The 57671-nt window shown below is 70.6% G+C and carries 46 protein-coding genes and 1 pseudogene; 21 read left to right on the forward strand and 26 right to left on the reverse strand.

Going from position 1 to position 57671, the window contains the following annotated elements; translation table 11 throughout:
• The 4 genes from ABD208_RS19810 to ABD208_RS19825 form a co-directional block, all read left to right on the forward strand.
• The coding region (locus ABD208_RS19810; protein WP_344106421.1) for a DUF1156 domain-containing protein at nucleotides 1-2111 on the forward strand (2111 nt) is incomplete at its 5' end.
• 59 nt (nucleotides 2112-2170) lie between these two features.
• A complete protein-coding gene (locus tag ABD208_RS19815; protein ID WP_344106423.1) occupies nucleotides 2171-5596 on the forward strand; it encodes a Swt1 family HEPN domain-containing protein in 3426 nt (1141 codons plus the stop codon).
• A 31-nt stretch (nucleotides 5597-5627) separates the two neighbouring features.
• Nucleotides 5628-9128 (forward strand): helicase-related protein, encoded by a 3501-nt coding sequence (locus tag ABD208_RS19820; protein WP_344106425.1) that lies wholly within the window; start codon nucleotides 5628-5630, stop codon nucleotides 9126-9128.
• A 404-nt stretch (nucleotides 9129-9532) separates the two neighbouring features.
• On the forward strand, nucleotides 9533-10282 hold the full coding sequence (locus ABD208_RS19825; RefSeq protein ID WP_344106427.1) for a phosphotransferase family protein: 750 nt from the start codon (nucleotides 9533-9535) through the stop codon (nucleotides 10280-10282).
• A gap of 70 nt (nucleotides 10283-10352) precedes the next feature.
• On the opposite strand, the gene ABD208_RS19830 is transcribed toward ABD208_RS19825, so the two are convergent.
• A complete protein-coding gene (locus tag ABD208_RS19830) occupies nucleotides 10353-11000 on the reverse strand; it encodes a DUF805 domain-containing protein (protein ID WP_344106429.1) in 648 nt (215 codons plus the stop codon).
• Between the two features lie 274 nt (nucleotides 11001-11274).
• Between ABD208_RS19830 and ABD208_RS19835 the strand changes: the two genes are divergently transcribed.
• Together ABD208_RS19835 and ABD208_RS19840 are read left to right on the forward strand one after the other, a co-directional pair.
• Nucleotides 11275-11916 (forward strand): hypothetical protein, encoded by a 642-nt coding sequence (locus ABD208_RS19835; protein WP_344106431.1) that lies wholly within the window; start codon nucleotides 11275-11277, stop codon nucleotides 11914-11916.
• Nucleotides 11910-12923, forward strand: coding sequence for a hypothetical protein (locus tag ABD208_RS19840; protein ID WP_344106433.1), 1014 nt, complete (start codon nucleotides 11910-11912; stop codon nucleotides 12921-12923). The genes ABD208_RS19835 and ABD208_RS19840 overlap by 7 nt, the downstream gene beginning before the upstream one ends.
• A 71-nt stretch (nucleotides 12924-12994) precedes the next feature.
• Here the strand turns inward: ABD208_RS19840 and ABD208_RS19845 are convergent, their stop codons facing one another.
• From ABD208_RS19845 to ABD208_RS19900, 12 genes are all read right to left on the reverse strand, one after another.
• A complete protein-coding gene (locus ABD208_RS19845; RefSeq protein ID WP_344106435.1) occupies nucleotides 12995-13579 on the reverse strand; it encodes a hypothetical protein in 585 nt (194 codons plus the stop codon).
• A complete protein-coding gene (locus tag ABD208_RS19850) occupies nucleotides 13572-13883 on the reverse strand; it encodes a hypothetical protein (RefSeq protein WP_344106437.1) in 312 nt (103 codons plus the stop codon). Before ABD208_RS19850 ends, ABD208_RS19845 begins: the two co-directional genes overlap by 8 nt.
• Nucleotides 13880-18421: a glycohydrolase toxin TNT-related protein gene (locus ABD208_RS19855; protein WP_344106439.1), complete on the reverse strand. Its 4542-nt coding sequence runs from the start codon at nucleotides 18419-18421 to the stop codon at nucleotides 13880-13882. The genes ABD208_RS19850 and ABD208_RS19855 overlap by 4 nt, the downstream gene beginning before the upstream one ends.
• A gap of 178 nt (nucleotides 18422-18599) precedes the next feature.
• Nucleotides 18600-18923 (reverse strand): XRE family transcriptional regulator, encoded by a 324-nt coding sequence (locus tag ABD208_RS19860; protein WP_344106441.1) that lies wholly within the window; start codon nucleotides 18921-18923, stop codon nucleotides 18600-18602.
• The gene (locus tag ABD208_RS19865; protein ID WP_344106443.1) at nucleotides 18920-19273 is read right to left on the reverse strand and encodes a type II toxin-antitoxin system RelE/ParE family toxin; all 354 of its coding nucleotides are present in this window, start codon (nucleotides 19271-19273) and stop codon (nucleotides 18920-18922) included. Before ABD208_RS19865 ends, ABD208_RS19860 begins: the two co-directional genes overlap by 4 nt.
• Nucleotides 19274-19558: 285 nt before the next feature.
• Nucleotides 19559-20683 carry a glycoside hydrolase family 62 protein gene (locus ABD208_RS19870; protein WP_344106445.1) on the reverse strand — a complete coding sequence of 375 codons (1125 nt, stop codon included), beginning with the start codon at nucleotides 20681-20683 and terminating at the stop codon, nucleotides 19559-19561.
• A gap of 274 nt (nucleotides 20684-20957) precedes the next feature.
• Nucleotides 20958-24455, reverse strand: a complete 3498-nt coding sequence (gene ileS / locus ABD208_RS19875; RefSeq protein ID WP_344106447.1) for an isoleucine--tRNA ligase — start codon at nucleotides 24453-24455, stop codon at nucleotides 20958-20960.
• 535 nt (nucleotides 24456-24990) lie between these two features.
• Entirely contained in the window at nucleotides 24991-25941 is a 951-nt protein-coding gene (locus tag ABD208_RS19880) for a hypothetical protein (protein WP_344106449.1), read from the reverse strand.
• Between the two features lie 2 nt (nucleotides 25942-25943).
• On the reverse strand, nucleotides 25944-26531 hold the full coding sequence (locus ABD208_RS19885) for a SigE family RNA polymerase sigma factor (RefSeq protein WP_344106452.1): 588 nt from the start codon (nucleotides 26529-26531) through the stop codon (nucleotides 25944-25946).
• 386 nt (nucleotides 26532-26917) lie between these two features.
• A complete protein-coding gene (locus tag ABD208_RS19890; RefSeq protein ID WP_344106454.1) occupies nucleotides 26918-27889 on the reverse strand; it encodes a type IV toxin-antitoxin system AbiEi family antitoxin domain-containing protein in 972 nt (323 codons plus the stop codon).
• A gap of 162 nt (nucleotides 27890-28051) precedes the next feature.
• Nucleotides 28052-30598 carry a polynucleotide kinase-phosphatase gene (locus ABD208_RS19895; protein ID WP_344106456.1) on the reverse strand — a complete coding sequence of 849 codons (2547 nt, stop codon included), beginning with the start codon at nucleotides 30596-30598 and terminating at the stop codon, nucleotides 28052-28054.
• Nucleotides 30595-32184: a 3' terminal RNA ribose 2'-O-methyltransferase Hen1 gene (locus ABD208_RS19900; RefSeq protein WP_344106458.1), complete on the reverse strand. Its 1590-nt coding sequence runs from the start codon at nucleotides 32182-32184 to the stop codon at nucleotides 30595-30597. Before ABD208_RS19900 ends, ABD208_RS19895 begins: the two co-directional genes overlap by 4 nt.
• A gap of 30 nt (nucleotides 32185-32214) precedes the next feature.
• On the opposite strand from ABD208_RS19900, the gene ABD208_RS19905 reads away from it, so the two are divergent.
• Together ABD208_RS19905 and ABD208_RS19910 are read left to right on the forward strand one after the other, a co-directional pair.
• Nucleotides 32215-32559, forward strand: a complete 345-nt coding sequence (locus tag ABD208_RS19905; protein WP_344106460.1) for a PLP-dependent transferase — start codon at nucleotides 32215-32217, stop codon at nucleotides 32557-32559.
• Nucleotides 32556-33809, forward strand: coding sequence for a benzoate/H(+) symporter BenE family transporter (locus tag ABD208_RS19910; RefSeq protein WP_344106463.1), 1254 nt, complete (start codon nucleotides 32556-32558; stop codon nucleotides 33807-33809). Before ABD208_RS19905 ends, ABD208_RS19910 begins: the two co-directional genes overlap by 4 nt.
• A 93-nt stretch (nucleotides 33810-33902) precedes the next feature.
• On the opposite strand, the gene ABD208_RS19915 is transcribed toward ABD208_RS19910, so the two are convergent.
• The gene (locus ABD208_RS19915) at nucleotides 33903-35594 is read right to left on the reverse strand and encodes a molybdopterin-dependent oxidoreductase (RefSeq protein ID WP_344106465.1); all 1692 of its coding nucleotides are present in this window, start codon (nucleotides 35592-35594) and stop codon (nucleotides 33903-33905) included.
• 253 nt (nucleotides 35595-35847) lie between these two features.
• Between ABD208_RS19915 and ABD208_RS19920 the strand changes: the two genes are divergently transcribed.
• Genes ABD208_RS19920 through ABD208_RS19930 form a run of 3 tightly spaced genes read left to right on the forward strand, consistent with a single transcriptional unit; the run spans nucleotide 35848 to nucleotide 37972 of the window.
• Nucleotides 35848-36414, forward strand: coding sequence for a TetR/AcrR family transcriptional regulator (locus tag ABD208_RS19920; protein ID WP_344106467.1), 567 nt, complete (start codon nucleotides 35848-35850; stop codon nucleotides 36412-36414).
• Entirely contained in the window at nucleotides 36411-37184 is a 774-nt protein-coding gene (locus tag ABD208_RS19925; protein WP_344106469.1) for an ABC transporter ATP-binding protein, read from the forward strand. The genes ABD208_RS19920 and ABD208_RS19925 overlap by 4 nt, the downstream gene beginning before the upstream one ends.
• Nucleotides 37181-37972, forward strand: a complete 792-nt coding sequence (locus ABD208_RS19930; protein ID WP_344106471.1) for an ABC transporter permease — start codon at nucleotides 37181-37183, stop codon at nucleotides 37970-37972. Before ABD208_RS19925 ends, ABD208_RS19930 begins: the two co-directional genes overlap by 4 nt.
• Before the next feature lie 54 nt (nucleotides 37973-38026).
• On the opposite strand, the gene ABD208_RS19935 is transcribed toward ABD208_RS19930, so the two are convergent.
• Together ABD208_RS19935 and ABD208_RS19940 are read right to left on the reverse strand one after the other, a co-directional pair.
• Nucleotides 38027-39340: a glycosyltransferase gene (locus ABD208_RS19935; RefSeq protein ID WP_344106474.1), complete on the reverse strand. Its 1314-nt coding sequence runs from the start codon at nucleotides 39338-39340 to the stop codon at nucleotides 38027-38029.
• A 119-nt stretch (nucleotides 39341-39459) separates the two neighbouring features.
• The gene (locus ABD208_RS19940) at nucleotides 39460-39849 is read right to left on the reverse strand and encodes a MerR family transcriptional regulator (protein ID WP_344106477.1); all 390 of its coding nucleotides are present in this window, start codon (nucleotides 39847-39849) and stop codon (nucleotides 39460-39462) included.
• A gap of 185 nt (nucleotides 39850-40034) precedes the next feature.
• On the opposite strand from ABD208_RS19940, the gene ABD208_RS19945 reads away from it, so the two are divergent.
• Complete coding sequence (locus ABD208_RS19945) at nucleotides 40035-41585, forward strand: SulP family inorganic anion transporter (RefSeq protein WP_344106480.1); 1551 nt, start codon at nucleotides 40035-40037, stop codon at nucleotides 41583-41585.
• Nucleotides 41586-41677: 92 nt separating this feature from the next.
• Here the strand turns inward: ABD208_RS19945 and ABD208_RS19950 are convergent, their stop codons facing one another.
• Nucleotides 41678-42442: an SDR family oxidoreductase gene (locus ABD208_RS19950; protein WP_344106482.1), complete on the reverse strand. Its 765-nt coding sequence runs from the start codon at nucleotides 42440-42442 to the stop codon at nucleotides 41678-41680.
• Between the two features lie 109 nt (nucleotides 42443-42551).
• Here ABD208_RS19950 and ABD208_RS19955 point away from each other — a divergent pair, with 109 nt between their 5' ends.
• Nucleotides 42552-43799 carry a tetratricopeptide repeat protein gene (locus ABD208_RS19955; RefSeq protein ID WP_344106484.1) on the forward strand — a complete coding sequence of 416 codons (1248 nt, stop codon included), beginning with the start codon at nucleotides 42552-42554 and terminating at the stop codon, nucleotides 43797-43799.
• A 24-nt stretch (nucleotides 43800-43823) separates the two neighbouring features.
• On the opposite strand, the gene ABD208_RS19960 is transcribed toward ABD208_RS19955, so the two are convergent.
• The 3 genes from ABD208_RS19960 to ABD208_RS19970 are packed head-to-tail and all read right to left on the reverse strand — an operon-like array spanning nucleotide 43824 to nucleotide 46797.
• On the reverse strand, nucleotides 43824-45062 hold the full coding sequence (locus tag ABD208_RS19960) for a kynureninase (RefSeq protein WP_344106487.1): 1239 nt from the start codon (nucleotides 45060-45062) through the stop codon (nucleotides 43824-43826).
• Nucleotides 45059-45940 (reverse strand): hydrolase, encoded by an 882-nt coding sequence (locus ABD208_RS19965; RefSeq protein WP_344106488.1) that lies wholly within the window; start codon nucleotides 45938-45940, stop codon nucleotides 45059-45061. Before ABD208_RS19965 ends, ABD208_RS19960 begins: the two co-directional genes overlap by 4 nt.
• Nucleotides 45940-46797, reverse strand: coding sequence for a tryptophan 2,3-dioxygenase (locus ABD208_RS19970; RefSeq protein ID WP_344106489.1), 858 nt, complete (start codon nucleotides 46795-46797; stop codon nucleotides 45940-45942). The genes ABD208_RS19965 and ABD208_RS19970 overlap by 1 nt, the downstream gene beginning before the upstream one ends.
• 105 nt (nucleotides 46798-46902) lie before the next feature.
• Here ABD208_RS19970 and ABD208_RS19975 point away from each other — a divergent pair, with 105 nt between their 5' ends.
• The 8 genes and pseudogenes from ABD208_RS19975 (at nucleotide 46903) to ABD208_RS20005 (ending at nucleotide 52848) form a co-directional block, all read left to right on the forward strand.
• Entirely contained in the window at nucleotides 46903-47319 is a 417-nt protein-coding gene (locus tag ABD208_RS19975; RefSeq protein ID WP_344106490.1) for a PNPOx family protein, read from the forward strand.
• Nucleotides 47312-47797, forward strand: a complete 486-nt coding sequence (locus ABD208_RS19980; RefSeq protein ID WP_344106492.1) for a GNAT family N-acetyltransferase — start codon at nucleotides 47312-47314, stop codon at nucleotides 47795-47797. The genes ABD208_RS19975 and ABD208_RS19980 overlap by 8 nt, the downstream gene beginning before the upstream one ends.
• Nucleotides 47798-47931: 134 nt before the next feature.
• Nucleotides 47932-48159, forward strand: coding sequence for a hypothetical protein (locus tag ABD208_RS19985; protein WP_344106494.1), 228 nt, complete (start codon nucleotides 47932-47934; stop codon nucleotides 48157-48159).
• The gene (locus tag ABD208_RS19990) at nucleotides 48156-49055 is read left to right on the forward strand and encodes a hypothetical protein (protein WP_344106496.1); all 900 of its coding nucleotides are present in this window, start codon (nucleotides 48156-48158) and stop codon (nucleotides 49053-49055) included. The genes ABD208_RS19985 and ABD208_RS19990 overlap by 4 nt, the downstream gene beginning before the upstream one ends.
• Before the next feature lie 41 nt (nucleotides 49056-49096).
• Nucleotides 49097-49675: an HhH-GPD-type base excision DNA repair protein gene (locus ABD208_RS19995; RefSeq protein ID WP_344106498.1), complete on the forward strand. Its 579-nt coding sequence runs from the start codon at nucleotides 49097-49099 to the stop codon at nucleotides 49673-49675.
• 333 nt (nucleotides 49676-50008) lie between these two features.
• Nucleotides 50009-50146 (forward strand): annotated as a pseudogene (locus tag ABD208_RS20490) (translation initiation factor IF-2 N-terminal domain-containing protein); the annotation flags it as partial.
• A 321-nt stretch (nucleotides 50147-50467) separates the two neighbouring features.
• Nucleotides 50468-51781 (forward strand): ATP-binding protein, encoded by a 1314-nt coding sequence (locus tag ABD208_RS20000; RefSeq protein WP_344106501.1) that lies wholly within the window; start codon nucleotides 50468-50470, stop codon nucleotides 51779-51781.
• A gap of 56 nt (nucleotides 51782-51837) precedes the next feature.
• Nucleotides 51838-52848 (forward strand): hypothetical protein, encoded by a 1011-nt coding sequence (locus tag ABD208_RS20005; protein ID WP_344106503.1) that lies wholly within the window; start codon nucleotides 51838-51840, stop codon nucleotides 52846-52848.
• Between the two features lie 139 nt (nucleotides 52849-52987).
• Here the strand turns inward: ABD208_RS20005 and ABD208_RS20010 are convergent, their stop codons facing one another.
• The 6 genes from ABD208_RS20010 to ABD208_RS20035 form a co-directional block, all read right to left on the reverse strand.
• Entirely contained in the window at nucleotides 52988-54118 is a 1131-nt protein-coding gene (locus ABD208_RS20010; protein ID WP_344106506.1) for a GH12 family glycosyl hydrolase domain-containing protein, read from the reverse strand.
• 199 nt (nucleotides 54119-54317) lie between these two features.
• Nucleotides 54318-54800, reverse strand: coding sequence for a GNAT family N-acetyltransferase (locus tag ABD208_RS20015; RefSeq protein ID WP_344106509.1), 483 nt, complete (start codon nucleotides 54798-54800; stop codon nucleotides 54318-54320).
• Nucleotides 54797-55420, reverse strand: coding sequence for a 1-acyl-sn-glycerol-3-phosphate acyltransferase (locus tag ABD208_RS20020; protein ID WP_344106512.1), 624 nt, complete (start codon nucleotides 55418-55420; stop codon nucleotides 54797-54799). The genes ABD208_RS20015 and ABD208_RS20020 overlap by 4 nt, the downstream gene beginning before the upstream one ends.
• 65 nt (nucleotides 55421-55485) lie before the next feature.
• A complete protein-coding gene (locus ABD208_RS20025) occupies nucleotides 55486-56100 on the reverse strand; it encodes a DUF4126 domain-containing protein (RefSeq protein ID WP_344106514.1) in 615 nt (204 codons plus the stop codon).
• Between the two features lie 286 nt (nucleotides 56101-56386).
• The gene (locus ABD208_RS20030) at nucleotides 56387-57298 is read right to left on the reverse strand and encodes a hypothetical protein (RefSeq protein ID WP_344106516.1); all 912 of its coding nucleotides are present in this window, start codon (nucleotides 57296-57298) and stop codon (nucleotides 56387-56389) included.
• Between the two features lie 49 nt (nucleotides 57299-57347).
• Complete coding sequence (locus ABD208_RS20035; protein WP_344106518.1) at nucleotides 57348-57659, reverse strand: DUF1232 domain-containing protein; 312 nt, start codon at nucleotides 57657-57659, stop codon at nucleotides 57348-57350.
• Between the last annotated feature and the right edge of the window lie 12 nt (nucleotides 57660-57671).

Consider the following 57671-nt stretch of genomic DNA (forward strand, 5'->3'; position numbering starts at 1 on the left):
CCTGCGGCATCCAGATGCCACTGGTCCGGTCATGGTGGCTCGGCAAGAAGAAGGGCAAGGAGGCGTACGTCATCCCGGACGTGGTGGACGACGGCGCCGCGCCGTCGGGCAAGCGCGTGAAGTTCACCATCGGGCGGGACGACGACGCCCGGCCGACCGCAGAGAACGACGGAACCATGGGCGGCCGCGGGAAGGGCGCCACCTGTGTGGCGTGCAGTTCGCACGCCCCCATGGAACACATCAAGGCCGAAGGAATCGGCGGAAGGCTCAATACCCAGCTGATGGCGGTGGTCGCCGAAGGCAAGAGACGACGCATCTATCTGGCACCGACACCAGAGCACGAGAAGGCCGCTCGAACGGCGCTCCCGGACGACGTTCCTACTCAGTCACTTGGCCACGATCCCCGCAATCTGTGGACACCAGCGTATGGCCTGGCCCGCTTCGCCGACCTGTTCACGAACCGGCAGCTCACCGCGCTCACCACATTCAGCGACCTCGTCTCCGAGGCCCGGGAGCGGGTATTTAAGGACGCGATTGACGCTGGCTTGCCGCCGGGCACCCGCCTCACTGACGGCGGCACTGACGCCGAAGCATACGCCGACACTGTGGCGTCTTATCTCGGACAAGCGGTCAGCAGGCTGTCGTCGACCAACTCGTCGCTTTGCCGATGGAACTCCGCGCCGTCCAAGGAAAGCGTGTCAGACACGTTCGCCCGCCAAGCGCTTCCAATGGTCTGGGACTTTGCCGAAGGAAACACCTTCTGCAAAGGCCCTTGCGACCTCGAGTGGAGCGCCGGATGGGTCGCAAAGACTATCGACCTGCTCCCAGCCAGCCTCACTGGTGTTGTGAGACAAGCCGACGCCTCGGTCCGTAAGTACACCGGCGTACTAGTCTCAACCGACCCGCCGTATTACGACAACATCGGCTACTCCGACCTCAGCGACTTCTTCTACGTCTGGCTCCGCCGCGCCCTCCGCCCGATCCACCCGGACCTGTTCGGCACCATGCTCGTGCCCAAGGCCGAGGAACTGGTCGCCAACCCCTACCGCCACGGCGGCCGCGACCAAGCCGAGAAGTTCTTCGAGGACGGCTTCGAGCACGTCTTCGGCCGCGCCCGCGAATCGGCCAACCCCGACTACCCGATCACGGTCTTCTACGCCTTCAAGCAGGCCGAACTGGAAAAGGAAGGCGTCATCAGCACCGGCTGGTCCACCTTCCTGGAAGGCATGATCCGCGAGGGCTGGACCATCACTGCCACCTGGCCGGTCCGCTCCGAGCGCGGCGGTCGCATGATCTCGGTCGGCACCAACGCACTGGCCTCCTCCATCGTCCTCTCCCTCCGCCCCCGCCCGTCCACCGCCCCCGCCACCGACCGCGCCGGCTTTCTTGCCGCCCTGCACGCCGAACTGGAACAAGCCCTCCCCCGCATCCGTGAAGGCGCCATCGCCCCCGCGGACCTCCGCCAGACGATCCTCGGCCCCGGCATGGCCGTCTACTCCCGCTACTCCCGCGTCCTGGAGGCCGACGGCTCGCGAATGCCGGTCAAGACCGCGCTCGCCCTCATCAACCAGGCCTTCGACGCCCTGGAGTCCGAGCAGGACGGCGACCTCGACCCGGACACTCGCTTCTGTCTCGACTGGTTCAAGTCCTACGGCTGGGCCACCCGCGACTACGGTGACGCCGAATCCCTGGCCGTCCCGCTCGGCATCAGCGTGGAGGGCATCGCCCGCGGCGGCGTCATCACCTCGGGCGGCGGCAAGGTGACGCTCGTCCGCCCCCAGGAGCTCGACCCGACGTGGGACCCGTCCACCGACGACCGCATCTCCACCTGGGAAGCCACCTGCCAGATCGCGCGTGCCTACGCGGCGGACGGCCGCGAGGCCGCCGCCCGCCTCATGGCCGCCATCACGACGCACCCGCACGCCGCGGTCCCGCTCGACGACATCCAGCGCCTCGCACTACGCCTCTACGAACTCCTCGAATCCAAGGACGCCACCACAGCCGGCCTGTTCAACGGGCTGGGCGGCGCCTGGGCCGACGTCGTCACCACCTCCCGCACCGTCGAACCCGCTCCCGTGCAACACGCCTTCGACTTTAGCGCCGCCGACTGAAGCCGGCACCGGACCGATCCATCACCGCCCGTCAGAACAACCGGAAGGACCCTGCTCTCATGGCCATCCTCACCAACCGCGAGAAGGTACAACGCGGTCTGGGTCACCTGCTGTCCGGTATCGAGCCGTGGGTCGACATGCGGATGAAGGCCGACACCCCGCAGGGCGTGGACTGGGTCGAGCTCAAGTCCGCCGCGGACACCCGGAAGTTCGGGCAGAACAAGCAGTACTCCCGCGACGACATCCGCTTCCTGCTGCGGATGATCGTGGAGAACCGGGAGGTGTTCAAGGACGACCTGTCCCATGCCCAGCGCGCCCTCGTCTCGGAGCTCAAGGAGACCGCGAACGCGGTCGCCCACGCGAACTCCGTCTCGAGCGACGACACCTACCGCGTCCTCGACACGGCCGAACGCCTCCTGCACGCCATCGGGTCGATCGAGGACGCGGCCGCCGTCGGCGACCTGAAGGTCAGCCACCAGCGCGAGGTGTTCGACCAGCAGGCCCGGAACACGCTCCGTCAGCGCACGTCGGCCACATCCGTCACCGGGAACGTGGCGGGAACGGCGATCAAGCCGTGGCGCGACGTCGTCACCCCGCACAAGGATGTCCTCAGCGGCCGCTTCTCGTCGGCCGAGTTCGCCGCCGACCTGCATGCCGTGGCGACCGGTTCCATCAAGGACGCGCCCGAGTACACGGACCCGGTCCAGTTCTTCACCCGCACGTTCCTTACCGCCGGGCTGTCGGACCTGCTCCGCCGCGCACTGCAGCGCCTCGGCGGGACAACCGGCAGCCCCGTCGTGAACCTCCAGACCCAGTTCGGCGGCGGCAAGACCCACTCCATGCTCGCTCTGTACCACCTGTTCTCCGGAACGCCGTCCTCCTCGCTTCCTCAGGGCGTCCAGGATCTGGTCCGCGAGACCCTCGGCGGCCCGGCGGCGTCGGACATCGATCCACTCGAAACCCTCGACGTGCGCCGCGTCGCACTGGTGGGGACCTGGCTCTCCACCGCCGAGCCCAACACGAGAGACGGGCGACCGGGCATCCGCACGCTGTGGGGCGAGCTCGCCTGGCAGCTCGGCGGCGACGACGCCACCGATCGCCTCGCCGCCTACGAACGAGTCGCCGAGGCGGACCGGCTGGGCGTGCCTCCCGGCGAGGCGCTGACCTCCCTGGTCCAGGACCTCACCGCCGGCGGCCGCAAGATCCTGGTCCTCGTCGACGAGTGGGTCGCGTATGCGCGCCTCCTGGTCAACCGGGACGACCTGCCCGCCGGTACGTTCGAGGCGCAGTTCACCTTCGCGCAGTACCTGACCGAACTCGCCCGCACCACACCGGGCATGATGCTGGTGGTATCGATCCCGGCATCGGACACCCTGAACAACGGAGGCGGCGGCTCGGCCCTGGAGGTCGGCGGGCCGCACGGGATGGCCGCCCTGGAACGGCTGCAGCAGGTGATCGGCCGGACGGCCGACGACTGGCGCCCCGCCAACAACGTCGAGTCCTTCGAGATCGTGCGCCGACGGCTCTTCGAGGAGCCGGACGCCGCCGCGCTGGCCGACATCGCGGCCATCGCGAAGCAATACGTGAAGTTCTACCGGGAGAACCACGGGATGTTCCCGGCGGAGACCGAACGTCCCGAGTACGAGGCACGGATCAAGGCTGCCTACCCTGTCCATCCGGAACTCTTCGACCGTCTGTACGAGGACTGGTCGACGCTGCCGAAGTTCCAGCGTACGCGCGGCGTACTGCAGCTGATGAGCCGCGTCATCCATGCCCTGTGGACCGGGCAGGACGCGTCGCCGATGATCAGCCCCGGGTCGGTGCCGATCGGCATCTCCGAGGTCACGAGCGAAGTCACGAAGTACCTCGACGACTCCTGGAAGACGGTGGTCGACACCGACGTCGACGGCGACACCTCCACCCCCGTCGGAATCGACGCCGCGCGCCCGGCATTCGGCGGGCGGGCCGTGACGCGCCGTGTCGCCAGAACCGTGTTCATCGGTTCCCTGGGTACCGTCGGCACGGCACACCGGGGCGTGGACCGGATGCATGTGTGCCTGGGAACCGCCGTCCCCGGGGACACGCTGAACCACATCGGCGACGCCCGCGACATGCTCTCCCAGCGCGCCACCTACTTCTACGAGGAGGGCGGCCGCTACTGGTTCGACCGGTCGGCCTCCGTCTCCCGTCTCGCCACGGAGCGCGCCGCCGGGTGGTCGGACGCCGACGTCCACGCCGAGATCACCGAGCAGCTCCGCGCCGAGGCTGGCACCAAGGGCGTCTTCGCAGGCGTCCACGTCGCGGTCGAGGACGCGGGAGCAGTACCGGACGACGGCGATCTGCGACTCGCGGTCCTGCACCCGCGATTCACCTGGTCGAAGGAGAACTCGTCGTCCGCCCGCGAACTCGCCGGCCAGATCCTCACCCGGTCCGGCTCGTCCCAGCGCCGCCGCCGGAACATGATCGTCATGGTTGCCGCGGACGACAGCAGGATGCCCGACCTCGACGGCGTCGTCCGGGAGTACCTGGCCTGGAGATCCATCGCCGACGACGCCGAGAACCTGGCACTGACCATCCCGCAGGCCAATCAGGCCAGGACACGGGTCAACCAGCTGAAGAACGCCGTCGTCGTCCGGCTGCGAAACACCTACACGGCGGCGCTGGTGCCGGACCAGCAGGCGAACGGCCGCCCCGAGAACATGTTCCTCCGCATCGGCGAGGGCGACAGCCCGCTCGCGGTCCGGGTCGCGGAGAAGCTCGCCTCACAGGGCCGCCTCGTGTCCCAGCTCGGCCTCGAGGTCCTGCACATGCGCCTGATCGGGCCGCTGGCCAACGCCTGGGGAACGGGCCACGTGCGCATGGGCGACCTGTGGTCCTGGTACACCGAGTACCCGTACCTGCAGCGGCTGACCTCACGTTCCGTCCTGGAGTCCGCCGTTCTCGCGGTGGCAAGCTCGATGATCTGGGAGACCGAGGGCTTCGCCCTCGCCGCCGGGTACGACGACGACGCCGGCCGCTACGTGGACCTCTGGCTGCCCGGCGACCGGCCGGAACCGATGTCGGTCCCGGACACCTGGCTCCTCGTGGTCCCGGAGCGGGCCAAGGCACAGCGCGCAGCGGAGCGGCCGGCAGCGCCGGAACCCGGGAACGACGAGTCGGGAAAGGTCACGGACGCGACGCCGGACGGTGGGACGACGCCGTCCGTTCCGGAACGGCGCCCGAACGAACCGGCCGGCACATCCGACGCGATCCGTCGTCGCTTCTTCGGCAGCAAGACGCTCGACAGGGTCGCCTATGTCAAGGACTGGAACGCCCTGGACCAGGAGGTCATCAGCGCACTGATGGCGACCGAGGGCACCGAGGTGACGATAGAGATCGAGATCCACGCCAGCAATGCCGGGGGATTCCCCGAGCGCATCATCCGCAACGTCCGCGAGAACGCGACGACGCTGGGATTCGACCAGCACGGCTTCGAGGCCGAGTAGGTCCGGAATCACCGCCAGAGAGGAGAAGATCATGCAGGACGCGGACGTCCTCACGCTGCAGGCCCTTCGGCCAGGGATGCGGGTCCACGGTATCGCCGAGACCCCGGTCACGATCCGCGCCGTCGAACCGATCGGCAGTTCCGCCGCGCGCGTGACGTACCTCGACGGCGACGGCCTGCTCGCGGAGGAAGTCCTGCGCCCAGACGACACCCGGCACCTGCGCGCGGCAGGGCCGGCCGGCCGGCCGTTCGACGCCGACCCCGAGGACTGGCGGCTCGCGGCGGAGGCGTTGCGGATCAAGTACGCCGCGCAGCACGATCCGATGCTCGCCGTGTCGACGTCGGACCTGGATCCACTGCCGCATCAGCTGTACGCGGTCTACGACGCGCTCATTCCGCGCACACCGCTGCGGTTCCTGCTGGCCGACGACCCCGGCGCCGGCAAGACGGTCATGGCCGGGCTCTACATCAAGGAACTCCTGCTGCGCGGCGCTCTCGACCGCTGCCTCGTCGTCGCCCCGGGGTCCCTCGTGGACCAGTGGCAGGATGAGTTGTCCGAGAAGTTCGGGCTGACGTTCGACGTCCTCACCAAGGACTCCATCGATGCGGTCCGCGAGCCCGGCGACGTGTTCGTGAGGCATCCGCGCCTGATCGCGCGAATGGACCAGCTCGCGCGGCACGACGGCCTCATGGACGCCCTGCGGCGGACCGACTTCGATCTGGTGGTCGTGGACGAGGCGCACCGGATGTCGGCGACCTGGTCCGGGGAAGAGGTCAAGCGAACGAAGCGCTACCGCCTGGGCGAGCGACTCGGCGAGGTCGCCCGGCACCTGCTGCTGATGACCGCCACCCCGCATTCCGGCAAGGGCGATGACTTCCACCTCTTCCTGGCCCTGCTCGACCCGGACCGCTTCGAGGGCAGGTCGCGGGGCCGTCAGACAGCCCATCCCGGTGACCTGATGCGCCGGATGCTCAAGGAGCATCTCCTGACCATGGAGGGCAAGCCGCTGTTCCCGGAGCGGCACGCGTCCACCGTGCCGTACGACCTGTCGGCGGGCGAGTACGACCTGTACAAGGCCGTGACGCACTACGTACGCAACGAGATGGGACGCGCGGACAGGCTCACCAACGACAAGAAGCGCCGCAACACGGTGGGGTTCGCGCTGCAGGTCCTACAGCGACGGCTTGCCTCCAGCCCCGAGGCTATCCTGCGCAGCCTGGAACGACGCCGTGACCGGCTGCGCAAGCGCATCACCGACATGGAAGGGTTCGGGCCCGCGGCCGTCGTCGTACCTCAGGACGTGGACCGCACCTGGGACGACGACGACATCGACTCCCGGCTCGCGGACATGGACGCGGCGGAGACCGAGAGTATCGAGTCGGCGGTTCTTGACGCCGCGACCGCTGCCCAGACCGTCGCCGAACTGCGGGAAGAGATCGCGGTGCTGGAGACTCTGGTCGGGCGTGCGATGCAGGTCCGCCGATCCGGGGCGGACCGGAAATGGACGGAGCTCGGACGTATCCTGACCGATCAGAAGGTCACGGCGGCCTCGGACGGGACCGTGCGCAAGATCATCGTGTTCACCGAGCACCGGGACACGCTGAACTACCTGCACCAGCGCATCGGAGACCTGCTCGGCGACCCGGACGCCGTCGTCACCATCCACGGTGCGGTCTCGCGCGTCGAGCGCCGGGCACGCACCGAGCGGTTCACCCAGGACCGGCACGTCCGCGTCCTCGTGGCGACCGACGCCGCCGGTGAGGGTCTGAACCTGCAGCGTGCCCACCTGATGGTGAACTACGACCTGCCGTGGAACCCGAACAAGATCGAGCAGCGGTTCGGGCGGGTCCACCGGATCGGGCAGACCGAGACGTGTCATCTGTGGAACCTGGTGGCTAAGGGCACCCGGGAGGGTGATGTCCTGGGCCGGCTTCTGGTCAAGATCGAGCAACAGCGCCAGGACTACGGCGGGCAGGTCTTCGACGTCCTCGGCGAGGCGTTCGAGAACCGGCCTCTGAGAGACCTGCTCGTCGAGGCCATCCGGTACGGCGACGACCCGCAGGTGCGCGCGCGGAACGAGGAGGTCATCGACGCGGCCGTCGCCGAGGGTATCCCGAGGCTGCTCGAGGAACGCGCGCTGAACGTCGATGTGGTGACCAGCGCCGACGCGCAGGCTCTCGCGGTCCAGATGGAGCGTGCCCGCGCACGCCGCCTGCAGCCGCTGTACATCCGCGCGTTCTTCAACGCCGCGTTCCGGCGGCTCGGCGGGCGCATCGTGGCCCGGCAGGCCGGGCGCCACGAGATCAAACGGGTGCCCGCGTCGTTGCGCGAGCGAACCCGCCGGACGAGCCGGTCCGTCCCGCTGCCGCACTACGAGCGCGTGTGCTTCGAACAGGCACACATCAGGCAGGAGGGACAGCCCGCCGCCGAACTCCTCGCGCCGGGACATCCGCTGCTCGACGCCGTTGTCGACGCGACGATCGACGAACTCGGGCACGTGCTGGAGCGCGGCGCAGTCCTGTACGACGAGGGCTCCGACGCGACCGAACCACGACTCCTCGTCGCGACCACCGAGCAGATCGACAACGGGCACGGTGCCGTCGTCTCGCGCCGCTTCGCGTACACCGAACTCGACCGGCACGGCGCGACGACGTCGGACAACTCAGCTCCCTACCTGAACTACGGAGGGCTTCCAGCGGGATCGACCGACGCGGTCACTGCGGCCGTGCAGCAGGAGTGGCTCGCGACGGGTGCCGAGGACGTCGCGGTCGCCTGGTCGACGGAACACACGCTGCAGGAGCACGAGCGCGAGGTCCGCGCCTCGGTGACCTCACAGGTGGACAAGACCCGCGGCGCCGTCGAGGCCCGCCTGGCCTCGGAGATCAACTACTGGGACCGCAGGACGGAAGAACTCAGGCAGCGTGAGGCTGACGGCAAGCGGAACAAGATCCGGCCGGAGACCGCATACTCCCATGCCCGCAAACTGGAGGACCGGCGCGCCCTGCGCCTCCGCGAGCTCGAACTGGATGCGAGGCTCCGCGTCAAGCCGCCTCAGGTACGTGGCGTCGCGCTCGTGATTCCCGCGGGAATGGTGACGGACACCATTGACGGCAGCGGCGGCCGCCACCGGACGGGAGCGGTCGACACCGAGTGGGTCGAGCGCCGCGCAGTGGACGCGGTGCTCGCCGCGGAGCGAGCCCTCGGTGCGGTGCCCGAGGAGAAGGCCCGCAACCATCCTGGATGGGACATCCGCTCGGTTCGGCAGGACGGATCGGTGGCGCACATCGAGGTCAAGGGGCGGATCGCGGGCAGTGATGACTTCACGGTCACCAAGACCGAGGTCAACCAGGCGAAGAACCTGGGCGACAGCCATCGCCTCGCGCTCGTCTCGGTAAGCCCCGGGCCGGCCTCCGAGGACGAGGTGCGCTACGTCCTGCATGCCTTCGATGACACCGACACCGACGACTTCACGACGAAGAAGTACGTCAAGGACTGGAAGAAGCTCTGGAAACGAGGCACTGCGCCGCTGTAGAACCGGCCCACGCCGTGATCTCACGGCCCGAGATGCGTGATCGCCACGACGTTCACCCCGTCCTTCCGCCGGTAGGACGGACCCGTCGCGGTGATCACCGTGAGCGCGACGGGAGGCAGTCGCAGTCACGTAGCTCGCCACGTTCCGCGCCATGCCGAACAGCAGCGCCTGGACGCGGAGCGGGTCTCGTCGCACACCGTCGAGGGCAACGATCTCGGCCAGCGCGATGGTCTGCACGACACATGCCGCCCCCGGACACATGCCGCCCTCGCACCGTCACCACTCGGTCGACCCGTCACCGACCTCGAAGGCCGCACCCGACTCGTCGCAGACCTCACGCCCTGAGGTCTGCGCGGTCCGAAATTCCGGCGACATCGGCGACCGTCCCGGTCAGGATGGCCGGTATGGACGATGTTCAGGTCGTCGTCGCCCACAGCCAGCGCGCGACGCTGCGCGTCGGCGACGTGTTCCTCAAGGTCGACGGAGACCCCGCGCACGCCGACGTCGAGGTCCGGGCGATGGCCCTGGCGCCGGTGCCGACCCCGGCGATCCTCTGGCGCGAGCCGCCCGTGCTCGCGATCGCCGCCGTGCCCGGCACAGCGCTCGGCGTCCTCGGCGAACCGTCGACGGCGTCGTCCGCGGCCTGGGCCGCGGCAGGTGCCGCCGTACGAAGGCTGCACGAGGCGCCGTTGCCGCCGTGGTCAGGACGTCTGAACATCGACGACCTGGCGGCGGAGCTCGAGCGCGAGTGCGCCTGGCTGCTCGCCGACGGCGTCCTGCCCGCCGAGGTGATCCGTCGCAACCACGAGATCGCGCGGACGGCACTACGGCCGTGGAAACCGGTGTTCATTCACGGCGACCTGCAGATCACCCACGTGTTCGTCGACGACGACGAGGTCACCGGCATCATCGACTGGTCCGAGGCCGCCCCCGGCGACGCCATGTTCGACCTCGCCATCCTGACCCTCGGACACGAGGAACGCCTGGACGATCTACTCGAGGGTTACGGCCCCGGCGCGGACCGGGACGTGATCCGCGCGTGGTGGTCACTGCGGAGCCTGACGGCCTCGCGCTGGCTGATCGAGCACGGCTTCGACCCGGACGCACCGGGATGCGAGTTCGACGTCCTCAGATCGCAAGGCAGTCAGGGCTGAGCTCCTTGACGGCGCGATACCGCGGCCCTGCTCGAGGATTGATCCGCTGACCCTGGCACTCACAGTTGAGTCAGCGAGGAGAAACAGGCGCGGGCGGATCCTGCAGGCCGGAGGGCGGCTGCCCACCGGCCACAGCCGGCGGCGTCGGGTAGATCGGCACGGCCGGGCCCTGGGCGGTCGGCCACCCGGGCTGCGCCGGGTACTGCGGCGCAGGCTGCGGAGGCGCGGGATAAGCAGGCGCCGGGTAGGCGACTTGCGGGTACGGCGACGGCGCCGGGTGCGATCCGGGCGGGAGGGCCCACATGCCCGGGGCCGGCTGACCGGGCAGGGGTGCACGGCCGCGAGGATCCAGGCCGTACCGGTTCGGCCCTCGCGTCCCCGGCAGGAACAGGAAGACCACCACGACGATCCCGGCGATCGGGACACTGCTCAGCAGGGCCCACCAGCCCGACTTGTCGGCGTCGTGCAGACGCCGCACCAGGACTGCGAGCCCTGGCAGGTAGAGACCGATGATCGTGGTGGCCAGGAGCACGAGCAGGATGACCATCGGCACCGTCGGCACCTCGATCGGGCCGTCCGCGGTCCCGGCGAAGAGCGTGACCATGTAGAGCGCATACACGATCGCCACCGAGCCGGCGAAGAACAGGTAGAACCACCAGTACTCCGCCGGAGTCGCACGCCCGTTGAAGTTGGCGTACTGCCGAAGCGCACTGGACACAGCCTTGCCGAAGGACATCAGAACCCTCTCGCACCGGGACGGCCCCATGCCGCCCGTCAGTGCCCATCCTGGCGCATAACGATGTGAACTATGCAATTTCCGGCCATGCCGCGTGTCGCCGGACGCATCGAACCATAGGTCGACCCTGGTAGCTGTATATATACCGGTTTTTCATCGGACACCGGATAAGGCCGGTAGGGTTATGGGCCGGACCGCCGTGAGCGGGGGCACCGCCGCTGGTGATCCCGTGGACCACCAGGAAGGACACGTTCCTATGCACGTCCGCAAGCGCACCATCGCCGCCGCCCTCAGCGCGACGCTCGCCGTCGCGGCCGCCGTAGGGCTGACCGCCTGCACCTCGGGTGCCGGCGAGCCTGCCCAGACGCTCGAGGAGCTGCAGGCCTCCGAGAGTGCCGCCGCCTCAGCTCCCGCAGAAGTGGCGCCGTCGCCGGAGGCCGACGAGAAGAAGCAAGCTGTCGAGGCGGCCAAGCTCGCCTTCGACGCCTTCCTCAAGTTGGACGACGACGCCCGTCAGAACATCGACTCGTTCGACGAGAAGCGCTACGAAGAGGTCGCTGTCGACATGGCGCTCGTCGACGCCCGCGGGCTGTTCCGCACGTCCTACACCAAGGGGTACCGCAGCGTCGGCGATAGCTCGTGGGAGTTGCTCAAGACGCCAAAGGTGGACCTGAAGAACAAGCCCAAGAGCGAGCCGCCGGTGCGCCCGACCGTCGAGTTGACGGTCTGCATCGACACGTCCGCAGTCGACGTGGTCGACAGGGACGGTGTCTCTGTCGTGCCGGAAGGCGGTCAGAGCCGGTACCTCTCGTTCGTCTCGGTCGTCGATGTGGACCACCCGAACGACGAGTGGCGAGTGAGTGACGTCGGCTACACCGAGGACGTCAAGTCATGCTGAATCGCCTCGGAGCAGTCTTCTGTCTGCTCGTCGCGATCGTCGCCGGCCCCGCAGGCGCCACGGCAACTGCCGATGAAGGCTGCGTCGTCGATCGCCTCATCAAGACATGCGAGAAGCGCGACGCCGGCACGGTCACCATCACCTTGGAGCCCAAGGGAGATTCGTCGTCAGGCGGTGTGGTGCACGCCGTGGATCCGGTCTGCCGTTCCGGCAACACGGTGATCCCGTGCTTCGTGGAGGGCTACGGCAGCTGGAACGGCTCGTGCTACGTCCAGGAAGCAGACCTGAGCAACCTCGACGATGCGACTCGCAAGGCGTTCAAGGAGCGGATGATCGACGCCGCCCGCGAGAAGGGCCTGCTGGGTCCGGACGAGAAGCCGAAGGGCGACGAGGGACTCTTCGTGGACTGCACGCCGCCGGTCTGCATCGACGGCCGGGACGCGGACACGATCGACGACTACTGCTACCAGAGCCAGGACTACTGGGCTCCTCGCCTGCCGCCGGCGGTGGGCGACGTGCAGGACCTGGTCGCCGAGGCCGTCTCCTCGATGGGCCTGACGGCGATCACACTGGGTACGACGCCGTTCTCCGGCAAACAGGAATCGGGGAAGCCCTATGTAGGGACCATCGGCCTCCCCGTCTGGCTGTGGGCAGAGGATCCTGGCTCGGCCGACATGGGACCGAACCATGCCGACGCCACCGATGGCGTGACGACCGTCGAGGTGGACGCAGAGGTCTCGTCCGTCGAGTGGGACCTCGGGAGCGACGACATCGAGCCGATCGTCTGCGAGGGACCCGGCGTCGCGTACGAGGAGAGCTTCGGCGTCGATGCTCGGCCCGACTGCGGCTACTTCGAGGGCTACCAGCAGGACGGCGAGTACGAGGTCACGGCGACATCCCACTGGGACATCACCTGGGAGGGCGCCGGCATGACCGGCACCGCCACCTTGGAGCTCGAGGACTCCGTCAACCTGGTCCTGGGCGAGGTCCAGGTCTTGACGCAATAGGGCCTCACATGAACGTCGCCCCCCTCGGTGCCGGGCATCCGTCGGGCACCAAGGCTGGGGCCAGGAGGATCTCAGCGGTTCTCAGGGAGCATCGGGGCGTGCAGCACCGACTCGGTCTGCCCGAAGACCTGCGTGATCACGCGGACCGCTTCGGCCTCCGAGATCTCGCGGACCTTGTACCCGGGGCTGACGCCCCAGAGGGCGACGGCGAGGTCGCGGGCTTGGTGCCAGTGCCCGTCGATCTCGAGGACGGAGTCGGTTTCCGGGTCGTCGGGAATCTCCCGGCGGAACAAGGCGCGCTCCGCGCCGTTGACGTCCTGGCGGTAGAAGCGAACCGGTGGTCGCATCGGCTTCCATTGCAGCTCACGCCACTTGTCGAGCTCCTCCTCCACCGTCCCCGAGGTGCCCAGCACGAAGAACTTCTCGCTCGGATTGCGGAACTTCGGCACCGCGATCGGCGGGACCATCACGCGACTGGTGAACTCCCGCGTGCGGGCGTATTCGGCGGCGTTCCAGTGCACGACCCACGCGTCCATGGCATCCTGCACGTCGAGCACCACGAACGTACCGGGTGGATCGCCCTCCCGCTCCTCGAATTCGGCGATCACCTGCTCGACGATCCGGCGACCATCCGCCCGACTGAGGAAATCACTCACTCTGCCCCTCCGCTCGGCGCTGCTCCTCGCGCTCGGCACGACGACGGGCGCGCCGCTGCTTCTGAATCTCCTGCATTTCGCGCTGGGCGCGAAGGCGTTCGATGAAGTTGTCCAGCGCCGCCGACTCTGATTCAAACCTGGCGATCTCACCAGCCAACCCGCCCCGCTCACTGGTGGCGTACGTCAGCCAGCCAGCCTGGTCTTTCTTAATCACAATACCGTCAGCAAACACTTTGCCCTCGAACAGCGTATACGGGCCAAGCCCTTCCTGGTCAATAACCTCTTTGGCCTCGTTGACGTTCATTGGGTCAGCTCCTTAAGTACGCCGAGCCCTTCAAGCAGCTCGACACTCATCGGCAATAGGGATTGGACCGCCCCACCCTTCGCACCAAATGCAGCGGCCGCAGGGCCTTCCTGCACCGCCATTTTATCCCAGGTCAAATTGTAACGACTCATCAACACGTCCACTTCATGTCGCACATCGGCCGGAGCGGCCTCGTAGTGCGAGCGCAGGTTGCTAAAGTCGCCGACTACCTCGTACTGGTGATACTGACGTGGGTCTTCAATGTACGGCAGCGATCGCTCATCGTAGTCGAATGCTTCACCGTTCCGAACCGGGGAGACAAATCTTCCGTCAGGCGTCCCGTATCGGTCAAAAATCTCACCCTTCTCGGGCAACCGTTTAGGCATGACCGGTTCCCTTGTCACGGGGTCGATCTCGAATACGTCGACCATGAATCCATTGCGTGGCGCATGACGTTCCCAGTCGATCTTCATCGTCTCGGAATCCATGAAACGCATGTCCCGAGGAACCGAGACATCATCCGGCCATTTATCCGTCCGCATGAAGTCATCGACTTCGTCCGGCGCGTTCGCCTTCAGGTAGTCGATCAACTGATCCCCGTTGAGCGCGCTCTTCAGGTGAATCTTCGCTGGGTCGCCTCCACTTGGGTCCGCGTCCTGCAATGCTCGTTCAGCGTCCTGCCTCGCCCGCTCCCCGTCCTGTTCGGCGCGTTCAGTGTCCTGCCGCTCTCGTTCCTCGTCCTGACGGTCCCGTTCGGTGTCTTGCTGGGCTCGTTCCTTGTCCTGCTCGGCCCGATCCGCATCCTGTTCGGCTCGCTCCTGGTCCTGCCGCTCCCGCTCCGCGAGCTGACGTGCTCGCTCCTCGTCCTGCCGGGCGCGCTCCGCATCCTGTCGTTCCCGCTCGGCGTCCTGGCGCGCTCGCTCCTCCGCCGTCGATGCCGGTTCGTCCTGGTCCCCTCGCTTCTCGTCCTCCCGCGCCCGTTCCGCATCCTGGCGGGCCCGTTCCGCGTCCTGCTGGGCCTGCTCCTCGAGCTGGCGCGCTCGCTCGGCGTCCTGACGTTCTCGTTCCGCGTCCTGCTGGGCGCGCTCCTTGTCCTGGCGTTCCCGTTCGGCGTCCTGGTGGGCCCGTTCCTTGTCCTGACCCTCTCGCTCCGCGTCCTGCCGCGCCCGTTCCCTGTTCTGACGCTCCCGCTCGGCATCCTGACGCTCCCGCTCGGCATCCTGCTGCGCCCGTTCCTCCTCCTGGCGCTTCCGCTCGGCGTCCTGACGCGCCCGCTCCAGGTCCTCGGGCGTCGGCTCCTCGCCCTTGCCGGCGGCCTCGTTCAGGTCCAGGGTCTTGTCCCGCGTCAGCGGGTCCAGACCCGGCGCGCCCGCATCCGGTGACTGGAAGTCCGCACCCGGGTGGGATCCCGGCGCCGTCTCCAGGAAGTACAGGTCGTCCCCGGGCCGGAGCCTCGCCAGCTCGCCGGTCTGCGGGTCCAGGAACACAGGCCCGTGGTCCGGGTGGTTGACCACGTTGATGACGTGGCCGATCCTCCCGTCGGCCCGTTCGATCCCCACGACACCACGCGAGCCCTCGCCCAGGGCATCGAGGCGGTCGATGATGGCGTCCGGTCCGTCGGCCTTGTGCCACTGCCCGCCGAGCCGGTCCGAGAGCTCGGTGATCGGCCGCGATCCCGCCGACGGCGCCGCGAGCACGTCCTTCCCGCCCAGGCTCAGGTCCCCGGCCAGCGCCGCCCGCGTGCAGTTGTCGCGGAAGCCCGCCACGCCGTCGTCGTACCGGTTCGCGTTCACGTCCCGGAACCACGGCATCTCGTTCGCGATGAAGTCCCGCGCCTGTTCCGGCGTCATCGACCCCGCATGCACGGCCGGGCGCGACCCGCCCGGCGGCTCCGAGGCCAGCTCCCGGGCCCGCGACCCGTCGTGCCATGGGTTGCCCGGATCCGGCGCCGGACGGTTCCCCTCGGGCCAGTCGACCGCCCCGGCCCCGTCCGGCCGCCCGACGCCCTGTCCCAGCTCGTCGAACTCACCGGGGATCTCCGCCCGCCGCTCCGGCGTCGTGTCCGGATCGAGCCACTCGCCGAGCAGGTCGTCCATCCTCCGGCTCGCGGCCAGGCTCTCGGGCGTGTGGAACTCGACCGAGACGATGTTCCCGTCGGGGTCCATCCAGTGCGACGTGATCCCCGGCGCACCGCTCCGCCCCCAGCCGTTGTCCAGGCCTCCGACCGGCCGGTACCCGCGATCGGCCAGCTCGTCGATGATGCCCTGCGCCGACGCCGTGAAGTCCTCCGGATCCGCGACCACCCGGTACCGGACGCCGTCCATCGTGTCGGACAGCAGGTCCCGCGCCGGCACCCCGTCCAGCCGCCGCGCGCCGGACGCCAGCTCGCCGTACAGCTCAGGAGCCGGCTTCACCCGGTCGCCGTCGTCCAGCCGTGCACCGTCGAAGCCGCCGACGACGTCGGCCACGTCCCGCGTCAGTGCCGGCTCCGCGTCCCGCAGCCCGTCGAGGAACTCGTCGGCTGCCGCCACCTGCGAGCGCGACAGGGACAGCCGCTCGTCCGGGCTCCGCCACGCGACCGGGTCCGCAGACACGGTGCCGGGCTCACGCCCGGCCGACCCGTCCGGATCGGGGACGACGACGTCGCCGGGCGGGCTCTGCTCCGACGGGGCACCGTCACCCCGGCTCTCGTCACCGTCGCGACGACCGCCGGCCCCGTCGCCGGGGTCACCATCGGCACGGCCGTGGTCACCGTCGGCACGGCCGTGTTCGACGCCACCACGGGCGTCAGCGCTCGGCCGGCTACCACCACCGTCCTGAGCTGGGGCGTCGGTGTCAGGGAGACCCCGATCCCCGCCGGACCGGCCGTCGCCGGGGACTCCTCCGGGTGCGGCCGGGTCCGGGTGACGGTCGTACCCGTCCGGCCGGCGCTCGGGCGCCCGGGTGGCCTGCGCGGCCGCCTGCTGCGCCTCGAGCTCGGCCTGGATGTGCTTCAGCCTGGTGGTCGCGTGGTTCTCGTGCTGCTCCCGGGCCACGGCCGCCTGGTGCTCGCGCTTGCGGTCCAGGAGCTCGTCGTACCAGGAGCGCCCGGCGTCGTTGCCGCCGTCCTGGGCCGGGCTGGCGTGCTCGGGGTCGCGGCGGTCCGGCAGCCGGTTGTCCGCGGCGGGGTCGTAGCCGTCGGGGCTCGGCTCGGACCGCTGCGCCTGGCTCGCGTCCGGCACCTCCTGCGGGTCCGGGTACCGGCCCGACCTGGCGTCGGAGCTCTGCGGGACCTCGGCGCCGCCGGCCCGGGACCGCGCGCCGTCCCCGCCGGAGGCGCCCGAGCCACGGGATCCCCCGAGGTCCAGGCTGTTCAGGAGGTCCTTCGCCTTCTTGAAGCCCGCGTCGACGACCGGGCTCAACGGGTCCATCGCGCGGTCGACGGCACCGGCGAACTGCTGCGCCCGCTCGCCCGTGGCCGCGTCCACGGCCCGGTCGAACAGGTTCGGCCTACGGACGTCCGGTGCATCGGCGTCGGGCAACGCCCGGGCGGCCCGGCCCGCCCGGCTGGCCGCGCCCAAGCCCTTGACGACCCTGCTCAGGCCGACTCCCGGCACGAACAGGAGTCCCACGTTGCCTATGGCACGTCCGGGGTCCTCGGCCCACATGTCCCACGCGACGAGGCTCTTTCCCACCGCGAGCCACGCGTCACCAGCCGCATCCGCCTGCCACCACTCGCCCGACTCCGGATCGAAGCCCAGCAGCTGAGCCATCCCCGACCACGTCTCGGCGGCTGTCTCGGGCTTCCAGCCGTGCTCGTCGATCCCGACCATCGCGCCGACGTCGGTGATCGCTCCCCAGATCCCGTCGACCCAGACACCCTGCTGGATGCGCCCGACGAAGCCGAAGCCCGCCAGGAGGTCGAAGCCGACCGGCGGTCCCCACGGCTGGTCCTGCGGCCGCTCCGGCAAGGGATTCCACGCACCCGACCACAGACCCGGCGCGTTCACCCCGAGCCGCTGCACGCCGTCCAGGTCACGGATCGTGCGGGCGCAACGCTCCTCGACCTCCACCAGATCCGCCTGGAGCTTGTTCACCGCGGTGATGATGTCGTTGTACTGCGGCACCGCGAGCCACGAGCCGTGCCAGACCGGTGTGCCACCCGCCAACCAGTTCGCCAGGTCCGTCAGCCCGATCGACTCGACCCACTCCGGGCTGACCAGCCCGTTGAAGTCCTCCGCCCGCTGCACCAGCTCCGCCCGCCGGGACACCACCGCCCGGTAGTCGTCCGCCAGGCCGTGCAGCGCCCGCGCCACCATGCCCAGCTCGTCGGCGTAGTCATGGGACTGGTTCCTGACCGGGGCCATCACGCCGAACAGCTGCTCGGCCTCCGGCGCGCGGTAGGACTCCCGCAGCCTCATCCACTGCTCCACCACCGCCGTGCCCTGACCCCGGATCTCGACGGCGTAGACCTCGAGATCCGCGGCCGCCTCGTCGATCAGCTCCGGATTCAGGTCCCCGCCAGGGAACTGCGAAGGATCGAACGGCGGTGTCGACATGCCCAGGCGCTCCCACGGTGACGATCGCGATACGACAGCAGAGGGGCGAAGCACCCCCTGTCCGACAATACCGGCCTGTGCTCGTCGCGCCGCAAGAACCCCGCAGCGCACCGAGGCGCGACCCCGCCCGTCCCAGAGGGCGTCGCGGGTGGAGCAGCTGGATTCCAGACGGTGCCGTTCAGCCCTGGACGACCACGAACTCGTCACCGAAGTCCGCGATGACGCGAAGCGTGCCGCCCAGCGTCTCGACGTACGACCGCAGGGTTCCGAGTTCGGTCGAGTCAAGACGACCGCGCTCGATCGCGGAGACCCGTGGCTGGGCAACGCCCATGCCGTCAGCGACAACCTTCTGGGTGACGTGCTTCGCACGGCGCACCTCGGCAAGCTTGAACGCACGCTCAGCCGCTCGCATCTCTTCCATGATCTCGGCGACACGACCCTGATCGATGCCAGCCTCGACCGCATCAGCCCTGACCTCGCGCCATGTCCTGGCCATCGTCATGCCTCCTCGTCGTAGTCACCGGCGAGCCACCGCTCGTAGCGCTCCTCGGCCACCGGAATGCTTGTCCCGTACCAGTCGGACCAGCGCCCTGCCTTGTCCCCGGCAACCAACAGCACCGCATTTCGTGCCGGGTCGAAGACGAACAGGATGCGTACCGTGCTTGCGCGCAACTCCTTCAGGTTGTGGATCCGAGAACCCTTGATCGAGTCCGCCGTGGGCCGCCCCAGCGACGGACCGACCTGTTCCAACTGGTTGACAGCTGCTTGGATGTGCTCAGCCAGGGGATCCTGATCCTTCACCAGTCGCAGGAACCAGTCCTCGACCTCGTCGAGCAGAACGATCTCCCACATGCGACCCCCAAATAATAACGCCTGCGTTATGAGTGACGCAAGGCGCGAATGATTGAGGTGTCCACCATAGGATCTTTGATGTCTTCTGGCAGGCTAGGACGGCACCCTGTACGGATCCGCAACGATACCTGTCATCCAATGACAGTTGATATCTCTTCGATTCGACCACCGCTCAAGGCGGCAACAGGCGATCCCGGCCGAAGGTCGCTCGAATGTCCTGGCTGATCAAGAGCCCTGCCGGGACGTACCCGGCAGGGCTCTCGATGGTTGCGTGCGCGACTGCGCCTACTCGGAGTCCCCGCACATCGCGCTGATGGGGTTCGGCCCGTCCGCCGTGGCCAGGCCCAGCTGGTAGGGCTTGTCGCCGTAGCCGGGGCCCGCCTCCGCGTCCGGGTCGTAGCCCTGGAACAGGAACTGCAGCGGCTCGCACGGGTCGACGGTCAGCTGCTGGTCCCGGCCGCTGCGCAGCAGCTCACCGTGCGAGAAGTCGTCGGTCCACCGCTGGGTGGTGAACGTCGTCCGGCTCGTCCGGGCGAACGGGTCGTCGCCCGTCACGGCCAGGGGCTCCCACTCGTCGCCGACGGCGTCGAGGTCGTCGGCGGTCCACGCCTTGTACATCCGGGCGCCGTCGGGGCCGAACGCCTCGATGAGCATGAGGTACTGCTCCGTGCCGTCGATCTTGTACACGGCGTCGCCCTCGAACATCGCGAACCGGTTCGGGCCCTGCTTGGCGATCACCGTGTCGGTGAACCCGTTCGGGAAGTCCTTGACCGAGGTCCGGGACCGGTAGTGGTGCCCGTTGTCGTCCGTCGAGAACAGGTAGCACGACTCCTCGTCGCAGATGTTCCAGAAGTCGAGCCAGAACCCGTTGCCGATGTTGTCCGCGATGATCTGCGGCATCCCGTCGTAGAAGTGCTTCGGCGCGCTCCACGAGGACGGGTCGGCGATGTCCTTCGTCGTCGAGTACGCGGCGTTGCCGTCCTGGTAGATCAGGTACCACGTCTTCCGGGGCGCGAAGTAGAACACCTGAGGCGCCGCACGGTACCCCGGGCCGATCGCCGTCGTGTCCAGGTAGGTGATCGGGGCGGAGTCCGCCTCGTCCCAGCTGTCGAACGACTTGTAGGCGATGTGCCAGCCCAGGCCCTCGCCGGGCGTCGTCGTGAAGAACACGTGGTAGCGCCCGCCGGCCTCGACCACCGTCGGGTCCTTGACGGCGATCGAGCCGTGCGTCGCGTCCGGCATCGGCCCCATCACCGGGTCGCCCGTGGACCATCGGAACGATTCGGCGTCGTCGGCCACCTGCGTGGCCGCCACCGCACCGCCCGCTGCCAGCGTCGTCGCCGCCAGGGTCGCGGCCGTGAGGGCGGCCGCCCATCGCGCTCGTCGCTGAGCGCGTCGGTTCTGCGTCATCTGCTTCTCCTTACGTGACAGCGAGCCGTGCAGACGGGCCAGGCACCCGCCGTCCGCCCGAGCGTCAGCTCCGACAGCGACTCGCCAGCAGCATGTTAGCGCTCACACCCGCCGGGGAAAAGGGGTAGGTTTATCGATATTCTCGATGGGTCGGCGGCAGACAGGTCAAGGCCCTGCCGGAGCGTGTCCGGCAGGGCCTTCGTCAGTCTTCGCGCGGCGGAGGCCGCGCCTGCCGGCAGTCTTCGCGCGGCGGAGGCCGCGCCTGCCGGCAGACCTACGCCGACCTGCTCACCGACACCGACCTGTCCGGCCCGTCCGCCGGGGACACCGTGACGGAGTCCGCCAGCGTCTCCGACGCCACCAGGGCCTCGTGGGCCCGCACCGCGGGCACCCACTCCACCGGGACCGCGAGCGCCAGCGCGATCCTGTCCGTCACGTGCAGGCCGGCCGCTTTGCGGGCCTCCTGCACGTCGCGGATCACGTCGCGGGCGTAGCCCTCGGCGCGCAGTTCGTCGTCGAGGCCCAGGTCGAGCACCACGAACCCGCCGCCCGCCAGGACGGCGGCCGCGACGTCGGCCCCGGCGCCCTCCCCCACGACGGTCGCCAGCTCGTACTCCGGCTCCAGCAGCTCGACGTCACCGCCGTCGGTCCGCACGACGACGGCGCCGTCGGCCGTCTTGCTCCACGCACCCGCCTTCGCCGCCTTGATGACCGCCTGCACGCCCTTGCCGAGCCGTGGCCCGGCCGCCCGCGCGTTCACGGCCAGCCGCTCGGTGATGCCGTGCTCCTCGGCGACCTGCGCCGAGAACGCCACGAGCCGCACGTCCTTGATGTTCAGCTCGGACCGCAGGATGTCCGTGAACGGCGCGACGCCGTCCGGGTCGGGAACGGCGACCACCAGCGAGCGCAGCGGCTGGCGCACGCGCAGCTTGTTCGCCTTGCGCAGCGCCATCGACTGGGACACCACCGAGCGCGCCGACTCGACGGCGGCCACCAGGGCGTCGTCGGACACGAGAACGTCCCCGACGAGACCGGGCGTGCCCGGGCCGCCCGAGAGGACGGGCCAGTCCGCCAGGTGCACCGACCGGCCGCCGGTCAGGCCCCGCCAGACCTCCTCCGTCAGGAGCGGCGCGAGGGGCGCCATGACGCGGCTGAGCACCTCGAGCGCCGTGGACAGGGTGTCGAACGCGTCGGCGTCCTCCTCCCAGAAGCGGTCGCGCTGGGTGCGCACATACCAGTTGGTCAGCGCGTCCAGGTACTGGCGCACGGACTCGCAGGCGCCCGCGATGTCGAAGGCGTCGAGCTGGTCCGTGACCGTCCCGACCAGCGTGCGGGTGCGGGCCAGCAGGTAGCGGTCCATCACGCCCAGCCCGGCCACGCGCTCCGCGGTCAGCGGCTGCGCGACGCGGCCCCGGGCCACGTCGGCACCGGCGCCGTCGCCGACGGCTCCCCCGGCGGCGTCGGCCCCCGTGACGCCCGGCGTCCCGGCGCCGTCGGACCTCTTGACGCTGTTCGCGTACAACGTGAAGAAGTAGTACGTGCTCCACAACGGCAGCAGCACCTGCCGCACCGACTCGCGGATGCCCTCCTCCGTCACCACGAGGTTGCCGCCGCGCAGGATCGGGGACGACATGAGGAACCAGCGCATCGCGTCGGAGCCGTCGCGGTCGAACACCTCGTTGACGTCCGGGTAGTTCTTCAGCGACTTGGACATCTTCTTGCCGTCCGAGCCCAGCACGATGCCGTGCGACACGGCCGTGCGGAACGCGGGCCGGTCGAACAGCGCCGTCGCGAGCACGTGCAGCGTGTAGAACCAGCCGCGCGTCTGCCCGATGTACTCGACGATGAAGTCGCCCGGGTTGTGGTTGCCGAACCAGTCGGCGTTCTCGAACGGGTGGTGCACCTGGGCGTACGGCATGGACCCGGAGTCGAACCAGACGTCCAGCACGTCCTCGACCCGGCGCATCGTGGAGCGGCCGGACGGGTCGTCCGGGTTGGGCCGGGTCAGCTCGTCGACGAACGGCCGGTGCAGGTCCGGGTTGCCGTCCTTGTCGCGCGGCAGCCGCCCGAAGTCCCGCTCCAGCTCCTCGAACGATCCGTACACGTCCACCCGCGGGAACTCCGGGTCGTCGCTCTTCCACACCGGCACGGGCGAACCCCAGAACCGGTTGCGGGTGATCGACCAGTCGCGCGCGCCCTCGAGCCACTTGCCGAACTGGCCCTCCTGGATGTGCCCCGGCACCCAGGTGATCTCCTTGTTCAGCTCGGCCATGCGGTCCTTGAACTTCGTCACCTCGACGAACCAGCTGGACACGCCCATGTACATCAGCGGCTGCCGGCAGCGCCAGCAGTGCGGGTAGGAGTGGTCGTAGGACTCGCGGCGCAGCAGCACCGTGCCCGCGGTGACCGAGCCCGTGCCGTCCTCGCCGCGCGTGCGGGCCTTGAGGTGGTCGATGATCGGCGCGTTCGCGTCGAAGACCTGCAGACCCGCGTACTCGTTCACCGGGTGGGTGAACCGGCCGTCGGCGCCCACGGGCATGACGGACTCGACGCCCTCGCGGTCGCAGACGATCTTGTCGTCCTCGCCGAACGCGCCCGCGGAGTGCACCAGGCCGGTGCCGTCGGTCGTGGTGACGAAGTCCGCCTCGACCACCCGGTGGGCGCGCTCGCGGCCCGCGTAGTAGGAGAAGGGCGGCGCGTAGGACGCGCCGAGCAGGCCGGAGCCCTTGAGGTGCCCGACGACGCGCGGGGCGTCCGCGCCTTCGTCGGTCAGCTCCCGCGCGTACGCGGCGAGGCGGGCCTCGGCCAGGACGTAGCGCTGCGGGGTGCCGGTGAAGGCGGACTCCACCACGACGTAGTCGATGTCCGGGCCCACCATGACCAGGAGGTTGGACGGGAGGGTCCACGGCGTCGTCGTCCAGACGAGCAGCTTGTCGCCGAGGCGCAAGGTGTCCGACGACGCCGACGCGCCGCTCACCTGCGGCTCGCCGGACGCGGCGTCGTCGTGCCCCTGCACCTCAGCGGACGCGGCCGCGTCCCCCTGCGGACCACCGGACGCGTCAGCGGCTCCCGGCAGCCCGACGACGTCGAAGCCCACCGTCACCGCCGGGTCCTGCCGGTTCTGGTAGACGTCGTCGTCCATCCGCAGCTCGTGGTTGCTCAGCGGCGTCTGGTCGTTCCAGCAGTAGGGCAGCACGCGGAAGTCCTCGTAGACGAGGCCCTTGTCGTGCAGCGACTTGAACGCCCAGATGACCGACTCCATGAAGCCCGGGTTGAGCGTCTTGTAGTCGTTCTCGAAGTCGACCCAGCGGGCCTGCCGGGTGACGTAGGCGCGCCACTCGTCGGTGTACTTCAGCACCGAGCTGCGGCACGCCTCGTTGAACCTGTCGATGCCGAGCTCGACGATCTCGTCCTTGGTCTTGATGCCGAGCTGGCTCATCGCCTCCAGCTCCGCCGGCAGGCCGTGCGTGTCCCAGCCGAACCGGCGCTCCACGCGCTGCCCGCGCATGGTCCGGTAGCGCGGCACGACGTCCTTCGCGTAGCCGGTCAGCAGGTGGCCGTAGTGCGGCAGGCCGTTGGCGAAAGGCGGGCCGTCGTAGAAGACGAACTCGTTGGCACCGTCCTCGCCCGCGTCGCGCCGGTCGATGGAGGCCTGGAAGGTCCCGTCGACCTCCCAGAAGTCGAGGACCTCGCGCTCGAGGGCGGGCAGGTCCGGAGAGGCGGTGACGGCGTTGTCGCCGTCGCGGTGCAGTGGGTAACGGGCTTCGGCCATGGTTCCGTGGCTCCTGGCGGTGGTCGTCGGTCCGGCAGCAGGGCTGCGAGGACGACGTCGCATCCGGCGTCGTACGTTGATGTACGACGACGGCGCTGGCCGCGGTACCACCCCGCTTGCCGCCTGCCGCTGCCACCCCAGGGGATGGCGGCCGCGAGCGACCACTCGTTGAGGCTGTGACGGGCCCACCCGTCCGGTTCTACCGGGCCGCTCCGCGGAGCGGCCGTTCTTCCGGAGGCTCACCGGTGATGGCCGGGTCAATGCCTGTGCAGGTCATCCTACCGGGGCGACGCCACACATTTCCCGCCGTCCGACGAACCGTCGCCGGCCCGCGGCGGAAGGCGCGAGTGGGCTGAAGTCGCCGGTCAGGCTGAATTCGCGGATGAGAGCGTGCACACGCGCGATTTCAGCCTGACCGGCGAGAGCTGCCTGGCGGGCATCGGAGGCATAACGGGCATCGCGGTCAGCCGCAGGGGCCTCGCAGTCAGCCGCGGCGGCCGCCCTCGGAGCGGGCGGCCGCCGCGGGGCCGAGGGCTCAGTCCAGGCGCAGCGAGTCCAGGATCCCCTGGATCAGCGCCTTGTTGTCGCCCTCCGGCAGGTTCATCGTGATCGTGAACCGGTTCTGGCTGCCGGACGGGTGGATCTGGATGCGGTGGACCTCGCAGGCGGTCGTTGTGAAGCCCGCGGCCCCGCACACCTCCTCGGTGGCGTGTTCGACGGCCGCGAGGTCGGCACCGTCCAGGTCGAACTCCTCCGCCCCGGGGCCGGGGTCCTGCGTGAGACCGGGAGCGTCGGTGCCGTAGTACCCGGCCTCGGGCGTGATGCGGGCGACGCGGACGAACGGGGGCTCGTCCGGGGTCGCCGGGTCGTGCCACTGACGCGAGGTCACGCCGGGCTCGTCGTCGGGAGCCGCCATCACCAGGGGCAGGGCGTAGGTCAGGCCCTTCAGCGTGTCCTCGGTCCAGGCATCCGACGGCACCCAGCCGACGGTGTCGCCTTCCGAAGGCGCACCGTCGGGGCCGGCACCCGGATCGCCCGACGCCGGGCTCCCGTCAGGGCCGACGCCCGGATCACTCGACGCCAGGTTCCCGTCGGGGCCCACGCCCGGATCACTCGACGCCGGGCCCTCATCCGAACCCACGCCCGAATCGCCCGACGCCGGGCTCCCGTCGGGGCCCACGCCCGGATCACCCGAGGCCAGGCCACCATCAGGTCCCGCTCCGTGGGCGCCCCGCGACGTGACGTTCGCTGCGGCACCCCCGCCGCCCGGCAGCGACGCCGTCGCGGGAACGAACCCGTTCGCGACGAACACCGTCCCCGCGACGAGGGCGAGCGCGGCCAGGCCGCCCCCGCCGCCGACGAGCGCCCGGCGCGTCCGCGCCCGCCGGATCGCGGTGTCCGCCATCGCGCGCGGGTCGGCCGGCGTCGTCGGCATCACGTGAGCTCCGATCTCCCGCATCCGGCGGTTCCAGTCGTCGTGTTCCATGGTCAGGCCTCCGTTCCTTCGAGAATCTCGCGCAGCCGGGCCAGCCCGCGGGCCAGCTGCGACTTGACGGTTCCGGTGGTGACGCCGAGCTCGGCGGCGACGTCCGCCTCGGACAGGTCGAGCAGGTGCCGCAGCACCACCACCCGGCGCTGCCGTTGCCCGAGCTGCCGCAGCGCCCGGACGAGCCGGTCACGTTCCAGGAACGACGGCGCCCCGTCACCGGCGTGCGACGTCCCGTCGGCGGCGACCGCGACGTCCCGGGGCGCCTGCAGCACCTCACGCCGGGTCTTGCGCCACCCGTCGATCCGGGCCGTGGCGACCACGCGCCGCGCGTACCCGTACGGGTTGCCGCCGCGCACCTTCGACCAGTGCCGGTAGGTCCGGTACAGCGCCGTCTGCACGAGGTCGTGCGCCCGGTGCTCGTCCCCGCACAGCAGGTAGGCCATGCGATGCAACGACGCCGTGTGCACGACGGCGAACTCCCGGAACTCGTCCTGGGCCGATACCCCGGTGCGCACGACACCGAACCGCTCACCGCCCGCGGGATCAGGTGGCCGCACCCTGACGCTCAGCTCCTCGATTGCGCTCATGCCCCCATGACGTACCGGGTGGCCATGCAGGTTGCACGGCTCCGCGAGAAAGTTTCCCCGTGCCGGCTCCGGAGTCGAGACCCACGCCCTCACGAACCCGCGCGCCGGGGCCGAACCAGCGCGCAGGTAGCTCGCGGGACGGTGCCCGGCACCGAGACGGACTCAGGACTCACCGGTCCGCAACCCGACGACGTTACCCCGTACGGCCGATGCGCCGGCCTGGTCGCCTGGCTGGAAGGCAATTCTCGCGGCGCAGGCGACATTCGCGCATGTCAACGATTACCTGCTCGAAAATCGCCTGCATCGCGGAAACTGCCTGCGGGACATCCGGGAGCGGCGGGAGGCGGGTCGCTCGCGGTGGGTGGCCGGCGGGCCTACGCTGCGGATCAGCCGGACGGCGGCGGCGTGTCTCTTGGCGTCCATCTCTCGCGTTTCAGGACGGCCTCGATCTCCCGCACCATGGCGTCGTGGCGGAGGTGCCGCCTCCGGTACCGCAGGATCAGGTGATCGCCCGAGGCGATCAGCCGGTTCTGCCGCGTCGCGTCATGGTGCAGTTGCTCGTCGGTTCCGTGGAACTCCGAGCTGTCGATCTCGACGAGGAGCCAGCGGTCCTTGCCGAGGCGCCAGGCCAGGTCGTAGCGGCCGAGGAACCGGCCGGCGCCGTCGAAGACCTCCCGCTGGAGGTCGTCCGGCACGAGGCCGGCGTCGATGCAGCGGAGCCTGGCTCGCGACTCGATCGGCGACTCGGCCCTGCTGTCGACCAGGTTCGCCAGGTCGCGCAGCGCCTGTGGCATCCTCAGCCGTTTCATGTGGTGCCGCACCTCGCCGAGTTCCGGGTCGACCAAGCCCCTGCGGACGGCGTTGTCGGCGCAGGCGAGCCACTCACCGCGGGCCAGCGACCCCGCGGCCTGGGCGAGCGCGAGGTCGAGGGTGACCGCCCGGATGCCACCGAACATCGTGACGTGCGGGCCGACCTCGATCTGGCGCACCTTGATGCCGGCCCGGCTCCGGTAGTGGGACCTGCCGGGGAATGCCATCTCGACGACGAAGTCCGCAGGCACCCCGGCGACACCCGCTGCGACCAGCGCGCCGGCCCCCAGGATCGCGCCGCGCGGCCGGGCGAGCTGCCCCAGCCAGACCTTTCGCCTCCGCGCGGCGTCGAGCGGATGCCGCGACAGATCAGCCTGGCCCGTGTCGTAGACGCCATGAGCCAGCCGCTTCCAGCCGCCGAGCGCGACGAGCCGACGACGCCGGTGATCCGTCACCCCGTGCGCCTCGCACTGCGACACGTTGACGAGACCGAGCTGCTCGCGCGCCACGGCAAGCAACCCACGAGGAACCTCGGGAACACGACCCATGACTCCATGCCACCACAGGCCTGGATCGGCCTGAATCAGTTATCCACAAGCACTCCGCCGCATTGACCCTGTTGCCTGCGATGTCCGGCAGGCGCTTCGCGCTGCGGAGGCGGAAATCACGCATGAACACGCTCTCTCACGCGATTTCCGCCTCCACGGCGCTCACAGCCGCGGGTCCACCGGTTCCGACTCCAGGGCCAGCACCGCGAAGACGCACTCGTGGATCCGCCACAGCGGGTCGCCGGCGGCCACGCGGTCCAGGGCCTCCAGACCGAGGGCGTACTCGCGCTGGGCCATCGAGCGCTTGCGGCCCAGCCCACGCTTGCGCAGCCGCTCCAGGTGGTGCGGTTCGGTGTAGTCGGGGCCGTAGATGATCCGCAGGTACTCGCGCCCGCGGACCTTCAGGCCCGGCTGCACCGGCCCGCGCCGGCCGTCGACCAGGTTGTCGGCGGGCTTGACCACCATGCCCTCACCGCCCGACGCCGTCAGCTCCGTCCACCAGTCCACGCCCGCCGCGCACGACGCCGGGTCGCTCGTGTCCACGAACAGCCGCCGCGTCGGCGTGAAGGTCGCGGGGTCGGCCTCGACGAGCCGGTCGGCGAGCGCCAGGTGCCACGTGTGCGGCCGCGTGTGGTGCGCGGCCCCGGCCCCGCCGGGCCCGTCGCCGGACGCGAGCAGCTGGAACGGCGCCAGCCGCACGCCGTCGAGGCCGTCGGTCTCCCAGACGTACCGCCGGTAGGCGTCGACGTAGGCCGCGGCGTTCGCCGCGCGGGCGCGCGTCCGGTCGAGCAGGTGCCCGACGTCGAGGCCGGACGACGCCGCCCGCTCCAGCTCCGACACGGCCGCCGGGAGCGCACCCCGGGCTGCCGCCCCGACCGCCGCGTACTGGTCGCGCAGCAGCGACCCCGCCTTGGCGGACCAGGGCAGCAGCTCGGCGTCGAACAGCAGCCACGACGCCTCCAGCTCGTCGAACAGCCCCGACTTCTCGGCGGCGGCGCGCACCTGGCCGGTCAGCGCCGCGGTCAGGTCGCCGTCGAGGAACGCGCGCCCGGTCCGCGTCCAGATCGCGCCGCCGGTCCCGTCCGGCCCGGCGGCGTCGTCCCGGAACACGCTGACCACGGCCCGCGACCCCATGTGCTTCTCCTCGCACACCACCCGCGTCACGCCGTCGGCCAGGTACTGCCCGAACGCCTGGTCGGGGTGCTCCAGCAGGTCCGGGCGGTCCGACGTCGCCACGGGCGCCATGGTGGGCGGCAGGTACACCAGCCACCGCGGGTCCATCGCGAACCGGCTCATCACCTCCAGCGCGGCGGCCGCGTTCTCCTCCCGCACCATGATCCGCGGCTGGTAGCCCGTCTCGATGACCCGGGTGCCGGCGACGTCCTCGATGTCGAGCACGTCGGAGTCCCGGCCGCCGGCCGCGGTCAGGGGGCGCGGCGGCTCGTAGTGCTCGCGCTCGGCCGGAACCGACACCAGTTCCTTCTCCGGGTAGCGCAGCGCCGTGAGCTTCCCGCCGAACACCGCGCCCGTGTCCAGGCACATCGTGTTGTTCACCCAGATCGCCTCGGCGACCGGCGTGTGCCCGTACAGCACCATGGCCGTGCCGCGGTAGTCCTCCGCCCACGGCAACCGCACCGGCAGGCCGTGCTCGTCCGTCTCGCCCGTCGTGTCGCCGTACAGGCAGAAGGAGCGCACCCGGCCCGACGCGCGCCCGTGGTACTTCTCCGGGATGCCCGCGTGCGAGACCACCAGCGCGCCGTCGTCGAGCACGTAGTGCGCGATCAGGCCGTCCATGAACCGCAGGGCACGGTCGCGGAACTCCTGCGGCTCCGCCTCGAACTGCTCCAGCGACTCGGCCAGGCCGTTCCGCAGCTGCACCTGACGGCCACGCAGGGCGCGCACCAGCTTCGCCTCGTGGTTGCCCGACACGCAGAACGCGTCGCCCGCCGCCACCATGCCCATGACCAGGCGCAGCACCCCCGGGGTGTCCGGGCCCCGGTCCACCAGGTCACCGACGAACACCGCACGCCGGCCCGGGTGGTGCGCGCCGACGGCGCGGCCCGCCGCGTCCCGCTCGATCGCGTAGCCGAGGCGGTCCAGCAGCGACTCCAGCTCCGAGCGGCAGCCGTGCACGTCGCCGATCACGTCGAACGGGCCCCGCTCGTGGCGCAGGTCGTTGAAGAGCCGTTCGCGGCGGACGGTCGCGGCGGCGACCGCGTCCTCGCCGCGCAGCACGTGCACGGTGCGGAAGCCCTCGCGCTGCAGGTGCTTGAGGCTGCCGCGCAGGTCGCGGACGTGACGGCGGACCACGGGCGCGCCGAAGCCGCGGTCGGCGCGGGCCTCGTTACGGGCCACGCAGACGGCCTCGGGCACGTCCAGGACGATCGCGACGGGAAGCACGTCGTGCTCGCGGGCCAGCGCGACGAGCTTCTCGCGGGCGTGCCGCTGGACGTTCGTGGCGTCGACGACGGTGAGACGGCCCGCGGCGAGGCGCTTGCCCGCGATGTAGTGCAGCACGTCGAAGGCGTCCGGCGTGGCGGACTGGTCCGACTCGTCGTCGGCGACCAGGCCGCGGCAGTAGTCGGAGCTGAGCACCTCGGTGGGCTTGAAGTGGGTCGCGGCAAACGTGGACTTGCCCGAGCCGCTGGCGCCGATCAGGACGACGAGGCTGAGCTGGGGGACGGCCAGTTCCCGGGTGGTCGTGGTCATGCGGGCACCTCCTCGTTCTCGGTGTGAGCGTCGGCCGCGGCGGCGGCGTCCTCGGTTCTCTTGTCGAAGACGGCCATCTGCGTGGGCGGCCCCACCTCGGCGTCGTCCGGGCCGACCGGGCGGATCTCGACCGTGTAGCCGTGGGCGGCGGCGACGTCGTCGGCCCACCCGCGGAACTCCGCGCGCGTCCACTCGAAGCGATGGTCGCGGTGCCGGTGCACGCCCGCCTCGAGGAACTCGTAGCGGACGTTGTGCTCGACGTTCGGCGTCGTCACGACGACGCGCGACGGCGCGGCGTGGGCGAACACGCTCCGCTCCAGCGCGGGCAGCCGCGCGGGGTCGACGTGCTCGATCACCTCCATGAGGACGGCCGCGTCCAGGCCCGCGATCCGCGCGTCGCGGTACGTGACCGACGACTGGAAGATGTCGAGCCGCCGACGACGCCGCTCCGGCATGCGGTCGAGCCGCAGCTTGCGGGCCGCGATCTGCAGCGCCCGCGCGGAGACGTCCGTGGCCACGATGCGCTGCACCGGCGACAGGTCCAGCAGGTCCCGGACCAGCGCACCCTCACCGCAGCCGAGGTCGGCGACGGACGTCGCCCCGGCCTCGCGCACCGCGGCGACGACGGCCTGGCGCCGCAGGACGTGCAGGGGAACGGGCCGGGGCCCGGCGGACGCCGCGTCACCGGCCGCGGACGCATCACCGGCCGAGGCAGCGGCGCCGGCCGCGGGCACGCGACCCTCCGAGGCTGCGTCACCGGCCGCGGGCGCGCCACCGGCCGGGGCGGCTGCGGCGTCCTCGGTGAGGACCTCGTCGGCGGTGGGCGCGTCGACGTCGTCCGGCGTCTCGGACTCGGCGAGGCGCGCCAGCGCATCGCCGGTCAGCTGGTGCCGGTGCGCGAGGTAGCGGCGCGCGATCCAGGCCTTGCGCGGGTGGCCGGCGAGCCAGCCGTCACCGGCGCGCAGCAGCTTGTCCACCTCGTCGCCCGCGATCCAGTAGTGCTTGGAGTTGTCGAGCACGGGCAGCAGCACGTAGAGGTGGTTGAGCGCGCCGGCGAGCCGGAGGGTGCCGGTCAGCCGGGTGTCGAGGTAGCGGGAGTCGCCCCACCCCAGCTCCGGGTCGAGCGGCACCGGGGTGGCGTCGACGGTCCAGCCGAGCGGCTCGAACAGCTCGCGCAGCAGCTCGGCGCCACCACGGCAGGGCAGCGCCGGGAGATGGATCTCCAGCGGGATCGCGGTGTCCGCCAGTTCCTGGTGCGATGCCGACCGGCCGGACAGCGCCGTGCCGAACACCTGCTTCACGGCCGCCGCGAGCATGCTGGAGGCGGCGTACGGCCGGTCGTTCACGTACTGCCCGAGGCTGAACCCGCCCCCGCTCGACGGCCCGTCCCGGTGCCCGCGCACCAGGGCGACGGGGTCGACCTCCAGCAGCAGGGCCGCCGTCGTCCGTTCCGCCGAGACCTCGGGGTAGAACACGTGCGCGACCCCCACCGCCAGATCGAACGACTGCACCCGCCCGGGGTGCTTGTGCAGCAGGAACCCCAGCGCGGTCGCGTCCGCCATGGTCGTGCTGATCGTCAGGAGCATGTGCGGGATTCTGCCTGACCAGAACCCTCGGTGAGGGTCATTTTTCTGCCCTGGGCCCGGGACCGGCGGGCGACCCGGGGCCACGGGGTGGCCGCCCAGCAGATGGACGACGGGTTCTCCGGCATGATCTCATTGCACGTCGACGGGCCCGCCGAGCGGGCCCTGCGGTTGGCGAACCACTGCGAGCTGTTCTACCGCGCGACGTCGCCGGGCGGGACGGAGAGCCTCCTCGAGCACCGGCACACCTTCGAGGGCCCGGGAAGCACGGCGCCCCCGGACATGCTCCGCCCGTCCATCGAGCCGGAGAACCCCGACGACCTGATCGCCGACATCGACCAGGCCCTCACCCGGGCCTTCCAGGAGGACGACCGATGACGAACCGCCCGGCGCCCGGCGTCGCCCCCGCCGCACCCGCCACCGGGGAACCCGGGGCCGGCACGCGCGGCGGGCCGTGGTGGGGCGACCTCTCGGTGTCGGCGGCCGTGGCGGGCTTCATCGCCGTGGTCGTCTCCTACTCCGGGCCGATGGTGATCATCCTCGCCGCCGCCGAGGCCGGGCGGCTCAGCGCCGGGCAGACCGCCTCCTGGGTGTGGGCGGTGTCCATCGGCAGCGGCCTGACCTGCCTCGGGCTGAGCCTCTGGACCCGGCAGCCCGTCATCACCGCCTGGTCCACGCCGGGGGCGGCCCTGCTGGTCAGCAGCCTCGACCAGTTCACGTTCGGCGAGGCCGTCGCCGCGTACCTGCTGTCGGCGCTCGCCATCACGGTCGTGGGGCTCACCGGGATCTTCGGGAAGCTGATGGCGACGATCCCCGCGCCGCTGGTGTCCGCGATGCTCGCGGGGATCCTGTTCTCGTTCGGGGTGGGCCTGTTCGACGCGGTGGCCGCGACCCCGCTGGTGCCACTGGTGGTGTTCGCCGCCTACCTGGCGGTCAAGCGGTTCTCGGCGCGGTACGCGGTGCTGTGCGCGCTGGTGGCCGGGGTGGTCGCCGTGGCCGCCACCGGCGGGTTCGACATGGCCGGGGTGCGGCTGGAGATCGCGCGGCCGGAGTGGACCGCGCCCGAGTTCGGCTGGGCGGCCCTGGTCGGTATCGGGATCCCCATGTTCGTGGTCACGATGGCGTCGCAGAACGCGACCGGCCTGGGCGTGCTGCAGACCTCCGGGTACACACCGGACGACCGCAAGCTCGTCGGGGTCACCGGCCTCGTCTCGGTGCTGCTCGCGCCGTTCGGCAGCCACGCGATCAACCTCGCGGCGATCACCGCGGCCATCTGCACCGGCCCCGAGGCGCACACCGACCCGCGCAAGCGGTGGCCCGCCGGCGTGTTCTGCGGGCTCTTCTACCTGCTGATCGGGACGTTCGGCGCCACGCTCGTGGCGCTGTTCACCGGCCTGCCGGGCGAGCTGGTCGCCGCGATCGCCGGGGTGGCGCTGCTCGGCGCCCTCATGGGCGGCCTCAAGGGCGCGATGGACGACGCCGCCCACCGCGAGGCGGCCCTGGTGACGCTGCTGGTGACGGCCTCCGGCCTCACCCTGTTCGGCATCGGCTCGGCCTTCTGGGGCCTGATCCTCGGCATCCTGACCCACGTCGTCCTGACCGTGCGCCGACGCGGCGCGCCGGGGTAGACCCGAGCGCGACGGCGCCCAGCAACTGCAGCGGATAAGGCGCTATTCGCGCGGGTAAGCGTTTACTCGCGCGAATATCGCCTGAGCCTCGAATCAGACCGTCACGCTCGCCGAGTGCCAGCCCGTCGCCCCGTCCGGGGCGGGCGGCGCGACCTCGGCGGTCTGGACCTCGCCGTTCGCGTCCGTGGCGCGGACGGTGACGGTGTGGTCGCCCGGGGCGAGGTCCAGCTCGGCGCGCCACTGGACCCAGGTGTCGGTGCCCGTGGCCTGCGCCAGCTCGGCGGGGACCCAGTCGCCGTCGTCGGCCATCACCTCGACCGCCGAGACGCCGGTGTGCTGCGCCCAGGCGACGCCCGCCACGAGCGCGCCGCCGCCCTCGGCGGCGCGGGCCACGTCGATCCGCGAGTGCAGCTTGACCGGGCCGAGCGCGGACCAGCCGCGCGGCGTCCAGTAGCCCTCGTCCTGCTCGAACGTGGTCACCTTGAGCTCGGTGACCCACTTGGTGGCCGACACGTAGCCGTACAGGCCCGGCACCACGAGCCGGGCCGGGAAGCCGTGCTGGGCCGGGAGGAGCTCGCCGTTCATCCCGATGGCCAGCAGGCACTCCCGGTCCGGGTCCTCGAGCACCTCCAGCGGCGTGCCCGCGGTCCAGCCGTCCTGCGACGTCGAGAGCACCATGTCGGCGCCCGCCTGCGGTCGCGCGCGGGCGAGCAGGTCGCGCACCGGGTAGCCCAGCCACAGCGCGTTGCCGATCAGGTCGCCGCCCACGGGGTTGCTCACGCAGGCCAGCGTCACGTGGTGCTCGGTGAGCGGCAGGGAGACCAGCTCGTCCCAGCCGATCTCGAACGGCTCGTCCACCATGCCGGTCACCCGCAGCGTCCAGTCCTCCGGGTTGATCTGGGGCACGCGCAGGGCGGTGTCGATCCGGTAGAACTCGTCGTTCGGCACGACGTACGGCGTCAGGCCGTCGATGCCGAGCTCCGCCCCGGCCGGGACGGGCGCCGCGGCCCTGGCGGGGGCCGGGAGGCGGAGCCGGGTCCGCACCGCCTCGACGGTCCGCGCCCCGGCCCCGATCACCTGCGACGCGCCCAGCGCGACGAGCGCGCCCGCCGCGGCCAGGCCGGTGATCTGCAGGAAGCGCCGCCTGTTCACGGCCGACGACGGCGCGGGCGGGCGCGGGCCGTCGGGTGCGGTCGCGCCCGGGGCCGGGCTCGCAGCGGCGACGTCGGCCGATCTGCCGGTGGCGGCCGGCTCCTCGGCAGAGGCCGGTCCCTCGGTGGCGCCGGCGGTCGCAGCGGCGGCCGTGGCGGCGGTGGCGGTCGCGGTCGCAGCGGCGTCGGGCAGCAGCGTGCGGATCGACGCGCGCAGGACCGGGATCGCGACGGCGACGCCGATCGCGCTCGGGAGGACCCACAGCGGGCCGGCGCCCGGGCGGGTGGCCGCGAGGACCATGCCCGCCACGCCGACCAGGACCAGCAGGGCGACCCCCACGTGACGCCGGCGGCGCTCCAGCCAGCCGGCCAGGGCCGCGCCCGCCGCCAGGACCACGCCCATGGTGCCGAGCAGCACCGCCTTGTCGGCGGTGCCGAACCACGCGACGGCGAAGTCCTTCAGCCACGGCGGGACGACGTCGACCACCGCGGCGCCGCCCGCGAAGATCGTGCTCGCGCCGGGCGCGACGACGGCGGCCACCAGCTCGGACACGGCCAGGCCGAGGCCGCCCGCCACGACCCCGGCCACCGCGGCGAGGACTCCCCGGCGGTCTCGCGTCTCACCTGCGTTCATGGTGCCAGGCTGCCATCAGCGACCGCCGCGGGGACAGCGGAACCGGCCTCCGTCACCAGAACGTAAGGACGCGAGCGCGAGGGGTTCGCCGGCCGACGCCCGGCCACCGGCCGGCCCTCAGGAGCGGAGGAACCCCCCGTCGTCCGGCCCCGACCCGGCCGACCGCGCGCAGGAGGAGGTCCTCGAGCCCCGCGAGGCCCAGGGCGTGGTGCCACGCCTCGGACGCCGAATTGTTAGTGGCTAACATTAGGGGATGGTCACACCCCGCACCCTCCGCACCAGGGCCCGCATCCTCGATGCGGCGCTCGACCTCTTCGAGAACCAGGGTTACGACGGCACGACCGTGAACCAGATCGCGGAGGCCGCCGGCGTCACCCCCATGACGTTCTTCCGGCACTTTCCGACGAAGGACGCCGTGCTCGTCACGGATCCGTACGATCCGCTGATCGCCGAGGCCGTCGGCGCCCAGCCAGTGGGTCTTCCGCCCCTGGAGCGCACCCGGCTCGGCCTGCTCGCCGCCCTCGGCGAGATCACGCCCACCGAGGACTCGACGGCGAGGCGCCGGGTGGCCCTGGTCGCCACGTCCCCTTCGCTGCGCGCCGCGATGTCGGCCGGCACCGAGGCCACCCGGGACGCGATCGTCGAGCGGCTCACAGCCGACGGGGTCGATCGTCTCGATGCCGCGATCTCGGCGTCCGCCTGCCTGGCCGCCACCACCGCGGCCCTCCTGGCCTGGGGCTCCGCGCCGAGCGACGTCACGCTCGCCGATCTCGTCCGCCGCGCCCTGGCGCAGCTCGCCCCGGCCGGTGCGACCGCATGACCGAGCCCGCCCTGCTGCTCGACGACGTCTCCCACACCTTCGGCGGCCGACCAGCCCTCGACCGCCTCACGCTGGCCGTCCGGCCAGGCCGGGTCACGGCCCTGATCGGCCTCAACGGCGCAGGCAAGACGACGGCGCTCCGCGCGCTGACCGGCCGCCTGCGCCCCACGCACGGCGTGGCCAGGATCCTCGGTCACGACCCGGCCGGCATGCCCGCCGACGTCGCCCGACGGTTCGGCCACGTGGTCGACACGCCGTTGGTCTACCCGGAGCTGACCGTGACCGAGAACCTTCGTTGCGCCGCCCGTCTGCACGGCGTGGCACGGCGGGCCGCCGCGGCGGCCGCTGACGTCGCCGTCGGGCGCATGGGGCTGGACCCGTGGCGCCACACCCGCGCCGGCGCGCTCTCGACGGGCAACCGTCAGCGCCTCGGGACAGCCGGCGCGACCCTTCATCGACCCACGGCACTGATCCTCGACGAACCGACCAGCGCCCTCGACCCGCAGGGTGTCGTCCTGGTCCGCGAACTGGTCCGGGGCCTGGCCGACGACGGCGCGGCGGTCCTCGTCTCGAGCCATCACCTCGACGAGGTCGCTCGGATCGCGGACGAGATAGTGGTGCTGCACGGCGGCCGCGACGTCGGACGGCTCGAACCCGGCGGCACCGACCTGGAACAACGGTTCTTCGCCATGGTCCTGGACGCCGGCACCCGGACAACGGATACCGGTCCGGCCAAGACGGATCCGGCCGGCACGGGGAGCCTGAGATGACCGCCGGAACCGCGTTCCGCGCCGCCCTGGCCGTTGAGACGCTCAAGCTCCGCCGTTCGGCCGTCGCCCGCATCGCGACCACGCTGCTCGTGCTGCTCGTTCCGCTCGGCAGCATCGGGATGGTCGCGCTCGCCCGGTCGCCGCGGGCCGTCGGCCCGACGGCGGCCAAGCTCACCGACTACGCGACCGGCGACCTCGCCACGACGCACCTGCTGGTGTGCGCCCAGGTCCTTTCCGTCGCGGCCCTGGCCGCCGGCGGGTTCTTCGTCGCCTGGTCGTTCGGACGCGAGCTGGAGAACGGCACCGCCGGGGCGTTGTTCGGGCTGGCCGTGCCGCAGGGCACCATTGCCCTGGCCAAGTGCCTGGTCGCGCTGGCCTGGATCGCGTCGTGCGTGGTGCTGGCCGTGGCGGTGACGACGACTGCCTCGGCGGTCGTCACCGGGACAGCCGGCGAGCCCTTCGCGGCCTGGGCCGGGGTGCGTGACGCGGTCGCCGCAGGGCTGCTCGGTGGTGGACTGGCGCTGCCGTTCGCCTGGGTGGCGACCGTGACGCGCAGCCGGCTCGGCACGGTCGGCGCGCTGGTCGGCATGGTCGCGCTCACCCAGATCGTGGTGCTGCTCGGCGGCGGCACCTGGTTCCCCTACGCCGCGCCGTCCCTGTGGGCGGGCATGGGCGGAGCGGACGCCGCAGCCGCCGTCGGCCCGCCTCACCTGATGCTCGCCGCCGCGACGGCCCCACTGGGTACCGCGGCGGTCGTCCGTGCCTGGCGGCGCCTGACGAACGTGTGAGGTAGCGACAGCAGGGGGGTGGACCGGCCGTGGTCCCGGCCATCCGGGTGACGGTCACCGTCCGGACGAGGTGTCGGTGGCCGTCACGCCTGCGATCTGTTCCATGACCCGCACTCCCGCGCCGAGCCCGTCTTCGTGCCTGATCGCGGCGCCGACCTCGGCAGCCCGGTGCGAGTAGGACGTGGTGCCCGTGAGGTCGCCGAGGCGGCCGGCCAGGCCCCTGGCGAGACGGTTGGCCGCCAGTGGTTCCGGTCCGGCGCCGATCGCGTGGACCCGGGCTCCCCAGAACGGCTGGTCACCGAGGAACGGCACCACGAGCGTCGGCCGGCCGGCCCGCAGGCCGGCCGCGGTCGAGCCCGCACCGCCGTGGTGCACGACGGCGGCGACCCTGGGAAACAGCCAGTCGTGGGGCGCGCCCTCGATGACCAGGACATCGTCCGAACCCGACTCGCCTGGCGTGATGCCGCCCCAACCGGTCGCGACGATCCCGCGCAGCCCGTTGGCCTTCAGGGCGGTCAGGACGGCGTCGCGCCGCTGGTCGGCTCCCTTGCCGAAGCCCATGGAGCCGAACCCGACGTAGACCGGGGCCGGCCCGGTCGCGAGGAAATCGGCCAGCTGCGCGGGCGGCTCCCAGCCACCGCCGTCCACGCCTTCGTGGTCCAGGAACCAGTAGCCGGTCACGTGGGCCGACTCCGGGTAGTCCGCCGGGACCGGCAGGATGTGCCGGCTGTAGGGGTAGAGGGTGTGGACCGGGCTGCCGTCGAGGTTCTTGAGGGGGTCGGCCAGGCGCCCGATCCGGCCCAGGCCGATCTGGCGGCGGAAGTCGTTGATCATGCCGCCGTACATGATCCCGCTCATCCGGTTCAGCGCGTACGAGGCACGGTTGCCCCGGCCTCCGAAGGACCTGCCGCCGAAGAACGGCATCGGGTGCGCGCGCGTCGGGGTGTAGTACGGCAGCGGGAGGGACAGGACGCCGGGTACGCCCAGGGCTTCGGCGATGTGCGGCCCGGCCAGCGTCTTGGGGTGATACACGACGACGTCCGGGCGCGCCGCCCGCGCGGCGGCCCAGCACTCGGTGTTGAGCTCACGCATCGCCGAGGTCATGATCCCGAGCGTCCGCAGCGCGTCCCGGGGACCGCTCAGCTCGGGCATGATCTCCCGCAGGAGACGCAGCATGCCGGAACCGGCGGGATGATGTGTGACGGTACCCGGCCCGTCGTGCGGCACCAGATCCGCGAAAGCGTCGGGAACGGCGAGAGTGACGTCGTGGCCGGCACGGGCCAGCGCCCCGGCGAGGGCGGCGTAGGGCTGGATGTCACCCCGGGTGCCGAACGACATGATCAGCGCGTGCATGCCAGGCTGGCGCATGGCGGATTCCTTCGGACGGGCCACTGGGCCGCCCGTGGACGGGGCGGCATCGCCGCCGACCAGGCTTCCCGGCACACCACCGCCCAGCCTACCTGCCGCGCGGTCGCTGCGACATGGGCTCAGACCCCATCGAGCAGGGCGATCAGCTCGTCCGCCATGGCGAGCTTGCGTGCGAGGTCGGCGCGGCGCTCCCGCGCGACGGCGACGAACTCGTCCAGCCTGACGCGCAGCTCGGCCCCGTCCGGGCCGGAGGGCCCGGCGGCCAGCCGGCCGGCGACGTCGAGCAGGTCGGCCATCTCCTCCAGGGTGAAGCCGAGCGGCTTCATACGACGAACCAGCAGGATGCGCTCGACGTCGGACTCCGTGTAGAGCCGGAACCCGCCGTGGCTGCGTCCCGACGGCGTCACCAGGCCCACCTCGTCCCAGTGCCGCAACGTGCGCAACGACAGGCCGGTGCGCTCGGCGACCGTGCCGATGTGCGTGGTGGCCGACGTGTCCGGAGTACCCATCGTGCAACTCTACCCTTACGTAACGGTAGAGTTGAGCGCGGTGGGTCTCCGCGCCCCCGGGGTCGTCTCACCACCGTCCATTCTTCGTGCGCAGCGTCGCGTGCTCAGTCCTGTCCATCCGGGCCGGGTCCCGCGACCTCGGCCCTCGGGGCGTGCGCGTCCCCGAATCCGTGAGGAAACACTGCGTGTCACACACTTCTGTCGACCTGCCCGATCCCGTCCCGGCGGCGATCCCCGTCACCGGCGCCCCCGAGGCCACCGCTTCCGGCTCGTTCCGCGCCGCGTTCCGATCCGTCAGGACGTTCCGCACCGAGGTCCTGGCCGGCCTCGTGGTGGCGCTGGCGCTGATCCCGGAGGCGATCGCGTTCTCGATCATCGCCGGCGTCGACCCGCGAGTCGGCCTGTTCGCGTCCTTCACGATGGCCGTGGCCATCTCGTTCCTCGGCGGGCGGCCCGCCATGATCTCCGCCGCGACGGGCGCGGTCGCGCTGGTCATCGCCCCGGTCGTGCGCGAGCACGGCATGGACCACCTCATCGCCACCGTGATCCTGGGCGGGATCATCCAGGTCGTCCTCGGCGTGCTGGGCGTCGCCAGGATCATGAGGTTCATCCCCCGCTCGGTGATGGTCGGCTTCGTCAACGCCCTCGCCGTCCTGATCTTCCTGTCCCAGCTGCCACACCTCACCGGCGTTCCGGTCGCGGTCTACCCGCTGGTCGCCATCGGCATCGTGCTCATGGTCCTGCTGCCACGCCGGACCAAGGTGGTCCCGGCACCCCTCGTGGCCATCGTGCTGCTGACCGCGGCCGTGGTGATCGCGGGCATCGACGTGCCGACCGTGGGTGACGAGGGCGCGCTGCCCGAGTCGCTGCCGAGCCTGTTCCTCCCCGACGTCCCGCTGAACCTCGAGACGCTGCAGACCATCGCGCCCTATGCGGTGGCGATGGCGCTCGTCGGCATCCTGGAGTCGCTGCTGACGGCCAAGCTGGTCGACGACGTCACCGACACCCACTCGAACAAGACCCGCGAGACCTGGGGGCAGGGCGCCGCCAACATCGTGACCGGGCTCTTCGGTGGCATGGGCGGCTGCGCCATGATCGGCCAGACCATGATCAACGTGAAGTCCTCCGGCGCCCGCACCCGGCTCTCCACCTTCCTCGCCGGCGTGTTCCTGCTGATCCTCGTGGTCGGCCTCGGTGAGGTGGTCGCGATCATGCCGATGGCGGCACTGGTCGCCGTGATGATCATGGTCTCGGTCGGCACGTTCGACTGGCATTCGATCCGCCCGGACACCCTGCGCCGCATGCCGAAGTCCGAGACCACGGTCATGCTCGCCACCGTGGTCGTCACCGTCGCCACCCACAACCTCGCCTACGGCGTGATCGTCGGCGTCGTCGTCGCGACGGTGCTGTTCGCGAACCGGGTCGCGCACTTCACGTCGGTGACCAGGCTGGACGCCTCGGACGCCGACGGCCGGAGGGTCTACGCCGTCGAGGGCGAACTGTTCTTCGCCTCGTCCAACGACCTGGTCCACCAGTTCGACTACGCCGGCGACCCGAAGAACATCGTCATCGACATGACCAAGGCCCACATCTGGGACGCCTCCGCCATCGCCTCGCTCGACGCGGTCACCACCAGGTACCGGGCCAAGGGCAAGACCGTGACGATCGTCGGCATGAACCACGACTCGGCCGCCCGGCACGAACGTCTCGCCGGAAACCTCGGAACGGAGCACTGAGCGACGAGGGCGCAGCGACCGGCGAACACGCGCGGTCCTGGCGGCCGCGGCGTTCCGGAGTCTCACCGCCGCGGCCGCCGGGCGCCGGCCCGTTACCCGGCGCGCACGATCTTGCTGTTGTGGGCCTGGGCCCTCGGGCGGATCGTGAGCTGGTCGATGTTGACGTGGTCGGGGCGGGTCACGGCCCACGCGACGGCGTCGGCGACGTCCTGCGCGGACAGCGGCGTGTAGCCCTCGTAGACCTGGGCGGCCCGGGCCGCGTCGCCCCCGAACCGCACCAGGGAGAACTCCTCGGTCGCCACCGCGCCCGGCGAGATCTCGATCACCCGCACCGGCTCGCCGGCGGTCTCCCAGCGCAGGGTCTGGGACAGCATGTGCTCGCCGTGCTTGGCCGCCGTGTACCCGGCGCCGCCCTCGTACGCGCCGTGCGCCGCCGTGGAGGTGATGGTCACGACGTCGGCGACGCCGCGCTCCGCCCCGGCCGCGCGCAGCAGCGGCAGCACCGCCTGGGTGACCCGCAGCGTGCCGAGCACGTTGACCTCGTACATCCACCGCCAGCCCGCGACGTCCGAGTCCTCGACCCGGTCCAGGCCGAGCGCGCCGCCCGCGTTGTTGACGACGGCGTCCAGGCCGCCGGTCGCCGCGAGATGCTGCGCCAGCCGCGCGACGCCGTCGTCGTCGGTCACGTCGAGAGCGTAGGCCTCCGCGCCGGTCTCGGCGGCCAGAGCGGTCAGCCGCTCCTTGCGCCGGGCCGCGGCCACGACGTCCCAGCCGTCCGCCATGAGGCGGCGTACCGTCGCCGCCCCGATGCCCGACGACGCGCCCGTGACCAGTGCTCTTCTCTCCGCGGTGCTCATGTGTCCGAGATTACGCGCCGGCAAATACCTCGGCGTCGCGATTTCATGCGACCATTTCCGACATTAAGGGGATCGCACGCAACGCGTGTCCCGAGGGAGGGAGGACACCGTGAGCGACCTGCGGCTGCTCGAACCGATCGCGCAGGACGAGCCGGCGCCCCGCTACGGGCGCCTGGCGATCCTGATCGGCGCGCTCGTGGTGCTCGTGGGGCTCGTCGTCTGGGCGTGGCTGTTCCTCGTGCAGGACTCCCGCGGGGACGCGCGCACGGAGGCGGCCCTCGGGCAGAGCGCCCATGCGGCGGGCGACTGCGCGGCCGCGGTACCGCGGCTCAAGTCCGCCCGGAACCTGGGCGCGCTGGAGTTCCTGGCCCCTCCCGTGGACAGCGCGGAGCTGACCGCCGAGATCGAGGCGTGCGACGAACTCGAGCGCGCGCGGCACGCCGTCGCCACCGGGAACTACCGGGGCGCCATCGAGCGCTTCGACGCGTACCTCGCCTCGGGCGGCGCCCGCTACGTCGCGGCGGTCGAGGAGCAGTCCGGCGCGCGCCTCTCCTACGGGCAGGAGCTGGAGGAACAGGGCCACGGCGAGCGCGCGGTCTCCCAGTACGCCACCGTCCTGGCGGACGCCCCGGACAGCGAGCCGGCCGAGCGCGCCGAGCGACGCGTCTGGGTGCTGTTCGAGAACGACGTCGAGGCCGACCGCGCCGACGAACCCTGCTCGGTGATCCGGCCGGCGCGCGCGTGGTCGAGACTGGACGGCCCGGCCCTGCGGCCGGTCCGGGACGCCTCGCACCACGCGCTGTCCTGGGCGCTGGTGCGCTGCGGCGAGGACCGCCTCGCCGAGGGGGAGGCCGCGGCCCGCGACGCCCGCTACGACGCCGCGGTGTTCCACGCCGCCCGGCGCGCGCTGCTGGCGGCCGTCCAGGAGTACCCCGGCACGAAGCCCGGCGACCTGGCGGTCTCGCACCTGGAGCGGTTCTCCGCCACGCGGTCCGCGGCGCAGGTCACCGCGACGAACGTCGCCCAGGAGCGGCTCCGGATCGCGCGGATCAAGAAGCAGGTCCGCGGCGCCCTGGCCGGCGGCGGCACCCTGACCCGGCCGGTGCGGTACGCCGGAGCGGGCGAGGAGGTGGCGCTGACGATCCGCAACGCCACGGGCAAGCAGCTCTACGTGGCCTGGACCGGCCGGGAGACGGACTCGGTCACCGTCCCGGCGGGCAGCAGGAAGTGCGGCAGGGCGCCGTCGGTCACCCTGACGATCCCGGCGGGCGACGTCTCCGTCGCCGTCCACGACGGCGGCTGGGCGGCGGGCAGCTGGTCCTTCCCGAGCGACGCGCACCGCACGTGCGTCAAGTAGGGCCGGGGCCGGGCCCGGCGGGGCTCAGCCGTGCGCCCGGAGTTCCGCGGCCACGAGGGCGAGCCCGTCCGCGACCTCGGTGAACGACGTGCTCAGCGGCGACAGCCCGAGGCGCATCCCGGCCGGCGGCCGGAAGTCGGGCACGACGCCGCGCTGCCACAGCCGCGCCGTCACCTCCCGGAAGGCCGGGTGCTCCAGCATGACGTGACCACCGCGCACCGCGGCGTCGCGCGGCGAGGCCACGCGCACGCCGAGCGGGACGAGATGCTCGTCGGCGGCCTCGACCACGAACTCCGTCAGGGCCACGGACTTGGCGCGCACCGCCGCCATCCCCGCCTCGTCGATCAGCTCGAGCATGTCCCGCATCGGCAGCATGCCGACGACGGGCGGCGTCCCGGAGATGAACCGGCGGATGCCGGCCGCGGGCTCGTAGGCGGGCCCCATCGCGAACGGGTCGGCGGCGCCCATCCAGCCCTGGACCGGCTGGCGCAGCTCGTCCTGCAGGCCGCGGGCGACGTAGCCGAACGCCGGGGCGCCGGGCCCGCCGTTCAGGTACTTGTAGGTGCAGCCCACCGCGAGGTCCACGCCGTGCGCGTCGAGCTCCACCGGCACGGCGCCCACGGAATGGCACAGGTCCCACAGCACCAGCGCCCCGGCGTCGTGCGCGATCCGCGTGATCGCGGGCAGGTCCGCGATGTAGGCCGACTTGAACGCGACATGGCTCACCAGCACCAGGGCGGTGCGCTCGGAGACGACGGCGGCGACGTCGTCGGGCCGCACGCCGAGCGCCGGATCCGGGGTGATCCAGCGGATCGTCAGGCCGCGCTCGGCGGCGATGCCCTCCAGGACGAAGCGGTCGGTCGGGAAGTTCTCGGTGTCCGCGACGATCTCGGCGCGCCCGGGCCGGGCGCCGGCGGCGGCGCGCGCGAGCTTGTAGAGCAGCACCGTGGTCGAGTCCGCCACGACGGTCTGCCCGGCGGCCGCGCCCAGGCAGACCCGCCCGATCGTGTCCCCGAGCTCGGTGGGCGCGTCCATCCAGCCCTCGTCCCACGCGCGGATGAGGCGCGCGGCCCACACCTCGTCGACGAAGCCCGCGAGCCGGTCCCGCGTCGCCTTCAGGGGGCGGCCGAGCGAGTTCCCGTCGAGGTACGCCACCAGGCCGGGGCTGCCGGCGAACCGCTCGCGGTACGCGGCGAGCGGGTCCTCGGCGTCGAGCTGGGCCGCCTTCGCGGCCAGGTCGGGAAGGCTCGGGGTGGGGTTCATGTCAGCGACTCCAGGTCGGCGGGGGTGAGACGACGGGCGTCGGCGAGCCACGTGATCAGCTCGCCCGCGTCGGCGGGGCGGGGATGCGGGGAGACCAGGGCCCGTTCCGGGTCCAGGTCCCGCCGGCCCGGCGGCCCGACCACGGCGCGCAGCAGCGCCTCCCCGGTCAGGCCCGCCTCGCCGAGCAGCGCGATCTCGCGGTCGCTGACCCCGCGCCGCGGCGTCGGCCCGTTGCCCATGTCCGTGCCGTAGACGACCGCGCCGCCCGCGGCGTGGAACCGGGCCACGTTGTCCAGCGCCACGTCGAGGTCCGGCCGGTCGTGGATCGCCAGCGTCGAGATCCAGGTCGCGCGGCCCGCGGCGGCGCGCAGCAGCTTGTCCGGCAGCGGCTCCGACCAGGGCGCGTGCGCGAGCATCTCGGCGCCCGCGCCGAGCGCGCGGGCCGCCTGCCCCTCGCCCTCGGCGTGCACCACGGCGGGCAGGCCCGCCGCGCGGGCGGCGCGCACCAGCGCGACGAGCGTCGCGTCGTCGAGCAGCGGCATGCCGGAGTGCAGCGCGATCTTGACGAACGATCCCCCGGCGGCGACGACGTCGGCCACGGCGCCGCGCGCTTCCTGCGGGCCGCTCACACCCCGGATCGCCGACGACGGCGCCCACGCGCGGCCCGCCGGGTACCCCCCGGGCGCGGTGTGGAAGGGTCCCGCGAACCGCACCCTGACGCCCCGCGGCGGCGACTTCGCGATCGCGGCGCTGACCAGGGGATCCCAGCCGAGGTCGTGCACCTCGGCCAGCACCGACCCGGCGAGCCGGCCGGGGTCCACGAGCCCGAGGTGCACGTGATGGTCGACGACGGCGGGCAGGAACGACCGCTGATCCATCAGGCGCCGACCTCCGTCCGGACCGAGATCAACTCCGGGAAGAACGTCAGGTCGAGCGCGCGCCGCAGGAAGCCGACGCCGCTGGAGCCGCCCGTGCCGGGCTTGAAGCCGATGGTGCGCTGGACCGTGCGCAGGTGGCGGAACCGCCACAGCTGGAACGCGTCCTCGAGGTCCACCAGGTCCTCGCACGCCTCGTAGACGTCCCACGCGGAGCTCGGGTCCCGGTAGATGTCCGCCAGCACGGGGATCAGCTCCGGGTGCTCGACCCACGGCTCGCGCACGTCGCGGTCGAGGATCTCGCGCGGGACGGCCAGGCCGCGGCGGGCGAGCAGGCGGAGGAACGCGTCGTAGACGGTCGGTTCCGCCAGGAGCCCGTGCAGCATGTCGTGGGCGGCGGGGTCGGCCCGGAAGACGGCGAGCGTGGCGGCGTTCTTGTTCCCGAGGATGAACTCGACCGCGCGGTACTGGTACGACTGGAAGCCCGACGACGACCCGAGACCGCCGCGGAACTCGGCGTACTCGCTCGGCGTGAGCGTGGCCAGCACCGACCACTGCTCGATGATCGTGCGCAGGATGTGCTTGACCCGCGCGACGGACTTGAGCGCGCGGAGCAGGTCGTCCGCGTCGAGCTGCGCCCGCGCGGCGCGCAGCTCGTGCAGCATCAGCTTCAGCCACAGCTCCGTGGTCTGGTGCTGGATGATGAACAGCAGCTCGTCGTGGTGCTCGGGCTCGCTGAGGGGGTGCTGGGCCGACAGCACCCGTTCCAGGTCCAGGTAGCCCGCATAGTCCAGCTGCCCCCGGAGATCCGTCCGGATCCCGTCCTCCAGGGGACGCACCCCGCCCGCGCTCGTCGTCATTTCACCCTCTCCTCCTTCCCGACCGTAACGTGAACGGCACGACCTGCACGAATCGGCGGCGTTGCGGGTCGCGAGGCCGGGCGGGTTGTCGCCATGATGGACGGCATGGACCTGCCCGAGCCCGTGGCCGCCCTGGCCAAGACCGTCAACCCGTACTTCGAGCGACTCGCCAACGGATTCCCGCCGTTCGCCGTCGTCCACCACGTCGGCCGCACGTCCGGCACGGCCTACACGACGCCGGTCACGGCGTTCGCCGGCCGCGACCCGGATTCCGCGGAGATCCTCGCCGTGGTGCCGCTGCCGTGGGGGTCGCGGACCGACTGGATGCGCAACATCCTGGGGGCCGGGTCGTTCGCGATGACGCGCGGCTCGGCGGGGTACCACGTCGACCTGCTGCGGGTGCTGCCCGCGGAGGAGGCCGTGACGATCCTCGCGCCCGTACCACGCCAGCTGCTGCAGGGCCTCGCCGTGGAGCAGTGCCTGGTGGGCCGGCTGCGCCGGGTACCGTCGGCGCATGCCTGACTACACGCTGCGCGACGCCACCATCGACGACGCCGCCGCGATCGCCGCGGTCCACTGGACCGGGCGACGCGCCGTCTACCTGGCCCACGTGCCCGAGGAGCACTGGCTGACCGACACCCAGGCGGCCGGGATCGAGGCGTGGAAGCGCCGCATCACCTCGGGGGAGACGCCGCTGGTGGCCGAGGTTGACGGGCTCGTGGTCGGGTTCGCCGTCGTCGGCCAGGCCGGGCCCCGCATGGGCCACGCCTCGAAGCGGGACCTCGCCCTGCACGAGCTGTGGGTCATGCCCGAGATGCACGGCAGCGGCATCAGCCGCGCCCTGCTGAACGGCGTGCTGCCCCCGGCACGGTCCGCCGAGCTCTGGATCGCGGCCGTGAACACGGGCGCCCGCCGGTTCTTCCAGAAGAACGGCTTCCTGCCGGACGGCACCACCGCCACCGGCGAGGACGGCGTCCTGGAGGTCCGCCTGGTCCGCTGACGGGCCGGCCGGGAAAGGAACGACCCGCGAAACTCCCGGAGAATTCGTTTCCACCAATGGCGGAAAAAGCTCCTTATCCGGGCGGATGCCATTTCACCGCGTGCATCCGGCAAGGGCGTGCTTACACTCGATGCATGCCACGGAAGAACCACTTGGTGTCATTCATCGGGCATTTCAGAGCCGTTCTCGCGCTCGGAACGGCCGCGGTCCTCACCGCGTGCGCCGGTGGCTCCGCCACGGTCGCGGACGCGGCAGGTCCCCTCGTGCCGCGGGTGCCGGGTGAGCACGCGACGACGGCCGGCGGCGAGGGGCTGCCGGATGTGCCGGGCGCGGACATGCACGAGGATCGGAGCGGTGCGTGACGAGGTGGCGGTCGCGGCGGGCGGCCGGCGTCGTCGTGGCGCTGACGCTGCTCGTGGCCACGGCGTGCACCGCGGGCGAGGAGCCCGAGCCCGCCGCCGGCCCCCGGCCCGTCACCGTCGCGGAGTCGGAACTGCTCGCGGGCCTGCGGTTCCGGAACGCCGGCGCGGGCAGCCGCGCGGTCACCGCGACGTACGCGGACCAGGGCCACGAGATGAAGGTCGAGGGCTGGTTCGACTACGAGACGCGCACGGGCTACGCGCTGGTGTCGTCCGACGGCCTGCCGTCGGACCGGATCGCCTGGAACGGCCGGGCCGTCGCGGTCACGGACGGCACGCAGCTGGGCAAGCCGCTGACGTCGCTGGAGGGGTGGCGCGCCGCGGAGCTGAACCCGCGGACCTCCCCGCTCGCCGTGGTGCTGGCGGTCCTGGCGCAGCTCGGTGCCGACCGCCCCGAGAACCCCCGGCTCATCCGGCAGGGCGGCGCCCTGTGGCTGCGGGCGGACACCACCGGCGGCCGCCCGGTGACGGTGTTCGCGGGGCCGACGGCGGCGCCCCGCGAGGGTGCCGGCACGGCCACGGGAGGCCGGGCGGACCGGAAGGGGCGGCCGGACGACGACGCCCGGCCGGGCTCCGAGGCCGGGCCGGTTGCCGAGGCCGGGCCGGGCACCGAAGCCGGGCCGGACGTCGAGGCCGGGCCGGACGTCGGGCCGGGCGCCGCCGTCGTCGACCCCGGGGCCGCCGGGCTGCGCTACTGGGTGGACGCGGCCGGGCTGATCCACCGGGTCGACGTGCGCCTCGGCGAGGACTGGGCGCGGATCACCCTGCGGAACGACGACGTGCAGGTCCCGCCCCTGCTCTCGAACGTCGACCTGGACGCGCTCGCCAGGAAGGGCTGAGACAGGCGGCGCGAACTCCCGTTCCGGGACAGAATGAACCCATGGCCGAACTGTGGATGACCGGAGACGCGGAAGCCGACAGGCTGCTGGACGACGACCCGTTCGCGCTGCTCGTCGGCATGCTGCTGGATCAACAGTTCCCGATGGAGCACGCGTTCGCGGGGCCGAAGAAGATCCTGGACCGGCTGGGCTCGGTGGACCCGCGGGTCATCGCGGAGACGGACCCGGACCGGTTCACGGAACTGGCGACCACTCCCCCGGCGATCCACCGGTACGGCCGGTCCATGGCGGGCCGGGTGCAGGAGCTGGCCCACGCCGTCGTCGACGGGTACGACGGCGACGCCGCGCGGATCTGGACCGACCCGGGAACCGGCGGCGCCCCGACCGGCGCCGAGGTCCTGAAGCGCCTGAACGCCCTGCCGGGCTACGGCGAGCGCAAGGCGAAGATCTTCCTGGCCCTCCTGGGCAAGCAGCGCGACGTCCGGCCGGACGGCTGGCGCGAGGCGGCGGGCGAGTTCGGCGAGCAGGACTCCCGCCGCTCCATCGCCGACGTCACCTCGGCCGAGACCCTCCAGGAGGTCCGCACCTTCAAGAAGGCCCAGAAGGCAGCCGCCAGCTGACACAAAAGTAGCGACAGGCAGGAAGCGGCGCAACGTCCTTTCGCCGAGCCGACTAACGATACGTCGAACAGTCACACCGCCAGGCGCTATGGAGCCGATCCGGCGTGATGCCCTCGATCTGGCAGAACCACTGCCGAGACGGTCACAACGACGCTTTGCCCCGACTCGCAGGCTCACCGAGAGCGGGAGGCACCGGGTGATTCGAGCCGTACATCGGGACTTCACCGATCGCATGTGGCATGCTGAGCACTTGTGGCGTCGTCGCAGGTGAGGCCACGTTCGTGCGTAAAGCACTTCTCCAGCACCTGCGGCGCCAAGGACCGGAGGACATGCGTGAGCCAGCGAGTCCACGAAATCGCTCGGGACCTCCAAATCCCGAGCGCGGATGTCATTGCCCACCTGCGCAAGATCGGGGAACACGTGGTATCTGCGTCGAGTGCCGTTGCAGATCCCGTTGCACGTCGCGTATACGAGGACTTTGGAGGCCTCTTTCCGTCCGAGTCAGCAGTCCCCGAAGTTCAAGAAAGGGCATTCCCCACAACGCCAGCAACGACACTTACTTGGCAGGCAAATCCAGTAAAGGAACCGAGGGCAAAGGATGTCATCCACCACGTTGAGCAACTCCATCTAGAGTTCCCCGAGTCCCGCATTCATCGGAGAATGCTTGGTGCGCTCGGATCCCAGTTTGTATATGCTGACGTCTTCCGGACAAGCGATGGCAAGAAATGCGGACTCGGACTCGTCCGGTTTAGCGGTGCTATCGAATCAGCATTCGGGCTCACTCGAGAAATAATGTTCTTCTATTCGCCATATCGCGACCTACAGGCTCGCACCTTCAAGGTTGCCAAAGATAAACTGGCCAATCTTCCTCGCGAAGTCACACCGGATGTTGCCTTTTTTAGTTCTCCCGATGACCGTCTAACCGAGCGTCTGAAAGACTGGTCACGCCTCCAATTCCTTGCCATTCCGCTCCCAGCATCTCTCGGCGAAGAGCCAATCGCGCTCATTAACCAGCTTCGCGATCACATCTACGCTCGCGACCTGTTCTACGAAACGACGCCAGTCAGCGGTGACAAGTTTTTTGGTCGCGCAACCCTCCTTCAAGAGCTCCGTGACGACATCGCAAATCAGCGAGTTTCAGGCCTCTTCGGTCTCCGGAAGAGCGGCAAGACAAGCATTCTGCATGAACTCCGCGCTAGTCTTGCGTCGGATAATCTTCTCCTTCCATTCATCGACCTCGAAACACTGCCGTCGCCTCCGACCGATCCGACTCCTGACTTCGTACGTGAAATTTCGAGTCGCGTATCAGCAGCCATCTCGGAGCATGGAATTCGATGCCGCGAGCTTGAGCGCGTTTCAAAGGAACCTAGTGTAAGCGCATTAAAGCCAGCACTCGACTCGGCAGTACAGAAGCTTGACCGGTCAGGGAAAACACTGGTCTTACTGCTCGACGAAATTGAGTATTTAACCCCATCCGACCAAGTAGACACTCAAGAAGCAGAATTTCCAGCGTTGGCACAAGCGCTCGCCTCACTACGCGCTGTCGCGCAGTCGAACCCAAACTTTACTTTTATCCTTGCAGGGTTGACGAATCACATTCTCGAAAATGGCCGGCTTTATGGCCGACCAAACCCGCTATTCTCCTGGGCGAAAGCTCGCTACGTCGGACCGCTGTCGCGAAGAGATGCCGATAACCTCGCCACAACGCTGGGCGCCAGGATGGGGATTGAAATCGACAAGGGTGCACTCAACGCGCTATATGAAGCATCCGGGGGCCACGCATACCTATACCGAAATCTCGCCTCAGCAGTTGTCGGAACTTTGCCCATGGAGACATATCGGCGGATCATGCGGCAGCCTGATGTTCAGTACCAGCTAATTCCCTGGAAGCGCGGAGTCGCGGGCAATGTCGAGGAGATGATCAACCACTTGACACGCTACTACCCTACTGAAGGAGTCCTGATTGAATTGCTAAAGGATTCACCGCAGGATTTTGCCGAGATCGCCCAGGATGAGCATAAAGCGATCCATCACCTATCGAGCCTAGGATTGATTTCTGAAGATTCTGGGCGATTCCAGGTCAACGTCTTGCTGGAGTTAATCTGATGTCGACAGCAGAATGGGCCGAAAGCCTCCGGTCAAAGATTTCGCAACATTCGATAGTGTTCTTTCAGCTGGGCAACCTTTTCGAGGAGGAGAGGTCCGCAGTTCTGGAACTCGCTGGTCGGCGAATTCGTGCGAGAGAGTTCGCCACAGCAGATCCCGGAACTATTGCGCAGGATGCGCATATCCTTGTGGTTGATGGTCTCGATGAGCTGCTCGGCACTCGCGGCGAGAGTTTAGGTGGCATTCGCGAACGGACTATGTCAGTGGTAGAGAGCGGTACGTCCGTTGCAATCGTGTCCCGCTCCCCCAAGACTGCTTTTCCCGAGACTGTCGGTAGCGACGTTATATATGATGCTAAGCAAATATTTGCCATACCGGGCGAAGTCGATCCTGCAGATTTGGAAGATGTAGACTTTGTCGCGCTTTCAATTCGAGAACTTGGCGATCGAACCATAATTGCCCTTGCCGATGCCCTTTGGGAGTCCGGCCTTTCACCCACGAAATGTCTGGATCACCTGGATCGTGTCCATCAGGAGGCCCTGCGTGGCGCTGGCTTGGTCCAGGTAGATCAAACAAAGCTTCGATGGATGACCGGTTTAGATCACAAGCTGCTGCGACGGGCTAGCGCAATGGTTGCATCAGAGACTACGTCATTCACCCCTGCACTTCCCGATACGTTTACGAATATGTGGATCCTTGAGCGTGCGGTGCGAAACGCCATTAGGAAGGGGCTCATGACGAAAATGGGAGAGGGCTGGCGCGAAAATTCGCTGGAGGAACCACTTCGCTCTGAAGTAATCGGCCGGGCTCAAAGAGACTCCCATCCGTCGGCTCGAAGAGCCCGGGATCTTCGCGACCCGCTCGAGTGGCTTTCGACAACTGAGATGCTCGACCTGCGCGAACGGCGCCAACTGGGAGAACTCGGGTTGGCAAGCCATATGTGGAGCCGCCTACGCACCGAGATAGTGCCAATTCGCAATCGCGTTGCGCACATGCGAATGATCAGCAATGCGGATGCGCTCACCATAGAAAAGTGGCGCAAGATTGTGGTGCAATCTCTTTCCTAGTTCGACCTGCTAAGGCTCCGAATCCAACGCCATCAACAACAAGTGGGCTGGATGAGTTACCAAAAAGAAGGATCGTGATCGAAACCTAATCACTCGCGGGGTAGACCCTACTGGAGGGTCTACCCCGCGACCGGCGGAACTACCGCGCGGTGCAGGTGACCGACGTCGAGGACGGGGCCGAGCCGCCGGCCGTGAAGCCGTAGGTGGTGGACTGCCCCGCGCCCAGGTTGCCGTTCCAGCTCAGGTTCGACACCGTGGAGCCGCTCAGCGAGCCGTTCCACACCTGGCTGATCGTGGCGCCGCCGAGGGACAGGCCGGTCGACCAGCCGCTGATCGCGCTGTTCGCCTTCACCGTGACCTCACCCTGGAACCCGCCGCTCCACGAGTTGACCACGCGCAGCGCGGCCGAGCAGGTGCCGGAGCCGCTGGGCGGGGGCGTCGTCGTCGACGGCGGCGGGGTGGTCGACGGCGGCGGCGTGTAGGTGCCGCCCTGGACCGAGGCCGAGAAGGAGTTCACCGCGAGCCCGGCGCCCCCGATCCACGGCTCGAAACCGGCCTGCACGCTCGACAGGTACCAGCTGGAGTTGCCGAACTGCGACCCGCCCTGCACGAACGAGTTCCGCACGAAGTCCATGATGTCGAAGTTCAGCGAGTTCAGCGGGCTCGCCGAGACGTAGGACACCACGTTGTTGGCACCGTTGCTCCCGGTCCACACGTCCCAGGTGCGCCCGGCGACCGTGGCGGTGCCCTTGCGCGAGCCGATCGGCTGGATGTTGCCCTGCTTGTTGAACCAGATCATGATCTCGCTGGCCTGAACGCCCGTGACGCTGCTGGTCGGGTTCAGCCAGATGTCGTACGCGGCGTCGTACGTCGCGCCCGAGGCGTTGTAGGAGAACGAGACCGACGACGGCGCGCTGCCGATCGTGCTGATCTGCTTGGGCAGCGGCGAGCCCGGCGAGCAGTTCGAGTAGTGGCAGCCGAAGTAGATCGCCGGGTACGAGACCGGCGCGCCCGACGTGTTGCCCGTGCCCTCCTGCCGGGTGATCTGGAAACCGTTGGAGGTGGTGTTGATGCACTGGGTGGCGTCGGTGCCCCACTTGTTGTTCATGATCACGTAGCTGCCTGCGGTGGTGGACCCGTACTTCTCGCAGATCTCGGCGGCGCTGGCGGGCGCGGCCGAGGCGAGGCCGGTCAGCGTCATCCCGAGGACGGCGAGCGCGGCGAGCAGGGCCCTGCGCAGGGCACCCGCCGGTGCGGTCGTTGATTTCATGGCACTCCCTCGTGCTCTCTACGGGGCGGCGAACCGCCCCTGCGGACGCTGGGGAGCGTAGGCACGGAAAGGGCCGCGGGTCGCCGCCTCGAAACGATTTAGGCCGACGACGACGCCCGCTGCGGATGCGCAGGCTGAAATCGCGGATGAACGCGCTCTCCTGCGCGAATTGCGCCTGCGCCGCGATGGCGCGGACGCCTCAGCGCACCATGCGGAGCTCGGTGATGCCCGGGAAGTTCTCGTCGTTGATCCTGGCGCCGTCCGCCACGAAGCCGTTGCGCTCGTAGAAGCGCCGGGCGCGGGGGTTGTCCTCGGCGACCCACAGCTGGCACGGCTCACCCGGCGGCGTCGCGGCGTCGAGCAGCGCCTGCCCGACCCCCGTGCCGTGGTGCTCGGCGAGCACGTACAGCATGAACAGCTGGCGCTCGCGCGCCGGGACCACGCCGTGCTGCGTGCGGGCCTGCTCCGCGTGCGCGAACCCCACGACCTCGCCGCCGGCCTCCGCCAGAACGGGCTTCCAGCCGAGCGCGAGGTGCCGCCGCCAGGCCGTCTCCCGCTTCTCGAGCGTGTGGCTCTCCCAGAACGAGGCGGGCAGCATGTCACCGTACGTGCTCACCCACATCTCGTGGTGGATGCGGGCGCCGGTGGCGGCGTCGGACATCCGGGCCGTGCGCAGCCTCATGCGACGGCCTCCGGCGGCTCGTCCTCCGACCGGAGGCGGGGCTCGGTGCGGTTGGCGGGCTTCACGCCGCTCTTGTCGGCGTAGAACGCGCGGATCCGGTCCATGTCGGCGCGCACGTCGCCCGTCAGCTCCAGCGCGGGGCCGAGCCCGGCCAGCCGCCGCTCGCCGTCGACGTAGCCGAGGGTGACCGGCATCCCGGCCGCCAGCGCGATCCGGTAGAAGCCCGACTTCCAGTAGCCGGAACCGGCCGAGCGGGTCCCCTCGGGTGTCACCACCAGGTGCGACACCGCGCCGGAGCGCATCCCGTCCAGGAGCTGGTCGACGATCCCCGCCGGGTTGGCGCGATCCACCGCGACGCCGCCGAGGGACGTGATGAGCCCGCGCAGCGGCCCCTTCAGCCACGAGTCCTTGATGAGGAACTTGATCCGCACGTCCAGCTCCCAGGCGATCGCGAGCATGAGGAAGAAGTCCGTGTTCGAGGTGTGCGGCGCGCCGATGAACACCGTCGGCCGGCTCGGCGCGGTACTGGGCGCCAGGCGGTAGCCGGCCAGGAGCCAGATCAGCCGGGCGCCCGCACGGCGGACGGCGCGAAGGGGGGCGGGCGTGCGTGAGGGTGACATGCGTGTCGGTGTCCCTGGGTTTCTTCGTGGGCGCCGGGGCGAGAACGTCCCAGTCTCCCAGATCGTCATGCCGTCCCGTACGCCTCGTCGATCTGCTTGAGGCGGCGGTGCTTGCGCACGCCCCGCACGATGAGGATCAACCCGATCGCGAACAGGATCAGCACCGGGATCATGAGGAACGGCAGCGTGATCCCGAGGAAGGACACGCCGACGGCGGCGGCGTCCTCCACCGTGCTCATCACCGGCGCGGCGGTACCGCCGCTGACCGCGTTCGTGATGACCCGCCCGCCGGCCTTGGCGGCGTGCACCACCAGCGCGAGCACGACGCCGACGGTCACCGTGATCCACTCGCCGCCCTCGAAGAAGGCCTGCGGGTCCGACACCGTGACCGTCTCCGAGGCGGAACCCGCGCCGAACGCGATGCCGCCCGCGGTGGGGCGGATGACCGTCTGCAGCACGTCGTTCACCGAGTCCAGCGCGGGGATCTTGTCGGCCACGATCTCGACGACGAGCAGCACCCCGAGGATCACCATCACCCAGGGGTTCTCCAGCCACTGCCACCCCGCCGGCAGCGAGAGCAGGTCGCTGAACCGCGACAGCAGTCCGAGCAGCAGCAGCGGGATCCAGGCGTTGACCCCCGCCGCCATGGCGAGGCCACTACCGGTAGCAAGTTCGAGCATGCCCCGAGTGTTCCACGAGACGCCGGCAGTCGATGAAGAATCGCCTCCGTTGTCCGATCCGTGATCTTCGCATCGGCTCCGGGCACACGAAGACCCCGCGGTTGTGGACCCGCGGGGTCTTCGCGATCCGCTGTCTCATTTCGGATCCCGCCGGCGCAAGGCGCCGGAAGTCTGGGACAAGCGTACTGCGATCACGCCCTGGTTCGGACCGTTCGCGCCCGTGCCCGGAGAACCGGCGCCGAACGGCGAGGTGAGCGTCCTGGACGAACTCGCCGAGCCGGCGCGGTTACTTCTCCTCGAGCTTGCTGGCTTCCTGTTCCGTCTTCGCCGCGCCGTCCTCGTCGCCGTCGCGGCGCAGGAGGCCGGCCAGCGAACGCAGGGACAGGGCGCTGTCCGACTTCGCGATCGCCGCCGCCGCTCCGGCCGCGCCCGCGACGCCCCCGCCGGAGCTCTTCCACAGGTTCATCGCCTGCTGGGCGACGTCGAGCACCTTGTCGCGCTCCTGCTCGCCGATGAGGTTGGACCCGAGGTCCGAGATCGCCGTCTCCAGCGCGGCCCGCTGCTTGTCCGCGTCGCCGTCGAGGCTCTTGAACACCCCGACCGCGTCCCGCGCGAGGGCGGACGTGTCCTTCTCGCCCTTCTCCGTCATCGCGCTGCCGAACGACGCCAGCGCCACCGCGAACCGCGACACCATCCCGCCCTGCTCACCCGGGATGAGGTCCGCGCCCTTCTCGACCAGCGCGTGCAGCTGCTCCGCGGCCTTCGCCTCGAGGCCGCCCCCGGGCCGCTCCGCCTCTTCCGCGGCCGCCACGGGAGTCTCGGCCGCCGCGGGAGCGGGCGTCTCCGCTGCCGTGGGAGCCGCCGCCACCGCGGGAGCAGGCGCCTGGGCCACTGCGGGAGTCTCCGCCACCGCCGGAGCAGGCGCCTCGGCCACCGCGGGAGCCTCCGCCACCACCGCCGGCACCGCCTCGGCCGGAGCCGTCTGGCCGACAGCGGGGGCCGCCGCCGCTTCCGTCACCGGCGCGGCCGGCGCGATCTCGTCCGCCTGCCCGGCGCCGCTCACCTGGTCCGCCACGGGCGCCGTCTGCGCCCCGGCCACCTCGGCGGCAGGTGCCGCCACCGCCTCCACTGCACCCTCTGCGCTCGCAGTGGTCCCCTGCGTACCCGGCTCGCTCACCGTCTCACTCCTGTCAGTCATCGTGGGAGCGAAAATACCAGAACCGGGCATACGTCCGGACTACTTCCCGCTACCGGCGGCCGCCCTGTTCGGGCGGGTCGACGATGATCCGCGGGCCCTTGCCGGGGCCGCCCGGAGCGGGGGACGCGGGCGGCGGCTTCGGCGCGCCCTTGGCGGCGTCGCCCGCGGCCTCGCCGGCCGCCTTCGCCGCACGCGCCGCGCGCAGCGTCTTGACCGCCTTGTACAGGGTGATCCCGGCGACGACGACGGCGACCGCGTCGTCGGCCAGACCGAGCGGACCGAGGAAATCGGGGATGATGTCGATCGGGCTCGCGATGGTCCCGATCGAGGCGACGAGCGCGAGGATTTCCTTCCAGTTCATGCGCACGAACGT

The sequence above is a fragment of the Myceligenerans crystallogenes genome, from assembly GCF_039529775.1.
Taxonomy (GTDB): Bacteria; Actinomycetota; Actinomycetes; order Actinomycetales; family Cellulomonadaceae; genus Myceligenerans; species Myceligenerans crystallogenes.

Bases quoted from the DNA above. Each gene is read 5' to 3' on its own strand.
- ABD208_RS19815 (WP_344106423.1), top strand. From the start codon at position 2,171: ATGGCCATCCTCACCAACCGCGAGAAGGTACAACGCGGTCTGGGTCAC.
- ABD208_RS19820 (WP_344106425.1), top strand. From the start codon at position 5,628: ATGCAGGACGCGGACGTCCTCACGCTGCAGGCCCTTCGGCCAGGGATG.
- ABD208_RS19825 (WP_344106427.1), top strand. From the start codon at position 9,533: ATGGACGATGTTCAGGTCGTCGTCGCCCACAGCCAGCGCGCGACGCTG.
- ABD208_RS19835 (WP_344106431.1), top strand. From the start codon at position 11,275: ATGCACGTCCGCAAGCGCACCATCGCCGCCGCCCTCAGCGCGACGCTC.
- ABD208_RS19840 (WP_344106433.1), top strand. From the start codon at position 11,910: ATGCTGAATCGCCTCGGAGCAGTCTTCTGTCTGCTCGTCGCGATCGTC.
- ABD208_RS19850 (WP_344106437.1), bottom strand. From the start codon at position 13,883: ATGAACGTCAACGAGGCCAAAGAGGTTATTGACCAGGAAGGGCTTGGC.
- ABD208_RS19855 (WP_344106439.1), bottom strand. From the start codon at position 18,421: ATGTCGACACCGCCGTTCGATCCTTCGCAGTTCCCTGGCGGGGACCTG.
- ABD208_RS19860 (WP_344106441.1), bottom strand. From the start codon at position 18,923: ATGACGATGGCCAGGACATGGCGCGAGGTCAGGGCTGATGCGGTCGAG.
- ABD208_RS19865 (WP_344106443.1), bottom strand. From the start codon at position 19,273: ATGTGGGAGATCGTTCTGCTCGACGAGGTCGAGGACTGGTTCCTGCGA.
- ABD208_RS19870 (WP_344106445.1), bottom strand. From the start codon at position 20,683: ATGACGCAGAACCGACGCGCTCAGCGACGAGCGCGATGGGCGGCCGCC.
- ileS (WP_344106447.1), bottom strand. From the start codon at position 24,455: ATGGCCGAAGCCCGTTACCCACTGCACCGCGACGGCGACAACGCCGTC.
- ABD208_RS19880 (WP_344106449.1), bottom strand. From the start codon at position 25,941: ATGGAACACGACGACTGGAACCGCCGGATGCGGGAGATCGGAGCTCAC.
- ABD208_RS19885 (WP_344106452.1), bottom strand. From the start codon at position 26,531: ATGAGCGCAATCGAGGAGCTGAGCGTCAGGGTGCGGCCACCTGATCCC.
- ABD208_RS19890 (WP_344106454.1), bottom strand. From the start codon at position 27,889: ATGGGTCGTGTTCCCGAGGTTCCTCGTGGGTTGCTTGCCGTGGCGCGC.
- ABD208_RS19895 (WP_344106456.1), bottom strand. From the start codon at position 30,598: ATGACCACGACCACCCGGGAACTGGCCGTCCCCCAGCTCAGCCTCGTC.
- ABD208_RS19900 (WP_344106458.1), bottom strand. From the start codon at position 32,184: ATGCTCCTGACGATCAGCACGACCATGGCGGACGCGACCGCGCTGGGG.
- ABD208_RS19910 (WP_344106463.1), top strand. From the start codon at position 32,556: ATGACGAACCGCCCGGCGCCCGGCGTCGCCCCCGCCGCACCCGCCACC.
- ABD208_RS19915 (WP_344106465.1), bottom strand. From the start codon at position 35,594: ATGAACGCAGGTGAGACGCGAGACCGCCGGGGAGTCCTCGCCGCGGTG.
- ABD208_RS19920 (WP_344106467.1), top strand. From the start codon at position 35,848: ATGGTCACACCCCGCACCCTCCGCACCAGGGCCCGCATCCTCGATGCG.
- ABD208_RS19925 (WP_344106469.1), top strand. From the start codon at position 36,411: ATGACCGAGCCCGCCCTGCTGCTCGACGACGTCTCCCACACCTTCGGC.
- ABD208_RS19930 (WP_344106471.1), top strand. From the start codon at position 37,181: ATGACCGCCGGAACCGCGTTCCGCGCCGCCCTGGCCGTTGAGACGCTC.
- ABD208_RS19935 (WP_344106474.1), bottom strand. From the start codon at position 39,340: ATGCGCCAGCCTGGCATGCACGCGCTGATCATGTCGTTCGGCACCCGG.
- ABD208_RS19940 (WP_344106477.1), bottom strand. From the start codon at position 39,849: ATGGGTACTCCGGACACGTCGGCCACCACGCACATCGGCACGGTCGCC.
- ABD208_RS19950 (WP_344106482.1), bottom strand. From the start codon at position 42,442: ATGAGCACCGCGGAGAGAAGAGCACTGGTCACGGGCGCGTCGTCGGGC.
- ABD208_RS19960 (WP_344106487.1), bottom strand. From the start codon at position 45,062: ATGAACCCCACCCCGAGCCTTCCCGACCTGGCCGCGAAGGCGGCCCAG.
- ABD208_RS19965 (WP_344106488.1), bottom strand. From the start codon at position 45,940: ATGGATCAGCGGTCGTTCCTGCCCGCCGTCGTCGACCATCACGTGCAC.
- ABD208_RS19970 (WP_344106489.1), bottom strand. From the start codon at position 46,797: ATGACGACGAGCGCGGGCGGGGTGCGTCCCCTGGAGGACGGGATCCGG.
- ABD208_RS19975 (WP_344106490.1), top strand. From the start codon at position 46,903: ATGGACCTGCCCGAGCCCGTGGCCGCCCTGGCCAAGACCGTCAACCCG.
- ABD208_RS19980 (WP_344106492.1), top strand. From the start codon at position 47,312: ATGCCTGACTACACGCTGCGCGACGCCACCATCGACGACGCCGCCGCG.
- ABD208_RS19985 (WP_344106494.1), top strand. From the start codon at position 47,932: ATGCCACGGAAGAACCACTTGGTGTCATTCATCGGGCATTTCAGAGCC.
- ABD208_RS19995 (WP_344106498.1), top strand. From the start codon at position 49,097: ATGGCCGAACTGTGGATGACCGGAGACGCGGAAGCCGACAGGCTGCTG.
- ABD208_RS20000 (WP_344106501.1), top strand. From the start codon at position 50,468: ATGTTCTTCTATTCGCCATATCGCGACCTACAGGCTCGCACCTTCAAG.
- ABD208_RS20010 (WP_344106506.1), bottom strand. From the start codon at position 54,118: ATGAAATCAACGACCGCACCGGCGGGTGCCCTGCGCAGGGCCCTGCTC.
- ABD208_RS20015 (WP_344106509.1), bottom strand. From the start codon at position 54,800: ATGAGGCTGCGCACGGCCCGGATGTCCGACGCCGCCACCGGCGCCCGC.
- ABD208_RS20020 (WP_344106512.1), bottom strand. From the start codon at position 55,420: ATGTCACCCTCACGCACGCCCGCCCCCCTTCGCGCCGTCCGCCGTGCG.
- ABD208_RS20025 (WP_344106514.1), bottom strand. From the start codon at position 56,100: ATGCTCGAACTTGCTACCGGTAGTGGCCTCGCCATGGCGGCGGGGGTC.
- ABD208_RS20030 (WP_344106516.1), bottom strand. From the start codon at position 57,298: ATGACTGACAGGAGTGAGACGGTGAGCGAGCCGGGTACGCAGGGGACC.
- ABD208_RS20035 (WP_344106518.1), bottom strand. From the start codon at position 57,659: ATGAACTGGAAGGAAATCCTCGCGCTCGTCGCCTCGATCGGGACCATC.